48 protein-coding genes and 1 pseudogene are annotated in these 57,671 nt (G+C 39.0%); 19 read left to right on the top strand and 30 right to left on the bottom strand.

Annotated features, from left to right (window positions below; translation table 11 throughout):
- Window positions 1-240 precede the first annotated feature (240 nt).
- On the top strand, window positions 241-1,278 hold the full coding sequence (locus tag B5D47_RS03825; RefSeq protein ID WP_078930507.1) for a TRAP transporter substrate-binding protein: 1,038 nt from the start codon (window positions 241-243) through the stop codon (window positions 1,276-1,278).
- A 27-nt stretch (window positions 1,279-1,305) separates the two neighbouring features.
- A complete protein-coding gene (locus B5D47_RS03820; RefSeq protein WP_078930506.1) occupies window positions 1,306-3,423 on the top strand; it encodes a methyl-accepting chemotaxis protein in 2,118 nt (705 codons plus the stop codon).
- A 154-nt stretch (window positions 3,424-3,577) separates the two neighbouring features.
- On the opposite strand, the gene mgtE is transcribed toward B5D47_RS03820, so the two are convergent.
- Window positions 3,578-4,954, bottom strand: a complete 1,377-nt coding sequence (mgtE, locus tag B5D47_RS03815) for a magnesium transporter (protein ID WP_078930505.1) — start codon at window positions 4,952-4,954, stop codon at window positions 3,578-3,580.
- Between the two features lie 304 nt (window positions 4,955-5,258).
- On the opposite strand from mgtE, the gene B5D47_RS03810 reads away from it, so the two are divergent.
- Genes B5D47_RS03810 through B5D47_RS03800 form a run of 3 tightly spaced genes read left to right on the top strand, consistent with a single transcriptional unit; the run spans window position 5,259 to window position 9,395 of the window.
- Entirely contained in the window at window positions 5,259-6,524 is a 1,266-nt protein-coding gene (locus tag B5D47_RS03810) for a response regulator (RefSeq protein WP_078930504.1), read from the top strand.
- On the top strand, window positions 6,511-8,514 hold the full coding sequence (locus tag B5D47_RS03805) for a response regulator (RefSeq protein WP_078930503.1): 2,004 nt from the start codon (window positions 6,511-6,513) through the stop codon (window positions 8,512-8,514). Before B5D47_RS03810 ends, B5D47_RS03805 begins: the two co-directional genes overlap by 14 nt.
- Complete coding sequence (locus B5D47_RS03800; protein ID WP_078930502.1) at window positions 8,511-9,395, top strand: histidinol-phosphatase; 885 nt, start codon at window positions 8,511-8,513, stop codon at window positions 9,393-9,395. Before B5D47_RS03805 ends, B5D47_RS03800 begins: the two co-directional genes overlap by 4 nt.
- Here B5D47_RS03800 and B5D47_RS03795 read toward each other — a convergent pair.
- Window positions 9,392-9,748 carry a TraR/DksA family transcriptional regulator gene (locus B5D47_RS03795; protein ID WP_078930501.1) on the bottom strand — a complete coding sequence of 119 codons (357 nt, stop codon included), beginning with the start codon at window positions 9,746-9,748 and terminating at the stop codon, window positions 9,392-9,394. The genes B5D47_RS03800 and B5D47_RS03795 overlap by 4 nt on opposite strands.
- Before the next feature lie 88 nt (window positions 9,749-9,836).
- Here B5D47_RS03795 and infA point away from each other — a divergent pair, with 88 nt between their 5' ends.
- Window positions 9,837-10,058 (top strand): translation initiation factor IF-1, encoded by a 222-nt coding sequence (gene infA, locus B5D47_RS03790; RefSeq protein ID WP_078930500.1) that lies wholly within the window; start codon window positions 9,837-9,839, stop codon window positions 10,056-10,058.
- 85 nt (window positions 10,059-10,143) lie between these two features.
- On the opposite strand, the gene B5D47_RS11850 is transcribed toward infA, so the two are convergent.
- The 8 genes from B5D47_RS11850 to B5D47_RS03750 form a co-directional block, all read right to left on the bottom strand.
- Window positions 10,144-10,728 carry a DnaJ domain-containing protein gene (locus B5D47_RS11850; RefSeq protein WP_078930499.1) on the bottom strand — a complete coding sequence of 195 codons (585 nt, stop codon included), beginning with the start codon at window positions 10,726-10,728 and terminating at the stop codon, window positions 10,144-10,146.
- A 99-nt stretch (window positions 10,729-10,827) separates the two neighbouring features.
- On the bottom strand, window positions 10,828-11,394 hold the full coding sequence (locus tag B5D47_RS03780; protein ID WP_078930498.1) for a Smr/MutS family protein: 567 nt from the start codon (window positions 11,392-11,394) through the stop codon (window positions 10,828-10,830).
- Between the two features lie 144 nt (window positions 11,395-11,538).
- Entirely contained in the window at window positions 11,539-12,933 is a 1,395-nt protein-coding gene (locus B5D47_RS03775; RefSeq protein ID WP_078930497.1) for a hypothetical protein, read from the bottom strand.
- The gene (locus tag B5D47_RS03770; protein WP_078930496.1) at window positions 12,882-14,516 is read right to left on the bottom strand and encodes a VWA domain-containing protein; all 1,635 of its coding nucleotides are present in this window, start codon (window positions 14,514-14,516) and stop codon (window positions 12,882-12,884) included. Before B5D47_RS03770 ends, B5D47_RS03775 begins: the two co-directional genes overlap by 52 nt.
- Before the next feature lie 19 nt (window positions 14,517-14,535).
- The gene (locus tag B5D47_RS03765) at window positions 14,536-15,543 is read right to left on the bottom strand and encodes a VWA domain-containing protein (protein WP_234969889.1); all 1,008 of its coding nucleotides are present in this window, start codon (window positions 15,541-15,543) and stop codon (window positions 14,536-14,538) included.
- Window positions 15,521-16,588, bottom strand: coding sequence for a hypothetical protein (locus B5D47_RS03760; protein ID WP_078930495.1), 1,068 nt, complete (start codon window positions 16,586-16,588; stop codon window positions 15,521-15,523). Before B5D47_RS03760 ends, B5D47_RS03765 begins: the two co-directional genes overlap by 23 nt.
- On the bottom strand, window positions 16,585-17,478 hold the full coding sequence (locus B5D47_RS03755; protein WP_078930494.1) for a DUF58 domain-containing protein: 894 nt from the start codon (window positions 17,476-17,478) through the stop codon (window positions 16,585-16,587). The genes B5D47_RS03760 and B5D47_RS03755 overlap by 4 nt, the downstream gene beginning before the upstream one ends.
- A gap of 22 nt (window positions 17,479-17,500) precedes the next feature.
- Window positions 17,501-18,556: an AAA family ATPase gene (locus tag B5D47_RS03750; protein WP_078930493.1), complete on the bottom strand. Its 1,056-nt coding sequence runs from the start codon at window positions 18,554-18,556 to the stop codon at window positions 17,501-17,503.
- Between the two features lie 84 nt (window positions 18,557-18,640).
- On the opposite strand from B5D47_RS03750, the gene B5D47_RS03745 reads away from it, so the two are divergent.
- From B5D47_RS03745 to B5D47_RS03730, 4 genes are all read left to right on the top strand, one after another.
- Window positions 18,641-19,924, top strand: a complete 1,284-nt coding sequence (locus B5D47_RS03745; RefSeq protein ID WP_078930492.1) for an aminotransferase class I/II-fold pyridoxal phosphate-dependent enzyme — start codon at window positions 18,641-18,643, stop codon at window positions 19,922-19,924.
- 211 nt (window positions 19,925-20,135) lie between these two features.
- Window positions 20,136-21,407 carry an extracellular solute-binding protein gene (locus tag B5D47_RS03740; protein WP_078930491.1) on the top strand — a complete coding sequence of 424 codons (1,272 nt, stop codon included), beginning with the start codon at window positions 20,136-20,138 and terminating at the stop codon, window positions 21,405-21,407.
- A gap of 24 nt (window positions 21,408-21,431) precedes the next feature.
- Window positions 21,432-21,644 carry a hypothetical protein gene (locus B5D47_RS03735; RefSeq protein WP_078930490.1) on the top strand — a complete coding sequence of 71 codons (213 nt, stop codon included), beginning with the start codon at window positions 21,432-21,434 and terminating at the stop codon, window positions 21,642-21,644.
- A 106-nt stretch (window positions 21,645-21,750) separates the two neighbouring features.
- Window positions 21,751-22,140, top strand: a complete 390-nt coding sequence (locus tag B5D47_RS03730; RefSeq protein WP_078930489.1) for a hypothetical protein — start codon at window positions 21,751-21,753, stop codon at window positions 22,138-22,140.
- A gap of 2 nt (window positions 22,141-22,142) precedes the next feature.
- On the opposite strand, the gene B5D47_RS03725 is transcribed toward B5D47_RS03730, so the two are convergent.
- The 4 genes from B5D47_RS03725 to B5D47_RS03710 all read right to left on the bottom strand — a co-directional run bounded on the left by B5D47_RS03725 (window position 22,143) and on the right by B5D47_RS03710 (window position 26,631).
- Window positions 22,143-23,510: a CotH kinase family protein gene (locus tag B5D47_RS03725; protein WP_078930488.1), complete on the bottom strand. Its 1,368-nt coding sequence runs from the start codon at window positions 23,508-23,510 to the stop codon at window positions 22,143-22,145.
- Between the two features lie 22 nt (window positions 23,511-23,532).
- Window positions 23,533-24,207, bottom strand: a complete 675-nt coding sequence (locus tag B5D47_RS03720; RefSeq protein ID WP_078930487.1) for a DUF4956 domain-containing protein — start codon at window positions 24,205-24,207, stop codon at window positions 23,533-23,535.
- Window positions 24,208-24,251: 44 nt separating this feature from the next.
- Entirely contained in the window at window positions 24,252-24,947 is a 696-nt protein-coding gene (locus B5D47_RS03715; protein WP_078930486.1) for a polyphosphate polymerase domain-containing protein, read from the bottom strand.
- 328 nt (window positions 24,948-25,275) lie between these two features.
- On the bottom strand, window positions 25,276-26,631 hold the full coding sequence (locus B5D47_RS03710) for an ArsB/NhaD family transporter (RefSeq protein ID WP_078930485.1): 1,356 nt from the start codon (window positions 26,629-26,631) through the stop codon (window positions 25,276-25,278).
- A gap of 380 nt (window positions 26,632-27,011) precedes the next feature.
- Between B5D47_RS03710 and B5D47_RS03705 the strand changes: the two genes are divergently transcribed.
- Window positions 27,012-28,856 (top strand): phosphoenolpyruvate carboxykinase (GTP), encoded by a 1,845-nt coding sequence (locus B5D47_RS03705; protein ID WP_078930484.1) that lies wholly within the window; start codon window positions 27,012-27,014, stop codon window positions 28,854-28,856.
- 665 nt (window positions 28,857-29,521) lie between these two features.
- Here the strand turns inward: B5D47_RS03705 and B5D47_RS03695 are convergent.
- Genes B5D47_RS03695 through B5D47_RS03680 form a run of 4 tightly spaced genes read right to left on the bottom strand, consistent with a single transcriptional unit; the run spans window position 29,522 to window position 34,485 of the window.
- On the bottom strand, window positions 29,522-30,748 hold the full coding sequence (locus tag B5D47_RS03695) for a hypothetical protein (RefSeq protein ID WP_078930482.1): 1,227 nt from the start codon (window positions 30,746-30,748) through the stop codon (window positions 29,522-29,524).
- A 5-nt stretch (window positions 30,749-30,753) separates the two neighbouring features.
- Complete coding sequence (locus B5D47_RS03690; RefSeq protein ID WP_078930481.1) at window positions 30,754-31,791, bottom strand: ABC transporter ATP-binding protein; 1,038 nt, start codon at window positions 31,789-31,791, stop codon at window positions 30,754-30,756.
- On the bottom strand, window positions 31,781-33,454 hold the full coding sequence (locus B5D47_RS03685) for an ABC transporter permease (RefSeq protein WP_078930480.1): 1,674 nt from the start codon (window positions 33,452-33,454) through the stop codon (window positions 31,781-31,783). The genes B5D47_RS03690 and B5D47_RS03685 overlap by 11 nt, the downstream gene beginning before the upstream one ends.
- 32 nt (window positions 33,455-33,486) lie before the next feature.
- On the bottom strand, window positions 33,487-34,485 hold the full coding sequence (locus B5D47_RS03680) for an ABC transporter substrate-binding protein (protein WP_078930479.1): 999 nt from the start codon (window positions 34,483-34,485) through the stop codon (window positions 33,487-33,489).
- Window positions 34,486-34,648: 163 nt separating this feature from the next.
- Here B5D47_RS03680 and B5D47_RS03675 point away from each other — a divergent pair, with 163 nt between their 5' ends.
- Window positions 34,649-35,596: a DNA-methyltransferase gene (locus B5D47_RS03675; protein WP_078930478.1), complete on the top strand. Its 948-nt coding sequence runs from the start codon at window positions 34,649-34,651 to the stop codon at window positions 35,594-35,596.
- Window positions 35,597-35,620: 24 nt separating this feature from the next.
- Here B5D47_RS03675 and B5D47_RS03670 read toward each other — a convergent pair whose 3' ends face one another.
- The 4 genes from B5D47_RS03670 to B5D47_RS03650 form a co-directional block, all read right to left on the bottom strand.
- On the bottom strand, window positions 35,621-36,634 hold the full coding sequence (locus B5D47_RS03670) for an endonuclease/exonuclease/phosphatase family protein (protein ID WP_078930477.1): 1,014 nt from the start codon (window positions 36,632-36,634) through the stop codon (window positions 35,621-35,623).
- Window positions 36,635-36,760: 126 nt separating this feature from the next.
- Entirely contained in the window at window positions 36,761-37,180 is a 420-nt protein-coding gene (locus tag B5D47_RS03665) for a bacteriohemerythrin (protein WP_078930476.1), read from the bottom strand.
- A 278-nt stretch (window positions 37,181-37,458) separates the two neighbouring features.
- Window positions 37,459-37,761 (bottom strand): type II toxin-antitoxin system YafQ family toxin, encoded by a 303-nt coding sequence (locus B5D47_RS03655; protein ID WP_078930474.1) that lies wholly within the window; start codon window positions 37,759-37,761, stop codon window positions 37,459-37,461.
- A complete protein-coding gene (locus B5D47_RS03650; RefSeq protein WP_078930473.1) occupies window positions 37,761-38,027 on the bottom strand; it encodes a type II toxin-antitoxin system RelB/DinJ family antitoxin in 267 nt (88 codons plus the stop codon). The genes B5D47_RS03655 and B5D47_RS03650 overlap by 1 nt, the downstream gene beginning before the upstream one ends.
- Window positions 38,028-38,180: 153 nt before the next feature.
- Here B5D47_RS03650 and B5D47_RS03645 point away from each other — a divergent pair, with 153 nt between their 5' ends.
- Window positions 38,181-39,518 carry a sodium-dependent transporter gene (locus tag B5D47_RS03645; protein ID WP_078930472.1) on the top strand — a complete coding sequence of 446 codons (1,338 nt, stop codon included), beginning with the start codon at window positions 38,181-38,183 and terminating at the stop codon, window positions 39,516-39,518.
- 77 nt (window positions 39,519-39,595) lie between these two features.
- On the opposite strand, the gene B5D47_RS03640 is transcribed toward B5D47_RS03645, so the two are convergent.
- From B5D47_RS03640 to B5D47_RS03630, 3 genes are all read right to left on the bottom strand, one after another.
- A complete protein-coding gene (locus tag B5D47_RS03640) occupies window positions 39,596-40,363 on the bottom strand; it encodes an HU family DNA-binding protein (protein WP_078930471.1) in 768 nt (255 codons plus the stop codon).
- Window positions 40,364-40,609: 246 nt separating this feature from the next.
- Entirely contained in the window at window positions 40,610-41,200 is a 591-nt protein-coding gene (locus tag B5D47_RS03635) for an ImmA/IrrE family metallo-endopeptidase (protein ID WP_078930470.1), read from the bottom strand.
- Between the two features lie 12 nt (window positions 41,201-41,212).
- Window positions 41,213-41,581, bottom strand: coding sequence for a helix-turn-helix domain-containing protein (locus tag B5D47_RS03630; protein WP_159443481.1), 369 nt, complete (start codon window positions 41,579-41,581; stop codon window positions 41,213-41,215).
- A 361-nt stretch (window positions 41,582-41,942) separates the two neighbouring features.
- Between B5D47_RS03630 and B5D47_RS03625 the strand changes: the two genes are divergently transcribed.
- Entirely contained in the window at window positions 41,943-45,482 is a 3,540-nt protein-coding gene (locus B5D47_RS03625) for a helicase-related protein (RefSeq protein ID WP_078930468.1), read from the top strand.
- Between the two features lie 15 nt (window positions 45,483-45,497).
- Entirely contained in the window at window positions 45,498-48,713 is a 3,216-nt protein-coding gene (locus B5D47_RS03620) for an Eco57I restriction-modification methylase domain-containing protein (protein ID WP_078930467.1), read from the top strand.
- 27 nt (window positions 48,714-48,740) lie between these two features.
- On the opposite strand, the gene B5D47_RS03615 is transcribed toward B5D47_RS03620, so the two are convergent.
- Together B5D47_RS03615 and B5D47_RS03610 are read right to left on the bottom strand one after the other, a co-directional pair.
- Entirely contained in the window at window positions 48,741-49,538 is a 798-nt protein-coding gene (locus tag B5D47_RS03615; protein WP_078930466.1) for a hypothetical protein, read from the bottom strand.
- Window positions 49,535-50,635, bottom strand: a complete 1,101-nt coding sequence (locus B5D47_RS03610) for an AAA family ATPase (protein WP_013700574.1) — start codon at window positions 50,633-50,635, stop codon at window positions 49,535-49,537. Before B5D47_RS03610 ends, B5D47_RS03615 begins: the two co-directional genes overlap by 4 nt.
- Window positions 50,636-50,827: 192 nt before the next feature.
- Between B5D47_RS03610 and B5D47_RS03605 the strand changes: the two genes are divergently transcribed.
- Genes B5D47_RS03605 through B5D47_RS11505 form a run of 3 tightly spaced genes read left to right on the top strand, consistent with a single transcriptional unit; the run spans window position 50,828 to window position 51,459 of the window.
- Window positions 50,828-51,064: a hypothetical protein gene (locus B5D47_RS03605; RefSeq protein WP_078930465.1), complete on the top strand. Its 237-nt coding sequence runs from the start codon at window positions 50,828-50,830 to the stop codon at window positions 51,062-51,064.
- Window positions 51,048-51,224 (top strand): type II toxin-antitoxin system VapC family toxin, encoded by a 177-nt coding sequence (locus B5D47_RS11270; RefSeq protein ID WP_143592600.1) that lies wholly within the window; start codon window positions 51,048-51,050, stop codon window positions 51,222-51,224. The genes B5D47_RS03605 and B5D47_RS11270 overlap by 17 nt, the downstream gene beginning before the upstream one ends.
- Window positions 51,154-51,459 carry a hypothetical protein gene (locus tag B5D47_RS11505; protein WP_200806547.1) on the top strand — a complete coding sequence of 102 codons (306 nt, stop codon included), beginning with the start codon at window positions 51,154-51,156 and terminating at the stop codon, window positions 51,457-51,459. The genes B5D47_RS11270 and B5D47_RS11505 overlap by 71 nt, the downstream gene beginning before the upstream one ends.
- A gap of 136 nt (window positions 51,460-51,595) precedes the next feature.
- Here the strand turns inward: B5D47_RS11505 and B5D47_RS11915 are convergent.
- Window positions 51,596-52,927: pseudogene (locus tag B5D47_RS11915) on the bottom strand (Eco57I restriction-modification methylase domain-containing protein); the annotation flags it as partial.
- 16 nt (window positions 52,928-52,943) lie between these two features.
- Entirely contained in the window at window positions 52,944-53,549 is a 606-nt protein-coding gene (locus tag B5D47_RS03595; RefSeq protein ID WP_078930463.1) for a master DNA invertase Mpi family serine-type recombinase, read from the bottom strand.
- A gap of 411 nt (window positions 53,550-53,960) precedes the next feature.
- Between B5D47_RS03595 and B5D47_RS03590 the strand changes: the two genes are divergently transcribed.
- Window positions 53,961-55,847: a methyl-accepting chemotaxis protein gene (locus tag B5D47_RS03590; protein ID WP_078930462.1), complete on the top strand. Its 1,887-nt coding sequence runs from the start codon at window positions 53,961-53,963 to the stop codon at window positions 55,845-55,847.
- A gap of 233 nt (window positions 55,848-56,080) precedes the next feature.
- On the opposite strand, the gene B5D47_RS03585 is transcribed toward B5D47_RS03590, so the two are convergent.
- Window positions 56,081-57,379, bottom strand: a complete 1,299-nt coding sequence (locus B5D47_RS03585; protein WP_078930461.1) for an ATP-binding protein — start codon at window positions 57,377-57,379, stop codon at window positions 56,081-56,083.
- Window positions 57,380-57,671 lie beyond the last annotated feature (292 nt).

The raw sequence follows: 57,671 nt of genomic DNA, 5'->3' as shown, positions 1-57,671 counted from the left end.
TTGAATTATTTTTGTCATTTTTTATAATTTTTTGAGCAAAATTTGATTTTTTTGACAGAGTTTTTTTTATAAATTATTATATTTGTATTAAAAAAGTGCAAAATTTTATAATTACAGTTCGTTCAAGCGTTGCCTTCACAAACTGTGTTTTTCGCAATTCTTGACTCACTGCTAATACAGAGTTTTTAAAGGGAGTTTTTTAATGAAAAAAATTTAAAATCGGTTCTTGCTGTAGCGCTCATGCTTTCGGCAACATTTTCAACATACGCCGCAAAGGCTGGAAAAGTAATCTCAAGAGATTCTGCAAGAACAAAAAGCGCTGCTTCTAAAAAAGCAGAATCACGTTCACTTGAAATTACAGTTTCGCTGGCCCACAACCAGACTGCTTCTGACAATCCTTACACTTTTGGCGCAAAAGCTTTTAAGGACAAACTCGAACAGGTTTCTGGAGGAGGAGCAACTGCAACTCTTTACAACGGAACTATGAGCGAAGACGAAGGAGAACTTTTTAAAAAGCTCCAGAGTGGAGAAGCAAACATCGTAGTAATTTCTCCAGGATACCTTACAAGTCTTGGCGTTGCAGAAGTTGATATTTTCTCGCTCAACTATCTTTTTAACAATTTTGCACATTGGGGAAAAGTTCTTGACGGTCCGTTCGGTTCTGAACTTGCAGGAATCGTAAACCAGAAAACAAACGGAAAAATCCAGATTTTGGGTTACTGGTCTGCCGGCGTAAGAAACTATTATGGTAAAAAACCAATTCATTCTCCAAAAGATTTAAAAGGCATGACAATCCGTATTGGAAGCTCTCCTGTTCAGCAGCAGTTCTGGAAAGGCTGCGGCGCAATTCCTGCGTCTGTCGGCTGGGGCGTTCTTTACGATGCTTTGAACACTGGAAAAGTTGATTCTGCAGAAAATGACTACACAAATATGAGTCTTAAAAATCATCACAAGGCAAAGAACGGAAAATATATCTGCGAAACAGAACACGACTTTACAACACGTCTTATGCTTGTAAACGGAGATTTCTTCAATAAACTTACTCCAGCTCAGAAAAAGTGGATTGAACAGGCCGCCTCTTATGCTACACAGGTTGAACGCCAAAAGACTTTTGAACAGGCATCTGGTTCAAAAGCAAAAACTATTGCTGAAGGAGCGGTTGTTGTAGAAAACAGCGACATCGACACTGCAGCATTCAAAGCTATTGCCCTTCCTATTCAGGACGAATTTGCCAAAAAGAACGGCATGGAACGCTTTCTTAAGATGGCAAGACAATAGGATTTTTTATAAGGAAGAGGCTAAAAAATGGCAAAAAAAGAACTTGACCGATTTGACACAAAAGCAAAACGCAACATGAGAATTTCTACAAAACTGATGCTTTTTATCGGTGCAGGCGTAGTTATAAGTTCAATCGGTGTCTGCATTCTCTCGCTGGGAATTTTTAACAGCAAGATGATTGACAACACAATAGAAGATCTTAACCACACTGCAGACGGGGTTGAACTTTATATAACTTCGAGAGAAAACGACCTTTCTCACTACTCTAAACTTTTTGCACGCAATTCTGAACTTCTAAATGCAATTGAATACGATTCTTCTTATGCGCTGCAGCATGCTGTAAAATCTTTTGTAGACGATTCTGAGATTGACTTTATGTTTGTGACAGATTCCCGCGGACGGGTATTAAAAGGCGGTGGTGTAAATGTTACAGACGGTGTGGACGTTTCGTACATTGGAACAGTCGCAAACGCGCTTTCTGGAGAGCCTTCAATCGGAATTGAGGGCGTTGCAAATTTCAATTATGCAATAATCGCAAGCGAACCAATTTACATAAATGGAAAAATCTTTGGAACTGTCGTTACAGGATACGACCTTTCCACAAATCATATAATTGATTACATTTCAAGAAGTTACAATGTTGAATGCACTGTTTTGAAAAACGATATTCGCACCGCTACAACATTAACGGATTCAGACGGCAACTCCCTGGCTGGAACTAAACTCGACGACAGTTTTGTTGAAGAAACTGTTCTTCACGACGGAAATGCATTTGCAGGGCCTGTCGATATAAGCGGACGTTCATACTACGGATATTATTTTCCGATTACGTCGGGCGACGGAAAAATTACAGGAATGTTCTTTATTGCAAAGAACATTGACTCAATCGAAGCAATCCGTGCAAAAACCGGAACAATCGTTATTCCTGTAGTATGTATCCTTTGTGCGCTCATAATTACAATCGGCGGATTTTTTGTACGCTGGCTTATGTGGCGAATTTCCAATGTAACAAATACGCTCAAAGATATGGCAAGCGGAGACGCAGACCTTACAAAACGTGTAAAACTGCTTATCCGCGACGAAATTGGCGACCTTGTAATTCAATTCGACTTTTTCTGCGACAAATTGCAGCAAATCGTAGGCGAAATAAAGAATTCAAAAGAAAATCTTTATTCTGCCGGAAGCCAGATGTCCGAAACTACGACAGAAACTTCAAGTTCAATTTCAAACATAATTCAAAATCTTTCAAATATTCGCAACCAAATTTCGTTCCAAAACGACAGTGTACATCAGACAGCTGATTCAGTTTCCGAAATTTCAAATTCGATTACGGCTTTGAACGACATGATTGAAAAACAGGTAAGCGGTGTAAACGAAGCAACTGCGGCGGTCGAAGAAATGGTTGGAAACATTGCAAGCGTAAACACTTCTGTCGACAAAATGGCTGTTTCGTTCGAGGAGCTTACGGCAAACGCACAGGCTGGTTTTTCTAAACAGCAAGATGTAAACGACCAGATAACTTCTATTGAAGGACAGTCAAAAATGCTTCAGGAAGCAAACTCTGTAATTGCATCAATTGCGGAACAGACAAACCTTCTTGCAATGAATGCGGCAATCGAAGCAGCTCATGCCGGCGAAGCTGGAAAAGGATTCTCTGTAGTTGCAGACGAAATCAGAAAACTTTCAGAAACTTCATCGCTGCAATCAAAGACAATTGGAGAACAGCTCGACAAAATCCGTGATTCAATTACGAACGTTGTTTCCTCAGCAACAGAATCTGGCAAAGCACTAGCTCTTGTCTCAAACAAAATTCATGAAACAAATCAGCTTGTTGTGCAGATTAAGGGCGCAATGAACGAACAGCAGATTGGTTCAGAACAAATTGTAAATTCGCTCAAAGACATGAACGAAAGTACAAACAATGTACGTTCTTCTTCAAAACAGATGGAAGACCGCAACGAAAAAATCATGAACGAAATCAACTCCCTAAAAGAGATTACAGTAAAAATGAGAGACAGCATGTCAAATATGAGCGAAGGCGCCGAGCGAATCAGTGCAGCCGAAGAATCACTTTCAGATATTTCGCACAAAGTAAAAGATTCTATCGACAAAATCGGTTCAGAAATCGACCTGTTCAAAATTTAACAAAACTCGTTCAGTCAGTTTGATAAGTTTGTCATAAAAAATCTGGCAGAAAAAATAAAAATCCGCCACTAAAATGACACTCTAAAACGCACCTCCTAAAGTTAAACAAATAAAGTTCTCTTTGGGAGGTGTTTTTTTTGAATTTGTCAGAAACTTAAAGGTGAAGAAAGAATTTTGCAATTCCAAAATAAACCAGAAGAGAAAGCGTGTCCGCAATTGTTGTAATCAGCGGACTTGCCATGACCGCCGGATCAAAACCTAGTTTTTTTGCAAAAAGCGGAAGCGTGCAACCCACAACCTTCGCGACAAGAACGGTAACAGTCATCGTAAGGCATACAACAAGCGCAACCATAGCCGAGACATCCGTATTTCCAAGCAAAAGGCGGTCAACAAGCATAACTTTTGCAAAACAAACAGCGGACAGGGCTATTCCGCACAAAACCGCCGTTCTTATTTCTTTCCATATAATTATGCCGATGTCAGAAAATCCGAGTTCCCCCAGCGAAAGGGAGCGGATAATCGTTACAGACGACTGCGAGCCGGAATTTCCGCCGGTATCCATAAGCATAGGAATAAAAGCAGTAAGAACAACCAGCTGCGACAAAGCGCTTTCAAAATTCGTAATAATCATTCCTGTAAAAGTCGCGGAAACCATCAGAAACAAAAGCCATCCGACTCTGTGCTTAAAAAGGCTGAATGCCGAAGTGCGCAGATAAGTTTTGTCGGAAGGAGTCATACCTGCCATAATCTCAATGTCTTCGGTGGTTTCGTCTTCCATCACGTCAATTGCGTCGTCAAAAGAAATGATTCCGACCATATTCTGCTCTTTGTCAACAACCGGCAAAGCCATAAAGTTGTATTTTGAAAATATCTGGACAACCTCTTCTTGGTCGGTGTGCGTGTCTACAGAAATAACGTTTGTCTTCATCAAATCGTCAATCAGAAGGTCGTCGTCTTTTGCAAGAAGCAAATCCTTTACAGAAAGCCGTCCGAGAAGCTTGCGGTTTTGAGTTACATAGCAAGTGTAAAAAGACTTTTTGTCCGAACCCTTCCGGCGGATTTGATTGATTGCCTGGCCTACAGTTGTTCCCAGCCGCAGCGAGACATATTCCGTAGTCATAATCGAACCGGCGGAATTTTCCGGATACTGAAGAATCTGGTTTATTGCCGTTCTTGTCTCCGCATTCACGTTTGAAAGAATCCTGTTCACAACGTTTGCAGGCATTTCTTCAACAATGTCAGCGGCATCGTTCACATACATTTCGTCAAGAATAGCGGTAAGCTCCTTGTCAGAAAAACCCTTAATCAGTTTTTCCTGAAAATCGCTTTCCATCTCAACAAAGGCTTCCGCCGCAATTTTTTTAGGAAGAAGGCGGAACAGCAGGGCGGCCGGTTTTTCATCAAGTTCCTGAAGAACCGAAGCGACATCTTCCGGCGCCATAGTAGAAAGAATATCTTTTGCCGAAGAATATTTTTTTTCTTCAAGCAAAATGTCCAGCGTCTTTTGAAAAGTAGCGTTAAAATCTGCCATAGAAAACTCCATAAGATGAGAAATTTATGGCCAAAGAATGATTTAGAAATTCACCGGGGGAGGAACTGCATTCAAACTTTGACCAGAAGCCGGGTTACCGGAACTACCGTCAGGCATAAACGTTTCCTCCTTGAACAAAAAAATTGAATAAAAATCAGTATAAAAAGTATTCTTTTAAGAAAATCTTGTCAACCGGAAAAAAACAGAGAAAATCTGCAATTCTGTTAATTTTTCGTTAAGACAAAATCTTTCTATATAAAAGATTTTAATTGAAAATTCGATAGACTTACTCTAAAATTGAAATATGGCACAGTTTCCAAAAAAACAGGTTTTAATCATAGACGCAACCCCAATGTTCCGGGAATTTTTAACAGAAAAACTTACCGAAGAAAAAATCGAGGTTGAAACTGCGCAGGGACACCGCGATGCCGTAATCAAAATAGCAAACGACCTGCCCGACCTTATTATTTTGGATATTGAAACTTCGATTGACGATATGCAGGAATTTTTGGACAAAAAAGCGTCAAATCCGAATACAGTCAAAATTCCAATGATTGTTTCCGGTCCAAAAATCGAAAAAGAACGTGTTGCGCAGCTTATTCATTACGGCGTTGCAAAATATTTTACAAAACCAATCAAATTCGACCTTTTTTTTGAATCAATCGGACAAATTTTACGTTCTGCATTTACGATGGACATAACTCCGTGCGTGCTTGAAATTCACCTGAACAAAAACATTATTTTTATTGAAATTGCACAGGGGCTTAACCGCGAAAAAATGGCCCTTCTAAAATACAAGCTTACGGAACTAATGGACAAAAACCGTCTGGATTCTCCTAAAGTTATAGTAATGATGACAGACCTTTCTCTGAGTTTTGTCGACGGCTCAAACCTTGAGCTTCTTTTTGACAATATTCTTGCAGACAAGAGAATTGAACGAAAAAATCTAAAAGTTCTTTCGCTGGACAGTTTTGCAAAAGAATTTGTTGACGGTCATACAGAATATTACGGCGTAGAAGTTGTTTCAAACCTAAACGAAGTTTTAAATTCGGTTGTTGAAAGCGGTTCAGAATCAACAGTCCAAGACATAATTTCGGATCAAATTTTAACATCAACAGGTTCAGATGACGGAGGTTCTGTGGAAATGCGCTTTTATTCCGACACAGGAACTTCTGAACACGAAGAAGAACAGGACAGTTCTCAACCGTTTAAAATTGCAATTGTCGATGACGATGCGGTCGTCCGTCAGTTGCTTTCGCTCAGTTTTAAATCCATAAATGCAGAATGTGATCTTTTCTCGAGCGGAACTGAATTTTTACAGGCCGCAAAGACAAATAATTACACTCTGATTGTCCTTGATATTTTTATGCCGGGAATAAGCGGTTTTGATATTTTAAAGAACTTACAGCAATTCAACATAAAAAGTCCGATAATCGTTTATTCGCAGTCGGCACAGCGGGAACTGATTGTTCAGTCGCTTTCGCTCGGTGCAAAAACCTACATTGTAAAACCTCAAAAACCGGATTTTATAATTCAAAAAGCATTGGAAATCATAAATGGAAAACTCTGATTCTCTCAGTGCGATTGACGAGGCCAGCCGTTATCTTGCGAGCACACTTCACGAAATCCGGACACCGATTCAAACAATTATCGGCACAGTCGAACTTTTGCAGGACACAAGTATGGACGACGAACAGCGCGAATATATCCGCCAAATTCAATTTAGCGCAGATGTTCTGCTGGACCTTGCAAACAATATTTTGGATTTTACAAAGATCCGTTCCGACCAGTTTAAGCTGGAATCAGTTCCTTTTAACATTGTTGAGCTTACAGAGCAGGTCGTAGATTTAATCAGCATCGAAGCGTTTAACCGTGGACTGGAAATTATTACGGACATTGATTTTTCAATTCCTTCGATAATTTGTGGAGATCCTGTCAGAATTCAACAGATAATCTTAAACCTTTTAAAAAACGCTGTAAAATTCACAAATCACGGCTATATTCATCTTGAACTAAAAAAAACAGGGCAAAATATTTTATTCACGATAAAAGATACTGGAATCGGCATAAAAAAAGAACAAAAAGAAAAAATCTTTACAAATTATTACCAGGGCGACATTTCCACTTACCGCAGATTCGGAGGAACAGGACTTGGACTTTCAATCAGCAAAAACCTTGTGCATTTAATGAATGGAAGAATCGGCGTAAAACCAAACAAGGACGAAGGTTCAATTTTTTGGTTTACACTGCCAATTGTAAAAAATCCAGGATTTGAAAATTTTGAACAAAAAGAAACATTTCAGGCTCAAAAAAATTCCAAAATCTTAATAATTGACGACAACCAAACGGCAGCAAATTCACTGATAAAAATTCTAAACGCCGCAGGAATTTTTGATATTGAATCGACGACACAACCTCAAAACACAATTCAACTTATTTTAGACGCAGAATCTCAAAAAAATCCGTTTAATCTTGTTTTTATCGATATGATTATGCCGGCAATGGACGGATGGCACCTGGCGAGCGAAATTCACAATGAAAAAAAAATAAAAAACACGCCGGAGCTTTACCTTATTGTGCCAGAAGGCCAGATGAAAGGCGAAGCAAAAATGAAAATGCTCAACTGGTTTGAAGGATACCTTTACAAGCCTTTAAAGCGAAAAAAAGTATTTGAGCTTTTAAAAGAACGCACGGACAAAAAAAATAACAATATTGTTGAACTGGAACTTGCAAACGACGACATGATTATGACTCTTGAGCCGGTTGACGATTCATCTGTTGCAAAAAACAAAAGAGTTCTCGTTGCGGAAGACCATCCTGTAAACAGCAAGTTAATCGAAACTTTTTTGCGGAATTTTGGAGCAGATGTTTTTTTGGCAGAAGACGGACAGCAGGCAGTTGAACAGATTAAACAGAATCCAAATATTGAGCTGATTTTTATGGACATTCAAATGCCTGTAAAAAATGGAGTCGAAGCCACAGTCGAGCTCCGAAAATCTGGTTACAAAGGAATTATCATCGCCTGCACGGCAAATAACGACTCAAACGATTTTGAGACATACAAAAAAAGCGGCATAAACGACATTCTTGTAAAGCCGTTCAAAAGCAGCACAATCCGCACGATTCTCGAAAAATGGATTCCGATTATAGATTTGCCTGTTTTAAAATCAGTCACAACCCTCGAACCCGAAAATTCTGCAAAAAAAACGGCATGGGACAAAGAGGATTTTTTGGACACTACAGGTGGCGACATTGCGTCTTCAATCGAAATATTAAAAACTTTTGCAAAACAGACAAACAGGCTTTTAAAAGAGACAGAAATGGCTGTTGAGGCAAAAGATTTTGAAAAACTGCGGATGCTGGGCCATTCACTAAAAGGCAGTTCTGGCACAGTAAGCGCAAAATTGCTTGCAGAATACGCTTCCAGACTAAACATTACGGCAAAAACAGGAGACATTGCAGGCTGCAGATTCAATCTGGAAGAATTTAAGCATGAATATGTCCGCTTTAAAAAGCTTGTAGCAAAATTCATAAGATCAGAACAGGCAGTAAAAAAATGAAAGATTTTGTTGATTTAAAAAAAGATTCAAATTCATTGAAAGTAAATTTTCACACACATTCCACATTTTGCGACGGAAAAAACACGCCGGAAGAAAATGTTATTTCCGCAATAAAAAAAGGTTTTAAGATTTTGGGTTTTTCGAGTCATTCAACCTGGTCGTTTCCTTTTGGCGACAGCATAAAAAAAGATGAATTTGAAAAATACATTCAGGAAATCAACTCTCTAAAACAAAAATATGCGGATCAAATCGAAATTTTCTGCGGTTTTGAAGCAGACTATATTCCGCCTTTTTGCAAACCGGATTTTGACGCTTATAAAAAATTTTCTCCCGACTTTTTAATCGGTTCTGTTCACTATCTGTACAATGGCGAAAATTCTCCAGAAAAAACCATGCCTGTCGACTGGAGCACAGAAAAACTTTTTGAGGGAATAAAAAGCATTTACGCAGGCGATGCAAAAAAAATGATCTGCCGCTATTTTGAATCAGAGCGAAAAATGCTTTCAGAATGCAATTTTTCGATAATCGGACACGCAGACTTAGTCCGCAAATTTAATCAGAAAAATCCATTTTTTAACGAAAACGAAAGCTGGTACAAAAACGAACTAAAAGAAACAGCAAAGTCCATAAGTCGTGCTGGAGTTATCTGCGAAATAAATACCGGCGCAATAAGCCGCGGATTTTTAACGCTTCCCTATCCGTCAGAATATTTTTTAACGCTTTTACACGAGCAAAATGTTCCAATAATGCTCAGTTCAGACTCGCATGCCGCCGAAACGCTGGACTGCGCGTTTGAACAAGCGACCGCTCTTGCAAAAAAAATCGGGTACACAGAACTTGCATACCCGAAAAATAAAAATATTATCACATATAAGATTTAGCGGTTCTGTCTTTCGTTGCGGCTCTGACAGTTAATGCACATAAAAGCGTAAGGAATTGCCTCGAGCCTTTCCTTAGGAATTTCTTCCTTGCAAACCAGACAGCGGCCGTAAGTTCCCTGCTTAATGCGGTCAAGTGCATTATTTATCATTTGCAGGCGGTTTGAATCCTGAGCACCAAGCGATTCAAGCAAACGACCATCCACAACATCAGAAGCAACATCAACTTCATCTCCAGACTCCCCACCTTCGACAATTTTTTTGTAATCTTCATTTTGTGCAGCAAGAGATCCGAGAATCGTATTTTTCTGCTCAATTAATTTTTCTTTCATTTTTTCAACAAATGCTTTTTCCATATCCGTCTCCCGTTGACAAGATTTTTTATAAGTAGATAATAAATATAATAAAGAACTAACAAAAAGGCAAACTTTTTTTGGAGGAAATGTGGCTAAAGAAGAAGCTATAGAAGTTGAGGGAATTGTAAAAGAAGCGCTGCCAAACACCATGTTCCGTGTTGAACTTAAAAATGGCGGACATGTCATCATGGCACATCTTTCAGGCAAAATGCGCAAACACTACATTAAGATTGTTCCAGGAGACAGCGTAAAAGTTGCACTCTCTCCATACGACTTGAACCGCGGACGCATAATTTTCCGCGAACGCTAATCAAAACTGCTAATCGCAAAAAAAAGGTCATTTCGGTTTTTAACCGCCCAATGACCTTTTTTTTTCTATTCTATAAATCTATTTTTTATTTTGTCTTTCTTGCAAAAATTCCTTTAAGGCTTTTTGTCATTCCGGAAAGTCCCTTTATAACTCCTGCAATACACAAAATCGGACCAATAGGAATTATAAAAAAACTAAATTTCATAAAATACATGCTCAAAAGCAAAATTGCCGCGCTTTGCAAAAACTGCCTGAACCATTCGGCGCGGGTGTATTTTTTTTCTGATTTTTCGTATTTATAATAATATGTGCGGTTTTGACCATTTTGCGAATTTTCGTTTTTCCAGCCATATTGCGCCCACTGCCAAAAAGGATCGTCCTGGTAAGACTGACCGTCATAAGCACTTTGCTGTCCCCAAGGATTGTATTGCTGATTATACGACTGCTGAGACTGAGAACCGAAAGCACCGTAACTGTCATAACTACGGCGTTTAGTTTCATCACCCAAAACATCGTAAGCAGCGCTTATATTCTTGAATTTTTCTTCGGCTTCTTTATTGCCAGGATTCCGGTCAGGATGATATTTCATAGCCAGTTTTCTGTAAGCCGACTTTATTTCGTCCTGAGATGCGTCTTTAGAAACTCCCAATACTGCGTATAAATCTTCCAATATTCATTCCTTAAGTTTTTACTGTTTTATTATAAACTTTTCTGCAATTAAAATAATCAAAATTCCCCACAGTTACAAGTAAAAACAGTTTTTTAAACCTTACTTTAACAAAACCCAGGTTGCTCCAGAACCGCCATGATTTCTGTCGTTATGTCCGCTCACTCCCAAATGTTTATTCTGCTCAATAAAAGTCCGCACCATTGCTCCCAAAACAGGATCAGTTCCGTGGCTGTGGATTCCCTTTCCGTGAACAATTTCAATTTTTTTTATTCCGCGCCTAAGACAATCGTTTACAAAAGATTCAAGTTTTGCCCAGGCTTCGTCACGGGTAAGTCCATGCAGGTCGATTCTTGCTTCAGGGCGCATAGATTTTAAGTAATTGCGGCTTTCCATTTTTGACGCTTCTTCGCTTTCTTCGTTCAGACGGTCTTTATCAACAGTTCCATAACGGCGCAGCCAAAGTTCCATCGGATTGATTGCTTTTTTTGAATCCTCAATCATCTGCCCTTCCAAAGTTTTTTTGTAATTTTGAGCGGCAAGTTCTTTTTCTTCGGGAGTCGGCGCATTTGCTTTTTTGTGGCTAACCTGAGACGCAGGCTTTTTTGCAGCAGATTTTTCTTTTTTTTGAGCTTCCGACCATTGTGCCAAAATATCACCAAAATCCATTTTATTCCTCCAATAATTTTTTATCGGGCGGCTTTTTGCATAGCAAAAATCAGGCTATCCGTGGTTCCGGCTTTCGCCTGCATTGCTCCACAAAGTTCCGCAACGGCTTTGCCGCCACTCCTATCCTTGCCGCTTTGCAGTAAATTATTTTATTTCAAAAACAAGTTCTTTTTTTACCCAGCCGTTTATTTCCGACGATTCTATATAAAAGTAATCGCTTGTTTTTTCCGAAATTTTTACGCGGATTCCACCGTAAAAATTCTGCACGGCAGAACTTGTTTCTTCCGGCACAGGACTTATGTTTCCGCCTGCAAAAATTCCATAATTCTTAAAAATTTGAGTTCCTTTGTAAAAACTCGCGACAAACGCAAAAATCATGCAGAACGCAAGCATAATTGCAATCTTTTTCCGCTTCAAAATAATAAAAATCACCATCAAAGCCAGCAAAATTATTCCGCAAACAGCAAATAATTCCACAAAAGGCTTTTTTATTTCATTTTCGTTATTTGAAAGCGAAAATTTTTTTTCAAGCTGCTCGCGCTCCAATTTTACTTTTCCAGAAAACAAAGAATTTCTTTCAAGGCTGCGCAATTCCGCAATTTTTTTGCAATCTTCAATTCCAATTTTCTTTTTTGTAAAGCCGCCGGCAGTGTTTTTTGGCTCAGAAAATGCCGAATTAAACAGTCTTTTGTCGATTATTTTGCCTTCAGAATTTTCAACTTTTTGAGAAGCCGGCAAAACAGTTAAAATTACATTCGGAATTTTTACAGTGCGCTGGCTTCCATTGTAGGCAATCGCCGTCAAAGCAAATTCCGGTAAATCGTATTCGCCTTCTACAAGCGGCTTCCACCGGAATTTTGCAACAGGAAGGCTTTTGTCAGAAAAATTTCTTCCGACAGATTTTCCGCGGGCATATTCAGAAGTTTCGATTTCTTCAAAAATTGAATTTTTCGGCAATTTCCAGTTAAAAGAAATAATCTGAGAAAAATACTTCAAATTCAATTCAAAGATAATTTCTTCGCCTGCCCTCGCAGTAAATTTTTTCGAATCTCCAAAATTTCGATTAAATTTTGCCCCGGAAACAAATTCAACTAGAGCCTGAGGATTTATCAAATCCGGATTTTCAAAAACAGTTATGTCGTCAAACGGAATATAATAAGTCCTAAAACCAATAATTACGATCAAAGGCGGAAGCCTTACAGGACCTGTGTCCTTAAAAGCAAACCAAAGATGAACCGCAGTTCCACGGGTCCCGGTTTCTCCAATAAATTCTTCTTTTTTTGAAGAAATAAGCTGGACTCCTTCCGGCAATTGCGGCAAATCGGTCTGGACGTTAGAAGGCTCAACCCCAGGAATTTTAAGCGTAAAGCCGTTCTCGTAAACCGTAAAAATCGACGAATTGTCCGCCTTAACTTTTAATGTGCGGATAAAAGCAGGTGACGGAGATTTTGCATAAAGCGAACCAAAAATCAAAAAAAATACAAAAACTAATAATCCACGACAGACGAATCTTTTTTGTTTGACTGAAGTTTTTGCCATCGTTCTTTTTCCTCCTGCTGAATAAGATTAAAAACGGCGTTTTCCATTGAATTGTTGTTTTTTTCAACATTGACAGAAGTCATTTCTTTTTCCGCCGACTTTGAATTTCTACTTTCCAGCTGCTGCTGAATAAATTCCAGATTGATTTTTGCATTCAAATTTGAAGAATCCGCAAGAACCGCTTTTTTAAAATATTCCCTTGCAAGCGAAAAATCTCCGCGTCGGTTTGCAATAATTCCAGCATTGTAAAAAGCCTCGCTCTTGAGTTTTTCATCTGCTTCTGGAGAAACCTGTTCAAGCCTGATTAAAGCGGCATCTAGCTCATCCTGCATGATGTAAGTTGAAGCAAGGTTGTAAGCGCAGTACTCGGCAAGAGTTTTGTCTTCTGAAAGTTTTGAATTGTTGTACGAACGTAAAAAATTCGCTGTCGCTGTCTGATATTTTTTCTGGTACCAGTTAAAAACCCCGTTCAAAACCGAAAATTTTTCGGACTTGCAGGAAGTAAAAAACGGAAGAAGAGCAAAAACCGCAAGAACAGCCGTTTTTTTTGCAGATTTAGAACCGGAAAGAAAATTCAAATCAAGTTCGGAAACAATAAAAGAAAAAATAAAAAATAAAATCGCTAGAAAAATAAACATTTTGTGATGCGAAATCTTTTGAATTTCAAAAGACTCTCCAGCCATTTTTTTTCCAGAAAGCTGATTGAGCAAAACGTAGGCGGAACCTTCAGAATCTGCGGCAACGTAAGAAATCGAATTGTCTGGACTAAGACGGTGCCGTGGCAAAAGAGATTTTTTATTGGCAGCAGAAGCGGCATCTATCATTTTTTCAGCATTTAAGAAAGTTTTTACCTTTGTAACGCCATCTCCTGCAAGAATTTCAACTGGACGCGCAGTTCCAAAACCAACCAGAGTAACAGGAATTCCAAACCTTGCAGCATCGTCAAGAGCAAAGGACAGAGAACCGTCTGTTTCGTCTCCGTCCGTAAAAACCCAGACATGGGCGTTCTGACTCATATTTTTTGGAAAAGCCTGCATTGCAGAAGAAATTCCTTTTCCGATTGAAGAACCGGCAGCCGTCATTAAGGCTGGAGAAAGGCTTTCTAAAATAGAATCCACGCTTGTCCTGTCATCTGTCAAAGGAACGGCAATAATTCCATCGCCTTTTGCAAGAACCACGCTCACAGAAGTTCCATTCATTTTTTCAAGAAGTTTCCAGGCATATTGTCTTGATGCTTCAAGCCTTGTCAAACCTCCAGGAGCGTCTTTTGCATTCATGCTCCAGGAAATATCAAAAACAAAGGCAACCGCATCTCCTGTTTTTTGAACAGCAACAGCGTTTGTTCCCCAGAAAATTCCAGCAAAAGCAAAAACTGCAAAGGCACAGGCAAAAAAACGCAGCACAGTCCGCAAAATTATCGAAATCTTAAAACGGCGGAAAGATTTGTTTTTTTGAAAATTATTCATTAAATTTGCAACGCCTAAACTTTTTGCCACTTTTTTGTAGCGGAACAAATCATAAGCAGAGAAAAAAATCAAAATCAACAAAATAAAAAAAGCGTACGGTCTTTGAATATCCAGCATAAAATTCCTCGATTAAGTTTTAAATTTCTTTCAACAAAATTCGGCGGATAAACCACGCTGCAAAAAAAACAATCGCTGAAAAAATCAAAAAATATGAATAAAGCTGCCGGTTTGAAGATTTGTAGTGAAAAGTCTGCAAGACATTTTGCTTTCGGCTGACAGAATTAAGAGCCTCCGCAAAAGCCGCAGTCGATTCAATTCCAAAATATGTTCCGCCACCAGCAAGAGCAATTTCTTCGAGAGAAGACGAATCAAATTCAGAATCGTAATAGCCAGAATGAACTTTGCCGGAATTAGGATCAACATATTCAATCGGCACTGTTCCTTTTGTTCCGATTCCAAAAGTGTAGACTGTAATTCCATTTTTTGCAGCAAGGTTTGCCGCTGTGTCAGGATGAATTGAGCCTGCATTATTTTCGCCGTCGGTTATTAAAACAATGCACTTTTTTGGAGCAGAAGAAGCTATAAGATGGTAAACTGCGCTGCTTAAACCGATTCCAAGAGCTGTTCCTTCTCCAAGCCCGCCTGTAACAAGAGAGTCAAGGCGCCGCAAAAAAAGCTCATGGTCGACAGTCGGCGGAACAATCGCGGCGGCCTCGCTTGCCATGGCAACAAGCCCAAAAGCGGCGCCTCTGTTGTTGTTTACAAGAGTGCGGATTCCCTGTTTTGCAGCGTCCAGACGGGTCATATTTGCAATATCGCGGGCTGCCATTGAAGGGCTCGTATCAAGCACAAAAAGAATATCTGCTCCCTTAGAAGTATAAATTTTTTCCTGTTTTTGAATTACAGGGTCGGCAAAAGCACAGACAAGGCTTATATAACCTGCAATGCCTAAAAAAACAGAAAGCGCGTTAAAAAAAACAGAAACTTTTCCTTTCCAGACAAAACTTTTTCCTTTCCAATCCGCAAAAACAACTGGAAAAGAAACTTTTTTGAAAATTTTAAGCTGGCGGAGAATAAAAAGAGCAGGAATTGCCGCCAAAAACAAAAAAGCAGTCGGATTTTCAAACACTGGCATTCTCATCATTTGCTTCATTCTCCAGTTCAAAAGTAAAAAATTTTATGGCGCTAAGACAGCGGTTTACAAGAATTTCGCGTTCTCCGTCGGCAAGCACAGCTTCGTAAAGAGAGGCAGGTTTTTTAAACGAATCGACAGAACCTTTTGCAAAGCGAATATAATCACATCTTCCAAAAACTTCCACAATGTCGCTCACAGCAGCACCTTGCGCTTCCGAAAGCGAACCGCAGGCTATTTCTTCAAATTTTTCGTAAAAATGTCCGCATGTCATCGACAAAAAACATTCGTCGAACCGGCCGCACAGATATTTTCTGACGGTCAGTGTAAGTTGAGAGCAAAATTCTTCATCATCTTTTTTTTCTTTGAGAAGTTTGTTCAACTGCCTTTGCGAATTTTTATAAAGTTTTTTGATTTTTCGCTGTTCTCCAGCAAGAATAAAAAACGCTAAAAAATACGGCAGTTTTAAAACAAAAAATATGACAATTCCGGCACAAACCAAAAAAATTACCGCAAGAATAATCAACAAAAAAGAAGTTCCTGGAACAACGCGGGGACCTGCCGGAGGTCTAAGAGAAACCGCCCCTATTTTTCCGGCAAGAGAATTTACAGAAACAGGAGCAAAATCTACAGGAAAAGCCGCAACGGAGCGTTCTTTTTTTTGCGAAGCGCGGACCAGATTCGACAAATCGAATGAAGAAAAATCAATTACGCCAGTCTGCCACGGAATAAAAAAAACTGTGAGCGTGTATTCAAAACCAATGTGCTCCAAAACAACCCGATAAACCAGACATTTTTCCGACATTTTGTTAAAAGCCGGCCAGTCAGTCAAAAGTTCGAGTGTTTTTATGTCAGTTCCGGAAATTTTATTTTCAAAAAGATCAACGTCTGTATGAAAAACATATTTTAATTCACATCTGTCGCCGACATAAACATTTTTCGGCATAAGAATCTGCACCGCGCTGTTTGAACTTGAATTTTTTGAAGCAAGATTCTGTGCAAAACAAAATGAGCCGGACAAAACAAAACAAAACAGCAAAAGAAAAACTTTTTTCATCTTTCTCTCCGGCTGCAAAAAAACTTATTCAAAACAAAGGCAGGGTCGTCCGCAGTCGATAAAATAACAGGGCTTGCTCCGTGTCTAAGGCAGAATTCCTTCCAGTTGTCCAGACGACGGCGATTGTCTTCAAACCAGGCATTTTTAAAGGCTTTTAAGGATGTAGGAAATTTTCTTGTAACGCCGCTTTCAATGTCAGAAAAAAAAGCTGTTCCGATTTCCGGCAATTCGCTGTCCAAAGAATCCGTAATCCGTATTGCAACAACGTCATTTTTTTCTGCAAGCCGGGCAAGATTTTCCTGCCACAGCGACGAACGGAAATCCGAAATTACAAAAACCAAAGAACGTTTTTTTAAGAGCTTATGTGCTCCTTTTAACGCAGAACCAAGAACTGAACCTTTTTCAATTTTTTCTTCAGCCTCGTCAAGCCTGCTCAAAATCATCATTGCCTGATCACGTCCGGTTTTTGCCTTTGTGCTGAATCTTATTTTTCCGTCAAAAAAAACAGCCCCAATCGAAGAATTGTTTTGCAAACAGGCAAGAACCAAAAGCGCGGCGGCTTCCGAAGCAACCTGAATTCTAGTTTTTTTATTTGTTCCAGAAAACATAGAAAGGGAACGGTCCAAAACAAAAAACACCTGAAGCTCACGGTCTTCTTCGTATAATTTTACAAAAGGATGTCCCATTCTTGCTGTAACGTTCCAGTCGATTGAACGAACGTTATCTCCGGCGTTGTATTCGCGAACTCCGTAAAAATCAATTCCCTGACCACGGTAAAGCGACTTAAAACCGCCAAGACGCAGATTGTCGGCAAGTGTTTTTGCAGACAGTTTTAAAAGAGAAGCTTTTTGTGCAAGTCTGTTTGAATTTTCGTCAAAAATTTTCAGCATCGGACAGCCTTTAAAAATTCAACTATGGAACAGGAACAAACGTTAAAATTTTTGAAATAATTTCGTCGGCAGTTATTCCATCGGCGGCAGCTTCGTAAGAAAGAACGAGTCTGTGCCTTAAAACTTCGCAGGCGGCATTTTTTACGTCTTCCGGCAAAACAAAAGAACGTCCGGCAAACAAGGCTTTTACTTTTGAACACTGCAAAAGCGCAATTCCAGAACGAGGCGAAGCACCAAAAGAAATATATTTTGAAAACTCAGTGCGCCGTCCGGTATTAAGATTGCGCGTTACCGAAACAATGTTTACCATATATTCGATAATTTTGTCAGCGCAGACAACTTTTTCAAAAGCCGACTGCAAGTCTTTTATTTTTTGAGCGGAAAGCACTTTTTTAACAGCAACATCGCCCGCTTTTCCGGCAGTTTTTACGATTTGAATTTCTTCCTGAGGAGTCGGATAAGAAACAAGAACTTTTAGCAAAAAGCGGTCAAGCTCAGCTTCCGGCAAATTGTAAGTTCCTTCCTGCTCAATCGGGTTCTGGGTTGCAAGAACCAAAAATGGCTGAGGAAGAGGATATGTCTTTTCACCAATTGTAACCTGTTTTTCCGCCATGGCTTCAAGCAGCGCCGACTGAACTTTTGCAGGAGCGCGGTTAATTTCATCGGCAAGCACAACATTTGTAAAAACAGGACCTTTTCTGACAGAAAAATTTCCAGTGTTCTGCTCGTAAATCAAAGTTCCGCTTACGTCCGCAGGCAAAAGATCCGGAGTAAACTGAATGCGCTTAAAATCAAGACCGGAAAGTTCAGCAAAAGTTTTTACGGCAAGTGTCTTTGCAAGACCGGGAACACCCTCCAAAAGAACATGTCCGCCTGTAATTATCGCAGTAAGAATCGCATCAATTACCTGTCCCTGTCCAACAAGCCGTTTTGCAGCTTCCGCCCGGCACTCATCCAGAATCTTCCGGCAGTTTTCAAAAATCGCCGAATCCTGAATATTTTCGCCGCTGTTGCCCTGTCCGTTAACTTCCGTATTTTCAAAACCAGTTAAAGTTGAATTTATATTATTTTTATCCATTTTATAGCCTAAAAATTGTATATTTATGCAGTTTTATGCATGTCCAATTGACGCACGCACTTTATAACGATAATATACTTTATCATGTTGAACCCTTTAGCACAAGAATTGAACAATGTTCTTAAAAACACAACTCCAGGCGAGTTGCTTTCAGATTTAGGATTAAGGATTTTCTTCCCAAAAGGCATTATTGCTCAGGGAGGAGAAGCAAAAAAATTCGGAAAAGTTGCAAACGCAACAATCGGAACAACGCTCACAGGCGGAAAACCGGCAATTCTCGAAGCTGTGCATAAATATGCACCAGAACTTTCTGCTGGAGAACTGGTTTCGTATATGCCGACCGCTGGCAATCCGGAACTGCGTACACTTTGGAAAGATTTAATCTACAAAAAAAATCCAGGGCTCAAAGGAAAATCAATTTCCATGCCAGTTGTAGTTCCAGGACTAACAGCAGGAATTTCCTATCTTGCAGACCTTTTTCTTGACGAAGACAAACCTCTTCTTTCGCCAAATCCAAGCTGGGACAATTATGCGCTCATTGTAGAAACACGCAGAAATTCACAGTTCCACACATTCAATCTTTTTTCAGACGACGGATTCGACCTTGACTCGTTCAAAAAAGCAGTAGAAAAAGAAGCGGAAACAGGCTTTGTCCGCCTGCTTTTAAACTTTCCGCAAAATCCAAGCGGCTATTCACCTACAAACGCAGAAGCCGCTCAGATTGTAAAAATAATCCGCGATATTGCAGAAAAAGGCGCAAAAGTTCTTATCTGGGACGATGACGCATATTTTGGACTAAACTACGAAAACGACATTTATCCGCAGTCGCTTTTTGCAGAATTTGCAGACTTGCACGAGAATGTCCTTGCAGTAAAAATCGACGGACCAACAAAAGAAGACTTTGTATGGGGCTTCCGCACAGGATTTTTAACATTTGGCGGAAAAGGCTTGACAGAAGAGCACTACGCCGCCCTCGAAAAAAAGCTCATGGGACTGATTCGTTCTTCAGTAAGCTGCTCATCAACTCCAAGCCAGAGCCTTGCATTGCGCGCATTCAGCGATCCGGCGCTCGAAAATCAAAAAAAGGATTTCCGCAAGCTCCTCGAAGAGCGCTATACAGAAGTAAAAAAATTCGTAACCTCGCATACAAGCAAAAATCTTGAAGCCCTGCCTTTCAATTCAGGATATTTTATGAGTTTTCACACAAAAGTCGATGCCGAACAGCTGCGACAGAAAATTCTGCACGAAAAACAGATTGGAACAGTTGCGATTGATTCAGAAACACTCAGAGTTGCATTCTCCAGTATTGAAAAAGAACAGGTAGAAACAGTATATAAAGCAATTTATGACTGCGCCGACAATATGTAAATCAATCTTATAAAAACAAAAAGACGTCAGAAAAAATCTGGCGTCTTTTTGTTTTTGGCGGCAATCTGCTCATAATCAGAAAAATGTGCTGTCAGTCAAGCATTCCAACATCCAACATTCATCTGTAAAGTTCATTTTTGAACCAACCCACACAGTCGATTTTTGATTTTTAAATATTTATAAATATAAAAAAATGCGGTATACTTGAATAATGACTGGATTTTTGAGGACTTCTTTTTTTGCGGCGATTTTTATTTTTTGCGGACTTTTTTTGGGCTGCAAGACACAAGACAATTCGCCAGACACTTTTATAATTTGGACTGACCGCGAAGAATTTGTTTCTTACAGTGAACTTTTTAATTCGATCCAAGACAAGACAAAAGCTGTAATTGTTTACAAAAAGCGTCTTGCAAGCTCACTTCCACCTGCAAAAGATGAAGAAAAACCGGATTTAATCGCAGGTTCATGGCTCAAAAACGACAGCACCCGCAAACTTTTTAGGCCTCTCGATTCTCTTTTGAGCAAAGACAGCATCGACGTTTCTACGCTTTACGAGCCTCTCGTTGAATACGGCAAAATTTTTGGCAGCCAGTATCTTCTTCCTGTAAGTTTTAACCTTCCGCTTTTTGTTTTTTCTTCCAAAAACGAAGATAAAATTCCAAATCAACATTCGCTTTCTCTTGAGCAGATAAAAGAACTCGCCGGCGATTTTAACGCTGTAAATAAAAAAGGTTTCTATACAAAAATGGGTTTTGCTCCTTCCTGGGACGATGAATTTTTGTACGAAGTTGCTAAAAAATTCGGTCCTTGTTTTAAGCAAAAAGGAAACGGATTTGTCTGGGACGAAAAAAAACTCTCAGAAGCAGTTGAATATATCAGAGCCTGGACTGCTGAAAAAAACTCAAGCACAACGGCAGAGCAGGATTTTGAATTCAAATATCTCTACACTCCAAAATACAGGCAAATTGCCGAAGGCAGAACGCTTTTTAGCTATATAACAAGCAGTGAACTTTTTAAAATTTCTTTTGAACAGCTTGGCGAAGTTGATTTCCGATGGCTTTCGATAAACGGCTTCATTCCTGCAAAAGACGACATTGTTTCTATGGCAATTTACAAGCACGCAAAAAATCCAAAGCAGGCTGAAAATTTTATCCGCTGGTTTTTCCAGGAAAAAAATCAAAAGCTTTTGCTGGAACGCTCTGCAAAAATGCATCTGGACACGGCGACTTTTGGAATCGTGTCCGGTTTTTCGACAATAAAAGGTGTAAACGAGCGCATTTTTCCAACTTTTTACAGAAATCTGCTCGGAAACTTGCCGGCAGAAGAAAAAATTGCAGCTCCACAGGCTTTTCCACCACGCTGGCAAAGCATAAAAGAGCGCGTAATTTTTCCTTATTTGAACAATGCAATAAAAACAGACAGCGACAAAAAAAATCTTACGATGGAATCGCTTTTAAATACCTGGTCAAAGCAGTTTGACTAAAAAAGCATATTGGAGTGCAAAATTATGAACGAAGCTTTAATTTCTCAGGACGAACTTAACAAACTTTTACAGGCAGAACGTTCTAAAATAAAAACCATAAGAAAACCGAATTTTAAATCATCACAAATCATGGAAAATTTTGAAAAAAACAGCAAATTGTTTTCGGACAGATTAAAAACCGAACGGATTTCTGTAACCCAGGAAGAAGTTGACAGCGTTCTAGGAAAAAACCGCTAAAAGTTTTCAGCTGTCTTTTCTGACGTTTGCACAAAATGCCAGAAAAAAATATATCAACCTCTAAACTAATTTTTTATTTTTCCGAAAATTTATTAGAGGTTGAGTTATGGTCAATTCTATTTCTTTAAATGCTTATTCATACGGCGGAATTTTAAGCGGCAGCTCGGGAAAACTCTATGTTCCTGTAAATCCTGCTTCCGTTATCTATTCTCAATTTGACCATATTTCTGGAGTTGCCTCTTCAATTCCAGAGCAAGGCGTTTCTGTAAGTAAAATTCAGATTTTAAACTCTCTTTTAAACCAGCTTATCTCCATGAGAAACCAGCCAAAAGCAGAATTTTCCGACAATTCGAATTTGAGCGATGACCAGATGGAAAGCCTTATTCAAAATTATCAGTCGCAGATTCAAAACGAAATAGAAAAATCCCATCTGACAGGCTACGGACTTGCAGGAGTTCAGCCTCAGGCAGGACAAATTCTCGATTTGACGGCGTAATTCTAGTTATTTACGGACGTTTTCTGGTAAAAAATACTGTCCATCCACTCAAAACGCCGCTCGCACCAGTCCGTAAGATATTTTACTTCGCTTTTATAAGTTTTTCTGTCGCGGTATCCGGGCGCGCGTGGCCAGATTGCGCTTCCAATTATGTGCCATACGCTGTCATTTAATTCTCCGGCAGAATTTAAAAGCTCGCCCTGCTCCTTGAGCCAGTCAATCGAAGATTTTAATTCAAGCCGGGTTTCGCACCAGCGTTTTTCTACCGCGTTTACAAAATCCGCATCGTTAAAAAGGCGATGATACCATGACGACTGATTTATCAAAAAACCTTCTTCGTTGGACGGCATTGTCGAGTTTTTAGAAAAATCAAAAACCCTGAACATTTGAATCCACGCGCTGTTGCTTACGAGAGAATTATAAGAATTGCTTCCTGTAGAACTTTCGCCGCTGTTTCCAAAAGCAATGTCGTGATCCCAGGCAGGACCCATAAAAAGCTTGTCCTGGCTGTAGTCATAATTCATGAAAACCGAGTTATAGAACTTTGCATCGTAATTTTTTGAAAATTCAGAAAGAAGATACCAGTCAACAAACGAATCCATATCAAAATATTTTTTGTATCCGTCTTTTTTTAACCAGTTTTCGCTGTAAAGAATTTTTTCGAGTTCGGTTATTTTTTCCGCCCATATTTTGTAGTTTTCTTCGGTTGATTTTGGAGAGCGGATATGAAATCTTAAGCCCGTCGGACTTGAAAAAGAATATGGACGGCCGCTGTGACTGTCGATTTCGGCAAGAAAACCTTCACCCTCAAATTCAACGCGGCTTTTTTCGACTTCGACTTTTTCCGTAATCGAATAAAGTCCGCGGTATTTGCCATTTATAAAGAGCGTTATAAATTTTGACTGCGGATTCCAGCGCATTTTATTCCAGACATTGTGAGTAAGATGCTCGGCATAAAAATTTCGAAGCATTGAGCGGTCGCAGGAATTTGCCATTAAAATCCATTTTCTGGCAGCAGGCATTCCCAGAAGATTTTCTTCGCGGTCAAGTTTTAAAAGATACGGTTTTTTCTTTGTAAAAGTTGTCTTCCAGGTTGAATTTCCGTGTCCACGAACCTTGCATTTTCCTGTAAGAACGACAGAAGAATCCGTTAAAGTAAAATCACCTTTTACATAGTCTTCTTTGCTTGTAATTTCCTTGTTTTTGTTTGTAGAAAGTTCAAGTATCGGAAGACCAAGTTTTTTGCAACTTTCAAAAGTAACTTCCCGTTCGGAAGAAAGCAAAAATGCTAAAACGCAGCCAAACGACAGCAGAACAAATAAAAAAACAAAGCCGACAGAATATCTTTTTATTCCCTTAAAAACGCTCATATTTTCTTTTTTTTAGATGAATCTAGTAAGTTACTTCGCCGTCGTGCGCAAGAATTGTTGAAGAAACAACATTCTCAAGAGCGGCGACTTCCTGTAAAAGGGCAGAATCGTCAGAAGCGCGAATTTCCACAACAAGGTTGATTTTTCCGTTAGAAAGAGCGCGGCTTTTTACTGCAAAAGTTTTGCAATATTTTTGAACAAGCGCCATTATGCTTTTTTCGAGTTCGTAACTGTTACCGCTTACCATCAAAATTTTTGGAGCTTTTGCAACAGGAAGTCTGTCCAAAACAAAAAGTGCAACAGTCAAAATAAATGCGAGCACGCACGAAATCTGGGCAAGACCTGCGCCACAGATAATTCCTGTAGAAATCGCCCAGAACAGAAAAACCAAATCCATTGGATCTTTTATTGCAGTTCTAAAGCGGACAATAGAAAGAGCGCCGACCATACCTAAAGAAATTACAACGCTCGACTGAATCGTCAAAATTACACCGGCAGTAATCAATACGAGAGCAGGAAGCGCAATGTTAAAAGACTTTGAATAAAAAGTTCTGCGCGTCAAAAGCCTGTAGGCAAAGAAAATGTACAGCGCAAAAACCGATGCAATCAAAAAAACGACAATGATGTTTTCTGGAGTCGCATCGTATCTTGTAAATCCCTGAATGAATGATTTTTTGAAAATATCCTTAAATCCCATAAAAGCTACCGTCCTTTTTTATGTTTTTCTATATTTAAAAATTTTTAAGCCATTCCGTGAATGTCAAATTTTCTGCAAAGATAGAATTTTGAAAAACTCGTCCATTGCAAAAGGCTCGTCTGACATGCCTCGTTTATAAAATCCGGCAAAAACTCGTCGAATTTTACTTCCATCATATTAGTTCCAACCGAAAGAACAGACCTGAACGCTGCCTGCGGATTAAAAAAATCTTCTATGTTGCTTGAACTGCGAAGGTTTCTGTCAAAAGTTACACGAACGTTTCCGTCCGGATAAACAAAAGGAACTCTCTCGTAAGCGACAATTACAACAGGCCTTAATGCACGAAAATGCATCTGAGAAATCAATTTTTTTAAGAGGTATGGAGTTTGGGCCGTAAAATCCGGAATTTGGCCGGCCATAATCTGTTCGAGGGTTTTTAGCGGAACCGGACACGAAGTTTTAAGGCACATTCCGTTTATTTTTTGCTTTAATTCCAAAGTAATGCGCTCTTTTGAACAGTTGTAAATTCTGATTCTGAATTTTTCGCGCGGGTCGGTGCCATTTTCGTTTTCTAAAAAACAAGTGTCGTAAATATCGTCAAAATAAATGCTTCGGATTGCGTATTCGCCTGCTTCTCCAGTATTTTTGTCCAGACACAGCAACGCTCCAATCCGCTGTTCAATTGCAGAAAGAACCATTTCTGGAGAAAAATATTTAAACTCGTGTCTGAATTTAGGCATTATCGCAAGTCCCCTAAAAGTTACCGATTGTTCGGTAACTTTTATATAAATTATACAGAAATATTTTCTGAGTGTAAATAAATTTTTTATAAAAAAATGAAATAACGTTTAAATAATTAAACATTTAACCTAAAGAACCAAAGAAAAGTTTTTTAATCAATGCCTAGCCCGTGCTGGAGCAACGCCAAAGGCGGCCCGAAAGGGCTGAGGGTTACCGAATTGAGGAAGGACGGTTTGAGAGCAGATGCGCTCCAAAAGTTTTAAATAAAAAAAACGAGATGCTTTTTTACTTGCATCCCGTTTTTGTACGTTTTGAGTTTTTAAATTTTTAGCTCCACAAAAGCCAAAGAACGATTGCCGAAGCTGTTGTTGTAATAATTGTAAAACTTCCTCCGACTTTTAGCCATTTTGCAAATGACATTGGATAGCCTTCGTTTTTGACGATTCCCATGGCAACAACATTTGCGCTTGCTCCAAAAGGAGTGAGGTTTCCGCCAAGACAAGAACCAACAAGCAGAGCAAACATAAAAAGGTCAGCTCCCATTCCGAGTCCGGCGCCCATCTGCTGCGCGACAGGAAGCATAACCATAATGTACGGAACGTTGTCTACAAATCCAGAAATCAAAATGCTCACTGCAAGAATTACGACAAAGCCCAAAAATTTACTTCCGCCGCAGAAGTGAACAAGGAAATTTGCAAATTCTTTTAAAAGCCCTACTCCGCTGATTGCTCCAACGACAACGAAAATTCCCATCAGGAAGAAAATTGTTTCCCAGTCGAGCTCCTTTATCAAAGTCCAGACTTCGCTTTTGTTTTTTTTCTGGTTTGCAGAATACCACAGAACTCCGATTGCCGCCAAAATTATTACAAAAAGTCCGGAAGAAAGGTTCATTATGCCTTCAGGAATGATTTTTGAAAGGGAAGGACTTGCAAAAGAAAGAGCCGCCAGTCCAAAAATCATGACGAGCATTAAAGCGGCAGGAAAGGCTGAGAGAACAGGTTCGCTTTGAACAGCGGATTTGTCCTTTAAATGCGCAAACACTATATAGAAGAAAATACAGCCTGCAAGAAGACCTGTCTGAACGACAAAGAATATGGAGAGTTTTCCTTCGTGAATAAAAAAGTCGTTAAAATTGTAATTTGCAACCGCGGCAAAAATCATGCTCGGAGGATCACCTACAAGAGTTGCTGTTCCTTCGAGATTTGACATGACAGCAAGACCGACCATAAACATTGTCGGGTTCATCTCTAATTTTTTGCAGAGGCTCAGAGCAATCGGAGCCATAACAAGAACAGTCGCAACGTTCTCGACAAAAATCGAAATAATTCCGGTCATTGCAAGAATCAGTACAATCGCAACTCCTGTCGAAGGCGCAATGGAAACAAGCCAGTCGGCAATTTTTGCGGGAACCTTTGAATACAAGAAAAGTGCCGCAATCGTCATTGCGCCGACATAAATCATAAGAACGTTCCAGTTAATCAAGGTACCGAAAGCGTTTGTCAAAGCAAAAAGACGCGAAACCTGTCCTTCTGCAGAACCAAAAATAACGCCCGGAAAAATCATTCCGAGCACAATGCATAAAATTCCGGCAAATGTCGTAAACCACACTTTTTTGTCCTGAAAGACGATTACAAGCGCGTACATTAAGACGGCAAGCACCAGAATAACCCATTTAAGTTCCATAAAAAACCCCAATAAAAAAGTGAAACTATTTTAGCAAATTAAGGCGACATGGAAAAGCGAAAAAACTGAGTGAACAAAGATGCAAAAAAAATGCGGAAACTGCGCGTTTTTAGAGAAAAACTTAGCCCGGATCGCCACGGAAAGACCGGACGAGCGAAGCGAAGAAGGACTTGCAGTAAGAGCCGGTTTGACAAGAAAATGCGCTCCGAATTTTCAAGAATTTTTACCCGGTTTTTTGCTCAATTTTGCGCAATAAATTTCGCCCAATAGCCCAATAATAAAAAATAATTAACGACAAAATCGCAATTATTGTCATTGAATTCACGGCTCAAAAATACTATAATGCGTTTTAGTTAGATTTTTTTTAAGGAGATCTTAGAATGACAGTTAATGACATTAAAAACGCCAAGGTTAAGGCTTGGGTTGAAGAATGTGTTAAAATGTGTGAACCTGACCAGGTTGTTGTATGCGACGGTTCTACAGCAGAGTATGACCGTCTCGTAAAAATTTGTGTAGACGCCGGTCTTGCTACTCCATTGGCTAAAAAACCTCACAGCTACCTTTTCCGCTCAGATCCTTCTGACGTAGCACGTGTTGAAAAAAGAACATTCATTGCAGCAAAAACTCAGGAAGCTGCTGGTCCTACAAACAACTGGATCGACCCTGCTGAACTCAAAGCAACAATGAAAGGTCTTTACAAAGGATGTATGCACGGACGCACAATGTACGTTATTCCGTTCTGCATGGGACCTCTCGGTTCACCAATCGCAAAATACGGTATTGAACTTACAGATTCAGAATATGTTGTTTTGAACATGGACATCATGACACGTGCCGGCGAAAAAGTTTGGAAGTACATTGATGACAACTTTATTCCTTGTCTTCACTCAGTTGGAAAACCACTCAACAATGGCGAAAAAGACAACGGTGTATGGGCTTGTGCTCCAGTTGAACAGAAATACATTTCTCAGTTCCCAGAAGAACACCTCATCTGGTCTTATGGTTCTGGATACGGCGGAAACGCTCTTCTCGGAAAAAAATGTTTCGCTCTCCGTATTGCTTCAGTTCTCGCCCGCGAAGAAGGCTGGCTTGCAGAACACATGCTTATTCTTAAGCTCACAAACCCACAGGGCGAAGTTAAATACGTTACAGGTGCTTTCCCATCAGCTTGTGGAAAAACAAACCTCGCAATGCTTATTCCTACAATTCCTGGCTGGAAAGTTGAAACAGTCGGCGATGATATTGCATGGATGAAATTCGGAAAAGACGGTCGTCTTTACGCTATCAACCCAGAAGCAGGATTCTTCGGAGTTGCTCCAGGAACTTCTGCCCAGTCTAACAAAAACGCTCTTGAAGCTGCTTCTAAAAACACAATCTTCACAAACTGTGCGCTCACAGAAGACGGAGATGTTTGGTGGGAAGGAATCGGCTACCCTGCAAAAGGCAAGCTCGTTGACTGGAAAGGCAACACACGTGATGCTCTTCCAAAAGACAAATCACCAAAAGGCGAAGAATTCGCTCATCCAAACGCACGCTTTACAGCACCAGCTAAACAGTGTCCATGTATCGCTTCTGACTGGGAATCTCCAGAAGGTGTACCTATCAGCGCAATCTTGTTCGGTGGACGCCGTCCGTCAACAATTCCACTTGTTCACCAGAGCCGTGACTGGAACCACGGTGTATTCCTCGGATCTATCGTAGGTTCAGAAATCACTGCTGCTTCTACAATCGATGCTTCTCAGGTTGGAAAAATCCGCCGCGACCCATTCGCAATTCTTCCATTCTGTGGATACAACATGGGCGACTACTTCCAGCACTGGATCGACGTTGGCAACGCTGCAAAAGACAAAGACCTCTTGCCAAAAATCTTCTACGTTAACTGGTTCCGCAAGGACGACAACAACGCAGAACTTCCAGGCGGATTTATGTGGCCAGGATACGGCGACAACAGCCGCGTTCTTGAATGGATTTTTGACCGCTGTGACGGAAAAGACAACTTTATCGACACACCAATCGGTTACATGCCAAAAGAAGGCGCAATCAACACTGACGGTCTCGCAGACTACTACAAAAAGACTCTTCCAGAGATTCTCAAGGTTGATGTTGAAGGATGGAAAAAAGAAGTTAAGGATATTCGTGAAAACCACTATCCAAAATTCGGAAAACACCTTCCAAAAGAACTTACGGCAATCCTCGATGAACTCGAGGCTCGCTTGAACAAATAATTTGGCTTTAAGCTAGATTAAAAAAAAAGGCTGCCTGTAAAGTTGATTGTTCAACAAAGGGTAGCCTTTTTTATTTGACAAAAATTCTATCTTCTGGTGCGCTTGCATTCTTCACGAAATCCTTGAAAACAAATGCAAAAACTCTGGCCAAGACCGGCTTTTGCATAATGAACTTATTATTTTGGTACAAATCAAAAGTTGAACTTGAAATTTGTACTATAATAATCAAAAGACCAAAAATTTTCGCCACAACCCGCCGAACAAAATCTTTACAAAACGTCGAAAAAACTTGAACTAAAAAGCGCTGTTCCACGTCTTATTGATGAATGGCAAATGAAATTTTGGAAAATACGCCTACAAACGTGAAGACGGTGTTTTAGTCGTTCCGATTGGAGTGCTTAAGAATTAAAATTGATTTTATGACAGGGTCTGCATTATTCTTTAGTGCATACTGCGTTAGCGCTGGGAATGAGGGGATGTCCCTATAAGTCGTTGAAAAATTTCTAAATGATTGTAATATATGTCGGGTCAAGCTTAAAAATGACATAAAAGATACTTATGGGACATCCTGGTTCCGGAGCAAGGCGCAGGAATGAGCGTAGCGAACCATGGACATAGCGACCCGAACGCAGTGAAGGGAACGCCCGGAATAACAAACGATTTTTTTATTGTGCCAAGGCTTTTTTTACGGTCTGCAAATCTTTTTTTAAGAGCGGGCTTTCGGGATTTTGAGCAAGTTCTTTTTCGAGTATCGATTTGGCCTCGTCAAATTTTCCTGTATTAAAAAGCGGTACAACCTGATTGTGAACGGATATTTCGTGTTTTTTTAAAATCTGTCCGTCTATCATTTTTTTTACGCGGTTTTGCATTGCTTCGGCTGCAAGGGCGCTACGGTTTTTAAAAAGTTCAAGCGCGTCATTTTCGCGGTTTTTGTTAAGAAGATTGACTGCGGCGTTGTAAAGCGAATTTCCGTAAGTTTTTTGAAGGGCCGCGCTGTTTCCAAAATTTTGAATTACTTTTTCAAGAAATTCGAGGGCGTTTTCCGGCTGTGAGGCGCGATTTTGGGTTATTGCGTAGTTGCAGGCCAGCGTATCAAGGTCGTTTTTTGCTGTTTTTGTTTCCGGGTCTGAAAAAAGCTTTAGAAACTCAAGGCGGCTTATTTCGAGAGGAATTGACTTTTCGTAGTCGCCGGAATCGTTTAAGCTGCTTGCAATATTTTTTCCGGTCAAGGTTGCGGCTGCACGACTGCTTATCTGTCTGTTTCCGGCGTAGTATTTTTTTGGAATTACGGCGTATTTGCGGTTGTTTTCGGATTGTGCGACAAGTTTTTTTTCGCCGGGATTAAAGCCATAAGGATTTGTCGTTTCGACGTCGATTTTTTTTGTGTCAATAAAAACAGAACAATAGGCGTGGATATTTGTTTCCTGAACGCAGGCTTCGATTTCTAGACTCCTGGCCAACGCAAGATACAAAATGCTTGCAGTGACGCAGTTGTACGAACCTGTCAAAAGTGTCGTGTTAAGGCGTGTTGCGTCTTCTTCGTACCGGTAAAGGGCAACATCATACAAAAATAAAAGCAGTCTTTCCGCCGCGTCAATTTTTTCAAGACCGGAAAACTGTTTTTTTACGGCTTTTTCGAGCGAATCGTATTTTTTTAAGCAGGATAAGCCTTCTTCGCTTTCTACTGGACAAAACGAATATTCCAACGCTGTCTGGATTATCTGTCTTGAGGTAAGATTTTGGCCAAGAATGTTATGTTTTTCGTCAATGTGTTCAAATTTTTGAATTGAATTTTCCTCCAGTCCCCACAAAATTGACGGCTCAAGAGAAGGAAAAGCAAAAATAAGCTGAACTGCAAAAAATGCAAAAATTGTTGCCAGAATTTTTTTCATATACGCTATTTTTTTAACAGATATTTTTCGATTTTGAGGGTGATTTTTTGACCTGAAGGCAAATCTTCATCTTCGGTCGGTAAATCTGCGGTCAAAATCTGGGAAGTTTTGTTGTCAAGGCGAATGCGGTAGCGAGTTGTCTGTCCTAAAAATGCTGTCGAAACAACAGTTCCACTGACTGTAAGGCAATTTTTTGTCTCTTTTTCGCCGGCATTTATCTTTAAAAACCATTCCGGCCGGACTGTCAATGTTTTTGCTTCTTTTAGAGACGGATTATCAATTTCAAATTCATTTAAGTCTGTCAGTTTTATAAAATTTGCCCTGCCGACCGCATCTGCGACAAAATCGTTTGCCGGTTCAAAATAGATTTGCCTTGGAGTTCCAACCTGCTGCAATTTTCCGGCTTTTAAAACCGCAATCGTGTCAGAAAGCGAGAGAGCTTCTTCCTGGTCGTGAGTAACATAGAGAGTTGTAATTCCAATCTGGCTTTGAACATCTTTTAGTTCTTCACGAACCTGAGTACGCAACTTTGCATCAAGAGAAGAAAGCGGTTCGTCCATTAAAAGAATTTTCGGCTCAAGAACGAGAGCGCGCCCCAAGGCTACGCGCTGCTGCTGTCCGCCAGAAAGCTCATGAGGGAATCTTTCCAGAAGATTGGCGATTCCGAGGATGCGCGCGGTTTTATGTATTTTTGCAAAATTTTCTTCTTTGCTGTTTTTGTTTTTTATTTCAAGTCCGTAGAGAAGATTTTTTTGAACCGTCATATGCGGAAAAAGAGCATAATCCTGAAAAACCATTCCAATCTGTCTTTTTTCCGGCGGAACAAAGGTGCAGTCCGCACCATCAATCAAAATTGAACCGGAATCCGGTGTTAAAAAACCGGAAACTATTTTTAGGAGGGTGGTTTTTCCGCAACCGCTTGGTCCCAAAAGTGTTGTAAAACTACCGCTTTTTACTTCAAGAAAAAAATCGTCGATAGTCCGAGTATTTCCAAAACTAAAAGAAACGTTCTTAAAAGTAAGGCTTGCACTGCTACTGTTCATAAATTTTTGCCTCAAACCGCCGGCTAAAAATTTTTCCGGCTCCAAGTATTATAAAAGTAATGACAGTTAAAACAAGTGCCAGAGCCGCAGATTTGCCCCAGTCGCCCTGCTCTGCCAAATTCAAAATTTTTATCGAGGCAAGTCCTGTGTTAAAACTTACCAGAAAAATAACCGAACTTATAGTTCCAACGCCACGGGCAAAATCGTAAACGGCAGAACTAAATAGACCGCCAATGCTCAATGGCAAAATAATATCGTTTAAAACCTTCAGCCGTCCTGCCCCCAAAGAACGTGCCGCTTCGTCAAGAGAAATTTTCAAGCGGCTAAAAGTTGAAGAGCAGATTCTGTAGCTAAACGGCAGATAACTTACAGTCATTGCAATTATGATTAAAAACGAGCTCAATTCAAAATGAAGGATTCTTTCGATATACGAAGAAACATAGGCAAGAGAAAGTCCAAAAAGTGTTCCTGGAATTGCAGAAGGAATCTGACAAACCGCATCAAGCCCCGAAACAAGCGGAAGCTTTGTCCTGTGAGTAAGATAAACGGTTAGAGCCGCAATAAAAGTCGACAAAAGCGCCGCCACAAAGGCAAAACAAAGGGAATTGAACAGACTCTGGCTGAACGAAAAAATTGCCTTAAAATGGGCAAAGGTAAAGCTCGTATTTATTCCCCAAAGTTTTTGAAAAGCCCCCATTATAATAGAAAGAAGTTGCGCAATAATAAGGATTGCAAAAAAAGAACAAAAAACCGTAAGTAAAATATTCATTCCAAAACTGACATTTTTGTTTTTTTTGAACGGAATATTTTTTTCTGATTTTGGACTTGGCTTTCCTCCGCCGATTTTTCCGCCAATTGTCGCAAATTTTAAGGCATTTTTTTTATAAAAACGATTTTGCATCACAAAAAGCAAAATTGACGGAATCAAAAGTACAAGCCCCATTGCCGCACTTGTCCCAATATTAAGCCAGCCGGTAAGCTGAGTGTAGATTTCAACAGCAAGAACATTAAATCTTCCGCCAACAATCAGAGGATTTCCAAAATCGCTCAAAACGCTTACTGCAATAAAGAGCGTAGCCGAAACAATTCCAGCAAAACTCAACGGCAAAGTAACCGACTTAAAAATTTTCCAGTTGCCTGCCCCCATGCTTTTTGCAGCCTGCTCAATAGAAGGATTTATTCCGTTTAAAGTCTGGCAGCAAATTAAATATGCAATCGGAAAAAAACACAAAACCTGGCTTAAGAGAAGTCCCCAAAAACCGTAAAGGCTCACATCAAGACCGAGCAATGTTTTTGTAAAAAATCCCTGCCGTCCAAACAAAAGAATAAAAGAAAGACCTCCGACAAAAGGAGGCGTTACCATGTGGACAACAGGAACGACCGCAAATAATTTTTTAAAAGGAAGATTGCCGCGGACAACGGCATAAGCGTAAATGTAACCGACAAAAACAGAAACAAAGGTCGAGCAGACACATTCAATAGCAGTATTTCTGATTGCCGTAAAAAATCTTTTTTGAGTAAAAATCTGTGCAAAGTCGGACAGGCGCACAGAAAAAAGAGCGTATAAAACAGGAATAATTACTGTTATCGCAAAAAAAAGCCACAATGCAGCGCAGGCAAAAAAACTTTTTTCCTGACCGTAAATTTTTCCTGTTTTATTCAATTTAGTTCCTTGAAAAATGGACTATTCCAATTCTAGTTTAAGATTTTTGACCACTTAGACAAAACTTCTGTTTTTTGACCAGCGGCCTTTGCTCTATCATAATTGATTAAATCAACATCTTCAATTCTTGTTGCTCCTTCAATTATGCCAGCTTCTGAATTTACAGGAACAGTAAAGTCGATTGAAGTCATAAGTTCCTGAGCGTCTTTACCGAGAATAAAATCAACAAACTTTTTGGCATTTTCAGGATTTTTTGCATTCTTCAGCACTGCAATACAGTCAACGTCGCCGGCAGTTTTTGGAGGCGAAACTGTCACAATATCAAATCCCTGTGCCTTGTATTTTACAAGAGCATGAAGGTAAGCAACTCCAAGAGCATATTCGCCTGTTCCAATGAGTTTTGGAGGCGCGCTTCCACTGTCCGGGAACTGACCAACAAGCTGGCTCAATTTTTCAAGATAATTCCAGCCATTTTCCCAGCCAAGACGCTGCAACTGGTTCTGAAGGAAAAGATACGCCGTCGAAGAACTTGCAGGGTTTGTCATAACAACTTCGCCCTTAAAAATTGGATTTGCAAGCTCGTCCCAAGTCTTAGGATATTCAACGCCAGGGAATTTTTCTGCAAAACGTTTTGCGTTAATTCCGATTCCAAGAGAAAGGACACAAAATCCAGTCCAGGTTCCGTCAGCAGATTTTGCATAAGACGGCAATTTGCCTGCAATTTTTGGAACATAAACGTCCAAAGCACCGGCTTTTGCAGCCTGAATATGATAAGCAGAACCGCCGCCCAAAAGAACATCGGCTTTAGGGTCGTCTTTTTCGGCAATAACGCGGTTTACAAGTTCGCCAGTTGTCGCACGCAAATAATTTACTTTAATTCCAGTTTTTTTTGTAAAAAGATTACAAAGAGCCGCAGTTTCTTCATCGTGAATAATCGAATAAACATTCAATTCTCCGCCTTTTTTTCCACAGGCCGAAAACAATACACAAGAAGCCAAAACAAGCGCAAGTGTTCCAAAAACTTTTTTCATAAGTCCTCCAATCCCTTTATAACCTAGTAATATAGTATGTTATAAAAGTTTATTCAATACGAATATAGATAATAAGTATAAAAACTGAATGTTAATTTTTGATTAAAAAAAACGCAAAACGGACAAATAGAAAAAAAATTGAATTTTAATTATAATTTCGTTCATGCCGCAAATTAAAGAAAAATCCTCTCGAAACAAGACCATAAATTTTACAGAAGAAGAAGGCTCAGAATACTTAAAAAAATGCCTTTTTGCAGATCCGTCATTTTTGCCATCAAAAGAAAAACTTACCGACTGCATAATCTGTGGCGACACATTTGAACTGCTTCCAAAACTTCCAGAAGAAACATTTCCGCTCGTAATTGCAGATCCGCCGTACAACCTTTCAAAACAGTACAATTCTTCAAAATTTGCAGCAAAAAATCATGCGGAATACAAATCTTACACAAAAAAATGGCTTGAACTTACGCTGCCTCTTCTCACAAAAAACGGCTCAATGTACATCTGCGTCGACTGGCAAAGCTCAATAATTGTCGGCGAAGTTTTAAACGAATACGAAGAAGAAGGAAAAATATTTCTGCGAAACAGAATCACCTGGGAAAGAGAAAAAGGCCGCGGAGCAAAAGCAAACTGGAAAAACTGCCACGAAGACATTTGGTTTTTTACAAAATCCGAAGATTATGTTTTTAACACAGATGCAGTAAAAATGCGCAGAAAAGTAATCGCTCCGTACAAAACCAACGGAAAACCAAAAGACTGGACAGAATCTTCCGAAGGAAATTACCGCGACACCTGCCCTTCAAATTTTTGGAACGACATAACAATTCCATTCTGGTCGATGAGCGAAAATACAGCGCATCCAACTCAAAAACCAGAAAAACTCCTTGCAAAGCTAATCTTGGCGTCAAGCAATCAGGGAGATTTAATATTCGACCCTTTTGCAGGTTCTGGAAGCACAGCCGTAACGGCAAAAAAACTCGGCCGCCACTGGTGCACAATCGAAAAAGAACAGCGTTACTGCGCCTGGAGCGAATACCGCCTTCAAATGGCAGAAAAAGACTCTTCGATTCAAGGCTATTCCGACGGAATTTTTCATATGCGAAACGAATAGCCTTTTCTGCAAAAAAATCTCAACTTACCACGAAATTACGCAGCTGACAGGAAAATGATCAGAATATCCAGTTCCGTACTTTAAAATATATTTTGAAGGCGAACCGTCGGCATTTGACCAGTTTCCTTTACATTCAACCTTAAAATCAGAAACATTCGCGCCACTTCCGGCAAAAAAATGGTCTATTCGCTCCCAATTCCCGTTATAAAAATAACTGCCCGGCTCAAAAAGGTTTCCGCCAGAATCATACCAGGGAGAATAAACCAAAGCAGGATTTTCACCGCGAAGCTCAACATTAAACTGAAGTTTTCGTCCGTTTATCTTTCTAAATTCAAGAATATCGCGGTTAAAGTCGCCACAGGCAACAACAGGAATATTTTTACCCTCATACTCCGCAAAACTCTGGGCAAGAACAGATTCCTGAAAATTCCGCCAAACCTCGCTTTTTTCCGCCCCACCGCTCTTACTTTTCCAGTGATTAACCAAAAGCAAAAGAGGCCGTTCATTTACATTTACAAAAACTTTTAAAAGCGGGCGCATCGAAGGCTGGCTTTCGGCTTCAGAACGAACATCCAGAGAATGAACGGTTTTTCCAAAAAGCGGAAAACGGCTCAAAACACCCAGACCAATCGCCGAACCTTCATCTTTGTAAAAACAACCATAACTATAATTTTTTGAAATACTGAAATTTGAACAAAGCCGGTTAAAAATGTCATAAAGCTGGTCTTCGTTTTCAAGCTCCTGCATAACAAAAATATCCGGCTCGCAGGCTTTTACAACTTCCGAAAGCCGCTCAAGCCTAACACCGTATTTTTCTTTGCACCAGCCGGCAGAACTTGAAGCAAACTCAGAATATTCAGTTCCGCTAAAGTTTCCGTCAAAAAAAGTCTGCAAATTCCAGTTCAAAATTTTGACAGAATTCAATTTTTCAGACTGATTTTTTTCTGCAAGCAAACACGACTGACTGCACGAACAAAACAAAAATCCTGACACAAAAAATGCAAAACCAAAACAAAAAACAGATTTCTTAATTTTCATAAATTGCCTCTTAACAAAAAAAACTCTTCTATATAATAAAGTGTCTTTAAAGTTAAACTTTTGACAATTTTTGTGAAAAAAAATCTAAAAAATTCTTTTAGAAGATTTGATCGAAACCTGTTAAATTTAAGAATTCTGCTTCATAAAATTTGCCCAGATTTTGTCAGCCTTTGCAATGTGATTCAAAACCCAGTTTACAATATATTTGTAAAAACCAAGAACACCGCCCTTGCTGTCAGCAGAAAGTTTCTGAATCTGAAAACCAACTTCCTTTATAAAAAATTCATGTGCGGCCTTGTGCGTGCTAAGTCCGACATAACCGATTTTTTTCTGAAGCTCTTCTTCGTTAGAAAAATGATATTCAGTATAATCAGTCAATTCTTTTAAAATGGAAGGCATTTTTTCCTTTAAGGCAGATTCATCTCCAGTAACAACATCATAAAGCTCGTTTGCAATAGCAATAAGTTTTTTGTGCTGCTTGTCAATTTCCGGAACCCCCAAAAGATATTCGTCGTTCCATTCGATTTTTTTAATTTCTTCATTCATATAAAAACCTCATTTTTTACAAAAAATATTTATCTGACAAAAAAAATACAATAAAAATCTCAGTTCGTCAAATTTTAGGGCAAAACAAGGGCGTGCCGGCAACAAGTTGCCGACAGGCTTTCCAGAGTTCCGGCTTCCGCCTGCATTGCTCCACTACGTTCCGCAACGGCTCCGCCGCTCTTCCAATCCTTCACGCAAAAAATTATCTTCCGCCGGATCCTGGGATTCTGGTGAGTACCTTCAGTTTCCGGGAAAAATAAGCGGGCTGGAAAAAAATTCTATTTTTTAAATAAGTCAGCGTGAGTTCCTGTGCGTGAAAGTTCAAGAATCAGCACATCATCCTTTATCTGATAAATTAAAAGCCAGTCCGGTTTTATGTGACATTCACGGTGATTTTTCCAGTTTCCCTCAAGCTCGTGGTCGTGGTATTTTTCATCGAGAGGAAGAGCGTTTGCGAGTTTGCCGACAATTTCTGCAAAAAGGCTTAAGTCGTAATGCCGCTTTTCAACTTTCTTCATGTCTTTCTTCATTGCAGAGGTGAATTTTACTTCGTATTTTGTTTTTTCCTTTGAAAATTCCATTACTTTAACAAGGCCTCCATCAAGTCATGAACATTATTGTATCCTTTCACATTCGGGTCGTTCGCAATTCTGTCGCCTTCCTTCATTGCCTTGATTGTCTTGCGGTTCGGGCGGTCAACGGCTATGTCGAACGGAATCCGTCCTTCGCGGAGAACCTGTTTTGTAAAAACGTTGTAAAGACCTGAAACTGTCATGCCAACCTGCTCGCAAAATGAAGAAATATCCTTTTTGTCCTGGTCATCCAAAGTAATTGTTAAATTTGCCATAATATCCTCCAAAAACAGTAACCTACACTTGAATATATGTGAATTTCATGTGTTTTTCAAGTGTAAAATTACAATTTCCGTTCTGCAAGGCGATTTCTTTTGCAATCAAGAAATTTTGTTCTCACCGCCCTGAAATTCTGCTAAAATATTTTTATGGCTAGAGAAAGATTGAGCAGCAGACTTGGATTTATTCTGCTGAGCGCAGGCTGCGCTATTGGGTGCGGAAACGTCTGGAAATTTCCGTGGATGGTCGGTCAGAACGGAGGCGGCGCGTTTGTTCTTGTTTATCTTGCTTTTCTTGTTGTGCTGGGGCTTCCGGCTTTGACAATGGAATTCGCGCTTGGAAGAGCTTCTCAGGCAAGCCCGGTCAGAATGTACCAGAAGCTTGAAAAGCCAGGCTCAAAATGGCACATTCACGGCTACGTCTGCCTGCTTGGTAACATTTTCTTGATGGCGTTCTACACGGTTGTTACAGGCTGGCTGGTTTACTATTTTGTCTCGTTTGTAGTTGGAAAGTCAGGAGAGCTTAGCTTTGGCAAGATGATTTCAAGCCCGCGTATAAATGTAATGTACCTTTTTATCGCTGTTGCGGTGTGCTTTTTGATTCTCACCCGCAATCTTCAGAGCGGACTTGAGCGAATCACAAAATACATGATGGTTCTTCTTTTGGTCTTGATGACAGTGCTTGCTGTGCGGAGCATTTCTCTTCCGGGCGGTGCAAAAGGACTTTCGTTCTATCTCGTTCCCGACTTTAAGAAGCTCACAGTTCCGGTTGTCGTTGGTGCTATGAACCAGGCGTTTTTTACGCTTTCTCTTGGAATAGGCGCAATGTCAATTTTTGGAAGCTACATCGGAAAAGACAGAAGCCTTATGGGAGAATCCGTAAAAGTCATTATTCTTGACACTTTCGTTGCGGTTACAGCGGGCTTGATTATCTTTCCGGCATGCGCGTCGTTTGGAATCGCAGTTGACGCAGGTCCGTCTCTTCTTTTCAACACAATGACAACCGTCTTCAACAACATGGGAGGCGGCAGAGTATGGGGAAGTCTTTTCTTTCTTTTTATGGTATTCGCGGCGTTCTCAACGGAACTTGCGGTATGCGAAAATATTCTTGCCTGCGTGCGCGAGATGACAGGCTGGTCACGCAAAAAAGGCTGCGTAATCTGCGGAGCCGGCATTTTCTTAATCGCGCTCACAACCGCTCTAGGCTACAGCGTGCTCCATTTTCACCCGTTCGGCGAAGGATCGGCATGGCTTGACTTCTGGGATTTTATCGTAAGCAACAACCTTCTTCCGCTCGGCGCGCTGATTTTCGCAGTTTTCAGCTGCAGCAGCAGATTCGGCTTAGGCTGGGAAAAACTCGTGCAGGAAGCAAACGGGGGCGAAGGTCTCAAAGTCAAAAACTGGATGAAGCCAGTCTTCGCGTACTTTGTTCCGCTTTGCATAATCGCAATCTACATAATCGGGCTTGCGACGTTCAAGTGGAAATAGAAATATAATATTAACAACGATTAACTCCACTATGTGGTTTTCCAAGCATAGTAGAGTTAATTACAGAATCACCGCTTTTATTTTACAGTGACAATGTCAGACACTGCGGAAACAAAGGTCTTTTTGTCTTCGTTTCCTTTTCGGCTGTTTGTGCGCAGGATAATCCTGTAGCTTTTGCCGATTTCAAGGCTTTCTGGCAGGAAGAATTCGAGCGTCTTTGAAAGGTTTCGCATTATGGACTCCGGGTTCACCTTGTGCCACAAGCTTTCATCTTCGGAATAAATCCCGTCTGTGTCACATTCGGCAAAGAAAATTCCGCCATCACTGCCAGAAATTTTCAGTCTGCCGCCGTCAAGTCTCGCGGCTTTTTTAGATGTAAGAGTTCCGTCATTAAGCCCTGTAAAAAGGTCAGTAACAGAATCAATTGAGGGGCTTGAATCCGCAATCACGATTCTGTTTATCCCCAGCTTTGAGACCGCCTCGTTCGTTTCCTTTGACGAAGTGAACTTTACAAGCAATTTTTTTATTTCTGCGGTTTCAGCGGTATTTCCGCTTGTGCCGCTTGCCGCAATATAGAAAGTTCCCAAGTCCATGAGGTTCACGCTTTCGCCGCGCTGCAATGCTTCTATTATTTCCGCTTTTATCAGGGAAAGAATGTGCTTTGCAGTTATGGCGTTCACGCCGATGTCTTTTTTCTGCGTGCGTGCTATAAGATTGTCAATCGTAACATTGCGCCGGTCAAAACGTGCGTAATATTTTCCGCCATTGTCAAAGTAATTTTTGTACAGAGTGAGATTTCCGCTTCCATCTGTGTCCGAATAGTTAATGTTTGTAGTTGTACTCATAAGTAAGTTCCTTGTCCGTTTTTGGACTGTCTGTTATAAAAAGGTGAGTTTCCTTTTCCACACTGAACAGAATTTCCGCTTTTCGCAAGATTTTCTGTTGACCAGACACGAAAGACAGGAGTATACTTCTAAAATCAGATTTGAAGATTCTCCGTCTGGAGTGTCTTTTTAAAGCCCTTAAGAAATGCCTTACGCACCGCAAATGTTTTCGGCAAATCCTAAGGGCTTAATTTTTTGCTTCATTTTTCATACAGCCTCCTCCAGCACTTGTTCTGGACTGAATAAATCAAGAATCCTGTTTGAAAGAATTCTTCTCACAATATTCGGGTACTGCCTTATGCGCATATAACTGTCAAAGACATAGTTTGCGCAAGTCCAGCCAAGCCCGAATTCCTGCATAAGCTCATCCGGACAGCACGGTGAAAGCTTTATCACGAACGGCATTGCAGCCTGAGCATAAGTTGCAAAACGGTTGCATTCCGCTTTCATCCTGGCCGCCGACTTTCCCTGATTCTCGTACAAGTGCCCGAGCTGTATATGGGCAATCTCATACCAGATTGTAAAACGGACGGTGCAAGGCGGAAGCGAGTCATTGTAGTAAATCGCGTACCTTGACTTTGCCGTCATCGTGGAAAACCCCTCCTCATACTTTGAGGTCATAAATTTTCTGTCCTCATCTGAGGAATCTGAATATTTTACAAGCTCAATTCCAAGCAGGCGAGCAACCTCAAAGCAGTCCGCCGGATATTTTTTTATTCCCAAATCCTCAAAAAGACAATTCGCCTCTTCTTCTATCTCATCATATTCACTTCCCAAAAGCTGAACCGCTCTTTCCATTCATACCTCATCTTACGAAAAAAGAATTTTCGCGAACCTTTTGCGCTCCTCATCGGTCAGAGTCTTGGCATTGCGCGCGATAAGCTCGAATGCCTGTTCAATTTCCTGTTCTGATGAGAACTTATGGGCATCGTCGCTTTTTCCAGTAAGATAATCGACCGTCGTACCCAGCGCATTTGCTATGTTCAGAAGGATTGCACCCTTCGGAACCCTATCCCCTTTAAGGTAGTGGGAAACCGCCCCCTCACTCAAGTTAGTTGCATCGGCAAGAGCCTTCTGGCTCATTCCTGTTTCCGAAAGCAGTTTACCGATTCTGTCTTTAACAGCCATGCTTTCCATAATTATTTCAATTCCTAATTCAATTCTTGCCTTACGGCACATCCGCCGCAATCGCCATTTTATTTTGCGGCACTTTCTATTCGTTTTTAGCATTAACCTCCTAAAAACAATATAGATTACAAACTTGTCATTGTCAAGTATAAAATTGTCAAAATTTACACTTTAAAGAACGATTCGATTTGAAAGCTGCTGCCTGTTGTTGATAAGATTCCTGCTCTAACAGGAAAGACGTTCCGCTTAGAACAGGAAGATGCTTTTTGCTCTAGCAGGAAAGAAGTTCCGGCTGGAAGCGGAAAGGAGGCAGGATTGGAAGCGGAAGAAATAGCCTTTTAAGCGAAGCAGAATTTTACGATGCAAAAATTCCAATAGTATAGTAAAATTAAGGCTGGATAAAGCACGGAAAATGATAGGTAACACTTTAATAGACAATTCAGAAAATCTAAAGCTTGCAGATACAATAAAAGAAATTTTAAGAAATCCAAAAATCAATCATATTGACATTGCCACGGGCTATTGGGATATTCCGGGAACTGCCGTTCTTGCATATGAGCTCAATGCCTTTTTGGCAAGAGACAATACTAAGCTCCGGCTTTTAATAGGCAAAGACCCATATCTTTTTGCGCAGTACAACAAGAATCCGAAATACAAAGATATAAAGAACTGGCCGGAAGAATTTATCCGCACAGACATAAACGAAATTGAAGTAAAACCTGAATATGAAAACGCAGTTTCGTTCCTTTTAAAATATCTCGGCAAAACAGACAAAATAGAGATTCATATCTTCAAAAAAAATGAAAATGAAGAAAAGCAGTTTCTACATTCAAAGTGCTATATTTTTTACGGAAAAGGAATTTCATACGGAATCATAGGAAGCAGCAATTTTACAGAGAAAGGCTTAAAAGAAAACTCAGAATTGAATTATCTTGAAACCCTTTCTCAAATTATTACTGCAGAACCAAACGGTATAAATGTCTCAAAAGGACATATTTTCTGGTTCAATGAAAAGTGGGCTTTGTCGGAGGACTGGTCAAAGGAATTTCTTGAGCAGATTCTCCGTCCTTCATCAATCGCAAAGAAAGTGCTGGATGACAAAAAACAAAAAAACACTGCAATTTTAAATTATACGGTGCTTTCTCCTTACGAAACCTACATAAAATTTCTTATCGACCAGTTTGATGAAATAATCAGCTTTAATGGAAAAATCACACCCGATGACTATATGCCGAAGGATCCGAATTTCAAGCGTCTTACCTATCAGGCGGAGGCTGTAAACCAGGGATTTTCAATAATGAAGCAGCATCACGGCTTTATTCTTGCAGATGTTGTAGGTCTTGGAAAAACATTTACAGCTCTTATGGTGGCAAAACGACACCTGCTTGAGACAGGCCTTAAGAATCCAGTTCTTATTATTACTCCGCCAGCAATCAAGCAAAGCTGGATAGACTCAATCGAATATTTTGACAAAGGTGAAGTTTCAGAAAAAAAGATTCATCCTTTTATAACTCTTACAACAATCGGCTGCATTGATGATGTCAATGAAACAGGCGAATATATCGCCGAAAATGATTTTGATTCCGCATTTAAGAAAGAAGAATACGGAATGATTATCGTAGATGAAAGCCACCGCTTTAGAAATGACAGCACAATAATGTACCAGAAGCTAGATGACCTTATCGGCTCAATAAATCCGCAGCCATACATTGTGCTTCTTTCCGCAACACCGCAGAACAACGAGCCTTACGATTTGAGAAATCAGATTTATTTATTTCAGCGTGAGCACAACCGCTCCACTTTGCAGAATCTCGGAAAATTCGGAAACAAATTGGAAAACTATTTTGCAGAAAAACACAATAACTACAAGGAATATATAAAGAAAGAAAAGACTGTTGACGGCAAAAAAATTCCTAAAACAAAAGAAGAGCTGGCACATGACAAGGCTGCTCTTATTGCAGACAGCGAAGACATCAGAAAAAGAATAGTAGAGCCTCTTGTAATACGCCGCACAAGAACAGACATAGAACGTTTTTATCAGGAAGACATGAAAAATCAGGGATTAAGTTTTCCTAAAATTCAAAAACCGGTAGCAATTCCTTACGAAATGAACGGAGAACTTGGAAATCTTTTCAATAACACAATAAATATAATCGCGCCTCAGGTAAGCCATGTTGATTCAGACGAGAATGGTGAGCCAGTTCTTGACTTTGGAGCAACGGCTGGAGAAGACGGGCTTGGCTATTACCGCTACAGAGCGATTGAATTTCTAAAATCAGAAGAAAACCGCAGACGGCACGAAATAAACAACCTGAGCGTTACAGGAACTTCCCAGCGTCTTGCGCAGATTATGGAACTGCTTTTGGTAAAGCGTCTTGAAAGCTCGCAGGCGGCTTTTAAAGAATCCCTGCACAACCTGCACCGCTACACAGAAAATATGATAAAAATGTGGAATGCAGACAGGATTTTTATTTGCCCTGACCTAAATGTAAACAAAGAGCTAAACGATGAGAATATCTCGAAAAATGGAACTTTTGAGCAGACACTCTGTGTTTTGGCTGAAAAAGCAAAGAAGGCGAACAAGAAAAATTCAGGCGACGGAAACGAAGGTCCAAATCAGGAATACAAACGGGCAGATTTTTTTGACAGTTATATAGAGAATCTGAACAATGATTTGCGCCTTATTGACGAGCTTTGCACAAAATGGGACGTTCAGACTTCAGATCCAAAAATGAGCACCTTTATATTTGAAACCGCAAGGCAATTTCTTGATCCGAAAAGGAACAAGAATAACAAGCTTATCATTTTTACAGAATGTATCGCAACCCAAAAAGCTCTTGTGCAAAAGCTGAACGAAATGCCTATTCCAAACTGCAATGTACTTTCTATCACTGCAAAAAACCGTGATGATATGAAAGAAATAATCGCCGCAAACTTTGACGCAAACTATAAAGGAACAAAAAAAGACGATTATCAGATTCTTATCACCACCGATGTCCTTGCGGAAGGCGTAAACCTGCACCGCTCAAATTCAATTTTGAACTACGACTCTCCTTGGAACGCAACGCGGCTTATGCAGCGTTTAGGAAGAATCAACCGTATCGGCACGGATGCAAAGAAAATATGGAACTACAATTTTTATCCGTCAACTTTGGGCGACAGCCAGATAAACCTCAAAAACAGAACTTATGTAAAACTTCAGGCATTTCACGAGCTTTTTGGAGAGGACAGCCAGATTTATTCAAGCGAAGAGGAAGTTAAGCACTTTGACAAAGTAATCCGCGATGAAGCTCAGGATTCAGAGACACCTATAATGCCGTTTATCGCAGAACTGAGAGAATTCAAGAAAAACAATGAAAGCAATTATGTAAAACTTTCTTCCATTGGCAACACTATAGTCTCAACAACACAATCGGAAAACAAGAAAGCATTTTCTGAGCTTAAAGAGACAGATAAAAACAGCAAAGCATTACGTTCCGCACTTTATATTTCAAATGAAGACGGAAGCGCGACAAAAGTCAGCCAGCTGGAATTTTTTGAAACATTGAAACCACTTTCAACTCTTAAAGAAACGGAAACAGACATCACACTTATAGAAAAATACAGAAAGTCAGTCATTAACTGCTATGCCGCAGACAAGCAGAATGCAGAGCTTTCCATGAAAAGCAAACTCCGAAAAGGTGACAAGGAAATTTCAGCTGCAATCAAGAAAATAAAATCACTTTATAATTTTGGTATGTCTGAAATCTATGAAGAAAAACTTGATGAAATCTCAAATTCAATTAGAGATAAAAATTTCAGCCTGATAAACAAAGTTCTGGAAATGAATTTTAAGAACGAAGGACTTGGAACGATTCAGATAGAAGCCGATATTGATTATCTGCACAAATATACACATGCTCATTCTTCAGAATCCGAAGCAAACATTGCAATTGAATTTATAGTTAAATAATTTGGGGAAAATATTATGGAAAACTTGAGGGCATTATTTGAAAATGAATATCCAGGAAAAAAAGTTTTATTTGAAAGCCTTATAAAACCGATTTTTGTAAAAGCAAATGACACAACTCTAACAGATGAACAGGAACTTTCTGATTCAGACAAAAAGCAGATAAAGTCATTCAGGATTATCGCACAAGTCAGAGGCAGTTTTCCAATAACATTTGCAGATATTGAGCTGCAGGACAACGTTGCATTAAAAAGAAGCAGAGTCAATATCCAGAACTGTGTCCGCAAGGTCATGGAAAACGATTCAAATGCGCTCATCTTTTTTCATTTTACGGACAATGCAAAAGAATGGCGTGTAAGCTATGTAAACAAAGCCGACTCCCTGAAAAACAGCACAAGCGCAAAACGATACACATATCTCTGCGGACCGGAACATTCCTGCAGGACTATCGCAGAAAGATTTTCTACACTTGAAGGTCTCTCAACAATCAGAGATGAGAATATGCTTGAAGCGTTCGCTGTTGCCCCATTGAGCGATGATTTCTTTAACGAATACCGTAAGCACTATGCTGACCTTGTTGAATACATAAGCGGAAAGCGTTTTATAAAAAAGGGCGGAAAATTTGTAGAAGAAAAGACAAAGAAGGCTGCCTCAGAATTTGCAAATTCTTTTAACGGAGACGACAAAGCTGTCCGCGATTTTGTAAAAAAGATGCTGGGACGGCTTGTGTTCCTTCAGTTTTTGCAGAAAAAAGGATGGCTCGGAGTTCCAAAAAACGCAAAATGGGGAACCGGCGATAAGAACTTTATCTACAATCTTTTTAAGAATGCGGACGTCTCTGTAAAAAATGATTTTCTCGAACAGGCACTTGAGCCTCTGTTCTTTAAAAGCCTGAACTGCGACCGCGGAGAAGAAGCAATTGCGCCAAAAGCTGTATGCAATATCTACAGAAGCGAAATCAGGATTCCGTATCTGAACGGCGGACTTTTTGAGGAAGATGAACTTGACAAGAAAAGGGTTAAATTTAAGAAAGAACATTTTGAATCTATTTTTGAATTCTTCAATCAGTACAACTTCACAATCGACGAGACTGACCCGGACGATGTTGAAATCGGCGTAGATCCGGAAATGCTTGGCAAGATTTTTGAAAATCTTCTGGAAGACAACAAGGACAAAGGAGCGTTCTATACCCCTAAAGAAATCGTCCAGTATATGTGCCGCGAAAGTTTAATCGCATATCTGGAAACCGAAACTCTCAAACCTGATGAAACAGCCTCAAAAGACAAGATAAGGAATTTTGTTCTGAATCATGAAGCCTCATCATTCTCGGAAAAAGAAAAGGCGGTTATTCTTAAAGCCTTGATTGACGTTAAAATCTGCGATCCTGCTGTAGGAAGCGGAGCGTTTCCTATGGGAATGTTGAACGAGCTTTTGCCATGCGTTCATATTCTTACCGGAGAAGCAAAAACAAGAGTTGAGCTTAAAAAGCACATCGTAAAAAACAACATTTACGGCGTAGACATTGAAAAAGGCGCAGTTGACATTGCACGCCTGCGTTTCTGGCTTGCGATTATTGTTGACGAAGAAGAGCCGCTACCATTGCCGAACCTTGACTACAAGATTATGCAGGGAAACAGCCTGCTTGAAAGTTTTGAAGGCGAAGACCTAAGCAATATGACAAAGCAGGAATCAGGAAACCTTTTTGACAACGGAGAAACAATTGCAAAACTAACACAAGCAATAAACGGATTCTATATTCCTCACGACCATGTGGCAAAAGCAAAAATCCGCGCACAGATAAAGGAAAATATAATTCAGCTTTTAAAGGAACGCCAGCTCCCACCAAAAGTAATAGAAGACTTGTCAAAACTTGACCTGCACGAAAACAGCCAGTTTTTCCTGTGGCACACTTGGTTCTACGATGTTTTCAACCGACCCTCTGACCGCAACAGAAGCGGCTTCGACATTGTGATTGGAAATCCGCCGTATATTCAGATAAAATGGCTTGGTGAAAAAATTGCTTATAAAAAGCTGGGGTTTTCAACTTTTGAAAGTACAGGCGATATATATTGTCTGTTTTATGAAAAGGGAATTGAACTTTTAAATTCCAATGGAATTCTTTGTTTTATAACTTCAAACAAATGGCTTATTGCAAATTATGGTGAAAAACTTCGCAAGTATATAGCAGAAAAAGCTTCTCCAGAAATCATTTTAGATTTAGGTGCTGGTATTTTTGAGTCTGCAACAGTTGATACAAATATTCTTATTTGCAAAAAAACAAAATATGAGAAAACTACGAAAGTTGCATCTATAGCAAACAAAAATTTGGCTAACATAAAGTTCTCAAACGCAAAATTATCCAAGTCTGATATTTGGAATTTAAGGAATCTCAATTTGAACAGCATAAAAGAAAAGTTAGATAAAATTTCAACAAGACTTACAGATTTTAATGTTGAGCTTGATTACGGAATTTTAACAGGTGCAAACAAAACTTTCATTCTTTCAAAAGAAAAAGCGGAGAAATTAATTGCTTTAGATAAGAAAAACAAAGAAATCATAAAACCGATTCTACGCGGAAAAGACCTGGAACGTTATGGCTCAAAATTCAATGATGTCTATTTACTTTGCACACACAATGGAGTAAAATCAAAGAACATTCCGCCAATTAATGTCAAAAAGGATTATCCGACATTGATTCCATACTTTGAAAGTTTTGGTAAAGATTTTAAGAAGCGCGGCGAACAAGGCGATAATTTTTGGAATTTAAGAAATTGTACTTATATCGACAGATTTGAAGAAACAAAAATCATTTATGCTGATATAGTTCAGAACACAGGGAAATTCTATCTTGATGATGAAAAATATTACACAAATGATACTGCGTTTTTGATTTTTGGTGATAATCTACATTACTTACTTGGAATTTTGAATAGTAAGGCTTTTTCATTTTTCTATAAAAACTTTTACTGTGGCGGTGCATTAGGTTACAAAGGATTACGTTTCAAGCGAGATTTTCTAATGAGAGTTCCAATCCCCTCCACAACTCCAATCCAGCAGCAACAAATCATCGCATTGGTAGACAAAATCCTTGCGGCAAAGAAAGATTGCCGTGTCAAGCACGAAAATGACAGTGAACTTGCTGACACAAGCACATTGGAAATGCAAATTGACGCACTAGTTTACAAACTGTACGGCTTAACGGATGAGGAAATAAAAATCATAGAACAAACCTAAAAGCGCAAAAATGGGAAATGCTTTGAATTATTTCAGTTTGTCTTTGTATTCGAACAGAAACAAGGGAAAAGAATTTAAAATTGCAACTTCTCTTTTCGGTTCAATGTACTTTTCAAGCTGGTTCTTGAAAATTTTATCTTGTGATATGTCTTCTTCATTTTCAGGAAAATCATTTTTGTCTGTGCAGATAAAATTTGCTTTTTGAACGTTCATCTTCAGGAGGAGTTCCCAGTTCTGTCTGATCTTCTCAATCCGTTCTTTTTCCTCAGGAATCTTTAGAGACAAGGTTTTAAGGTTTATTCTAAAAGTAATAAAATCAAGATTCTTATAAAAAGATTCTGAATTCGCTTTTTCTTTAAATTTTTTGCCCAAATTTATTTGAGTTGTATAGCTAAAATAGTCGTTGTCCGGAAGAGGATTTTTGACATAACGAATAGACTCTACCATAGGATAATTGATAAATAGTTTTCCATAGTCAGAAGACTCATCATTAAAGAAATCAAGCATTTTCTGAATCTGAGAATCTGAAATATTCTGATCTTTATTGTTGTGGCTGTCATAATCAAAAAAAAGATAAATTTGTGAGAAGTCAGAACGCCGGCGGATTTCTTTCAATGGATTATCTTTGTCTGCAACAAGCTTGTTTTTAAGGATTGAAACAATGTCTTCAGGCTCATCTGTCTCGTTCATCCTCTTGTATAAGTCATAGATATTGTTTTTGTAAGAGCAAATTCTTATTTGTTTGTTTTTGGAAAAATACAGATATTCCAAGGTTTTAAAAAGAGTTGGTTCCCTGTTTTCGCCTTCAAACACAAACAATATCATAAGTCAAACGCACCGCCACGATAAAGTTTTTCAATGTTATGACCTTCCCTAAGCTCCTTGTCAGTTGCATTGCAAAGTGAAGTGATTTTATTATCCTTTAAGACGAAATTACAATCTGGACGAAGCAGATCATTTGTCATTAAAAATGTATTGTGGGAAGACACAAAAAGCTGGCAATTTTTTTTGAACAGTTCATCACAGACATCGAAGGAAAGTTTAAAGTGATAGAAAGCATCAAATTCATCAATAAATACAAAACTTGCATTCTCCAAATGCTTAAACCAAAAGAATAAAAGCGTTAGCGCATTGGTGCCTGTTGAAGCTATTGTATTGAAAATTTGAGGAAAGCCTTTTATATAGACACGAAGCAGTTTTTCGCCTTGTACAGGCTTTACAAATTCAAAATGCTGGCCGCTTACTTTCTCCAAAAATGCTGAAAATTCTTTTATGTAATTATGTCTGATAATATACTCATCAAGAATATATATTCCGGTTTCAAGTCCAATAAATTCTTTTTCCTCAAGACTTCTGAACCAAAGCATGGAGTTTACAAAATCCTGAAGCTTTATCAGACAGTTTGATTCATCAAGCGGGTACGTGGTTATCAAGAAATTTATTATAGAAACATTGTTCGCATTATGGGCAAGATTATTCCGAATATTTTTTTCCATAGGGAAGATAGAATCGTCAATTTCAATTGTTCCGATTCTTTTTTCAAAAACCAATTTTGAATCAACTGTCAGTTTCTCTTCTCTTAAAACAGCTCGTGAATCCTTTGAGTAAACATACTCAACAATCTGACCGTTAAAATTAAATGTATATTCAAATGTTACAAGTTTTGACTGGGCACCTGCAAAAGCATAGTTAAGAAGATAATTAGGATTTTTGAATTTTTGGGTAAGATGATAGACAATATCAAAAATTGCAAGTCCGAAATTGCTTTTTCCGCAACCGTTCGGACCGTAAATAATACCATTTTTGATTATTCCGTTTTTGACTGCGAAAGAATTAAAAGCGTAGTCTCTTGGTTGTGTCAAATCCAGTTCTATCCGTTTTTCAAAACCGCGAAAATTGGTTACTGCAAATTTTGCTAACATATCATGCTCCAAAATAGGATAATATATTATCGGTTAAAATCTCCTAAAATTCAATATATGCCGTAATTTTTTTACGGAATAAAAACTATTTTGTTCCCAATAAGGTAAACAGCATAAAGAATTTTCGATTTTTATGTTATATTCATTAAAGAAATATTTTCTGCTTACACCAGAACGTTATTGGAGGCAAATATGTCAGATTTAGCGTTGCAATATTATAATTCTATTGACAAACTGGATCTTCATGACTTGGAAATACTGTCTCAAAAAATCACATCTTTGATTTTCAAGAAAAAAGCGAAAGAAGATGATTCTGTCAAAAAGGGGCTTGCTTATTTCAACAGCATAAAAGGCACAGTAACAAGAGAAATTGACGCCGACAAGGAACTTTCAGAATCATTAAGAGAAAAATATGAAGATATTGACTGATACTAATATTATTCTGGATTTTATTCAAAGCAGGGAACCGTTTTCTGAAAATGCCTCAAAAATCATAAATTCATATGTAAAAAAAGAAAATGAAGGATATATTTCAGCACATTCTCTTTCTGACATTTTTTTTCATTTTAAGAAAAGACAAAACTGTTGAAGAAAGAAAAGCATTGATTTTGAATTTGTGCAGTTTTTTCACAGTTATTCTAGAGAATAAGAATTTTTATACAGCTGTATGTCAAAATAATAATTGGAATGACTTGGAAGAGGGATTCCAGATGAAATGCACCGATTTTGAAAAACTTGATTATATTGTTACAAGAGATGCTGGCAAAGGTTTTTACAATTCTCCTGTAAAAGTCATTTCTGCGGAAGACTTTTTGAATGTATAATGATAACAAAAATGCTAAAGGTAATTTATCTTTAAGTAAGGAAAACAGGTCTTCTTTTTAACTCTTGCATAGTAATTTACTAGCAATGATTCAATGGAATACGAATTCCAAAATGTGGCTCGTATTCCATTGAAATTTAATTGTTACGGATAATGTCTTTTTCTTCCTCTGTTAAGCCGTACAAGTCATAAACAAACTCATCGATTTTTGATTCCAGTGCAGTTGTGTCAATAGAAGAATCCTGTTTTTTTGCTGCGAGGATTTTGTCCACTAAGGCGATGATTTGCTGTTCTATTTTATTGTTAATTTTTTGTGGATAAGGCAGTGGAATTGACACAAGCGGCTCTTTGTCTACCTGATAGTTTGTGCCTTGCATTTTACCTTTATTTTTGAGCCAGTAAGCTATTAATTTTGAGTTTAGAACACCAGTTAAGAATTTCATGTTCCAGCGTGTTGTTTTGATGATGTAATACATTGCAGGTACATAACAATCAAAATCGGAATAAGAAAAAACAGGTCTTCCAACGCATTTTCTTTGAGAAATTATTTTTTCACCTTTGAAAAAATGTTCTTCTCTAGCACGATGTAATCCGTAAGGTTTATTGTCAGAAGTAATTGCTTTTCCAACTTTATCAAAATGAGATTTCAGTTTTGGATAATTATCCATGCTATTTTTGTTTTTGAAACTTGAATCTGTATAAATAATCCAGAAACAATTTTTATTTGATGTATAATAACGTTCAATTTGTTCAGATGTAAAATAAGGCTTTATCAAAGATTTTTCTTTTTTATCGAGATTAAGGTTATTCAATTCGTTATTTGACAGAACAAAAATTCCTTTTCCAAGTTCCAAATCAGGAAACACCCCATGAATTTTTTTGTTTACACAATCGTGATGGGTATGTATTCCATTTGTGGCTTCCTTTTCCATCAAATTACATTTTTCTTGCGCAATTTTTTCAAAAATTAAATCATTATTGCTAAATGTTAAAAGTTTGCCAATTGTTTTTTCGCGGTTGATTTTTGGCGAAAGATATTTTGTTTTTGACGTTTGCTTTTTTTCGAGCAGGTCAAGCATATCTTCTTTTTCAGCGTTCGTTTTTAAAGTTCTGTAATCAAAGTTATAATTGTTAACGTCATTGTTTTTTTCAAAAAGCATTATCATCGTTTGAATATCTGCATTTTCAAAAACCATGTAATCGTTAAAGTTTATCATCTCGCATATTTTTGAATCTTTGATTACTTTATTGCGCATAATTTTTGCACCCGCGCTTGTAGTCCAATTGTTTTGAGCAATAAAGCACAAATGTCCATTTGTAGTAAGCAAATCTAAGCCTTTGCAAGCAAAACCGTACCATAAATCCATTTTTCCCATATAATATGGACTTTCTTCTCTGAAAACATCAAAAGCATCTCGATTTTCGTATTCTTTTATATACGGCGGGTTACCAATCACAATGTCAAAGCCGTTCCTGCCGTTGCAGTTAGAGGGTCGTTTTTTTTCCCCACTTTAAATATCGATAAAGTGTTGTGCGGTCAACTTTCAAGTCTTTTGCAAGCTGTGTTTTTGTGCAACCTTCCAAAAGCCGTTGTTTTATATATTCATCTTTTCCTGTAAGTTTTGTGTATGAATTTCGCGAACCTTTTATTCTGCCAATATGGACACCCTCCGCTTTCTTCAGTCTCAACGCTTCCTTAGTTCTCTGGCTAATCAAGTTGCGCTCAATTTCCGCACTCAGACCGAAGGCAAATGCCAGCACTTTGCTTTGAATGTCATCGCCAAGACGGAAGTTGTCTTTTATTGTCCAAACCTTGCAGTCTTTTTTCATGCAGATTGAAAGAATTTCCATAATCATGAACAGGCTTCGTCCAAGCCTGCTAAGCTCCGCACAGATTATCAGATCGCCGCTCTGAACATGATTCAGCAGGTCTCCGAGTTTTCGCTTGTCATAGTTTTTTGTTCCGCTGATTGTCTCTTCTATCCAGCCGTCAATCTCAAGATTTTCTTTTTTACAGAAATCGCAGATTTCAAACCGCTGATTTTCAACCGTCTGCTTGTCCGTGCTTACGCGGATATATCCATAAGTCATTTTACACCTCTGCGGATATTTTAAATGAAAGCTATAATCTGTTTCTGAGAGTATCTACAGCCGACTGAAAAAAGACCTGAAAAGAGGCATCATAGAGAAAATAAAAAAATAATTGAAGAGATTTTATTGCAAAATTTAGCAAAGAGATAAAATTCCTTGTTTGAATACTAAATTCAAAATAATCCAACAAGCAATTCTTACAACAGAATCAATTTCTTTTTGACTGTTCATGTATCTCATTCTTTAATTCAACTTTTCTTCTTTATGTCCTTTTTTGAAATGATGCATTCGAAATGTCAAGCCTATCTGAATATTTTTAATTTCTCATACTTTTTCATAAATAAATTAAAATTTTACTTGATACATATAAAATTAGTTATAAAAATATATTTCTAATAAGGGATATTTTTTATGGAACAAAAACTTTCAGAAACTGACAGAAAATTATTTTATGTAAAGCTTCCTTTTCTGCTGCTTTTATCTTCGTTTTCACCATTCTTGCTGGCTCCAGTTTACCTATGTATTACTGGAATTGCCACAATTGATGAATTTATTACCATCCTGCTTTCTCCTTACACTATTCTTGCATACGTGATTGCGGTTTTGTGTCCGTTTGTTTTTTTCGGATTTCTAAAAAAAAGAATCAAATCTTATGACGGAACAGATGAAGTCATTAGGAAAATAAATCTTCTATTGAAATATTCCAGAAAAATAATTTTTGCAATAAATTTAGTTTTAGTAATTGGCATATCTTTTCTTGCCTGCTTTGTAATTCATCTAAAAGGCCTCCAGTTCGAAGCCTTTGAAGAAACCTCGCCATATCTTTCAATCATTCTTATCTGCACAGGCTTTATGCTTCTCTACGGAATCAGCTTTTACACAGTTTTCAACAGCCGCTTCGAGCACTTCCTGCACTGGCTTCCGTTTGATAAATCCGTTGTAACTTCATCAAACCGCGAGCGAATCATCTTGATGACGCTTGTAAATCTTTTGGGCTGCTTTCTAATTATTACGGCATCTTTTTTGGTTCCCAGTGTTGCATCCGACTCTTCGGTTTCCGGCGTTCTGAAAGTTATTTTCCCAGCAGCGGTATTCAGTTTTATTTCAGTAGGACTTACAACTTCAGTTACCGCTTACGACATAAAAAACAACCTTCAGCAGGAAAAAGCTATTTTGGGTGCGCTTGCAGAAAAAAACTATGCTATAAAGCAGGCGCAGGTTGTTACAAGAAACGACTTCGGAATCATCATAAACGACTTGAACAACGCATACAAAATCATAAGAACTATTTTTCAGGAAATCAGCAAGGACGTAAATTCCACGCTGTCTGTTTCATCTGAAGTTTCTGAGCACGTTGACCAGTCAATTTCAGAAATCGCAAACGTAAAGAGCATCTCAAATTCTGTAAAAAATGAAATGATAAATCAGGTTGCTTCTGTTGAAGAGACGAGCGCGACAGTTGAAGAAATCATCAAGCACATCCGCCATTTGAACAATGAAATTGAAAAGCAGACATCTGCAATTGACCAGTCGTCGGCCGCAATCGAGCAGATGGTTGCGAACGTAAACGGTGTAACTTCAAGCCTTAAGAAAAACAACGGCACAGTCCAGGAGCTTGAAAGCGCATCCGAAGCCGGAATGAAAAAAGTCCACATTGCAAGCGAGCTTTCCGAAGAAGTTCTGGAAAAATCAACATTGCTTATGGACGCAAGCAAAGTCATTCAGGACATTGCAAGCCAGACAAACCTTCTTTCCATGAACGCGGCGATTGAAGCTGCCCATGCCGGTGAATTCGGAAAAGGCTTCTCCGTTGTTGCGGACGAAATCAGAAAGCTTGCCGAGCAGAGCAATGAGCGCGCAAAATCCATTGAAACAAACCTGCGAAGTCTTTCTGAATTAATCAACTCGGTTGCCACAAATGCAAGTGACGTTTCTGACCAGTTCAATAATATTTATTCTCTCATAAAGAGGGTTCAGAACGAAGAGCTTGTAATTTCCAACGCAATGACAGAACAGACCGAAGGCAACAAGCAGATTCTTGAAGGAATCAGCCGGTTGACAGAATCAACAACAACTGTAAAGGACGGCGCGGCGGAAATGCTGAAAGGCGGCGAGCAGATTTCTATAGAAATGAAGAATTTGAACAAAGTAACTTACGAAACAAACACAAAAGTAAATTCGATTAACGAATCTGTTCAAAAAGTTACAGAAACTTTGGCGGATTCAAAAGAACACGTTCTGAAAAATTCTGCAAATGTAAAGTCATTAAGCGAAAAAATGTCGGACTTTAAATTTTAACTTTTGCTATTGACGCTTCTCTTCTTTTTAGTTCATGCAACGAAAAAGAGGAGACATGTTTCTCGTCATCCGTGGCTCGCCGCTAACGCGTAGTTTCTTGCTTCGCTAAATATGGAAAAGGAAGAAATCCCGATTGAACTAAAAGCGCGCTCGGTTCTTATAAAAGGCGATATTTTCAGGACGATTGGGAATCCGATATAATTAGCCATGCAGTTTACAGAAACATGAAAGAATCACTTTTTACACATTTGTTTAATCCTGTCTGCAAGGTAAAGCGGAACATTTATCATATCTTCCTGTTCTTTGTATTCCAATGCCGAGAATCTTATCGCACAGTCAGGATTTTCTTCCCTTCGGTAGCGCTTGAAACTGGAAGAAGGCACATTTCCGCCATCCTTGCATTCAACAGGAATTATCTGCGTTTCATTTTGTAAAAGAAAATCCACTTCGTAATTTCTGGAAGGAGAATAATAGTGAGGAGCAACATCGAACTGTCCTCTTAACTGTTGAAGACAATAGTTTTCTGTCAACGCTCCCTTAAACTGAAAATCTGAATTCAGTATTATTGCCTCATTGCTTACACCTGCGGCGCATTTTGCAAGTCCAACATCAAAATAGAACAGTTTAAAACTGGAAAAATCTTCAAAAACGTTTAAAGGATGTTCAGGTTTTGTAACATCATAGATGCGTATGACAATTCCCGCGCTGACAAGCCATTCGATTGCCTCTTCAAATTCACGTGCCCTTGCTCCAGATTTGACGCAGCCATAAACAAATTTTTCATTTTCTTTAGAAAGCTGTGAAATAATGCTTCGCATTACCAGAAGTATGCGGCCGGCATTTACCTTTCCGTTGTATTTGGAAATATCATTTTCATAGAGAGCCAATAACTCATTTTGTATTTGCAAAACGACTCCGGAATTTTTTTCTGTCATCCAGGAGCATACACAATCCGGCATTCCGCCGACGATCAAATAATTTCTGTATTGTTCTATCAATCTGTCATGCTGAATTTTCAATATTTCCGCCGGAGGAGTTTCTTCAATATAGTTAAACAGCACAGGTTCCACAGCATTCAGAAATTCTTCAAAATCCATAGGATATATATCAAGAAGATTCACTTTTCCAACAGGATAAGACATTGGTTTTGCAAGAAGAGTTCCTAAAAGACTTCCTGCGGCAATAACATGATATTCGTTTGCTTCCTCATTGAAATACTTAAGAGAATTCAGAGCTTCCGGACACTCCTGCACTTCATCAAAGATAATCAAATCTTCTTCAGGAAGAATTTTATCGCCTCTAATTGTGCCGAGAATCTCTATAATTCTATGCGGCTCTTTATTTACCTTAAAAATTTCATGGAGGCTTTCTTCCTTGTCAAAAGAAAAATAGAAAGTCTTCTTATACTTGCGCCTGCCGAATTCTTTCATAAGCCAGGTTTTACCAACCTGACGGGCGCCTTTTAAAACAAGCGGTTTTCTATGAGAAGAGTTTTTCCACTCCTCCATTTTCTGCAATGCTTTGCGTTCCATACTTTGTAATTAGCATAGCAGATTATACACATTTTTGCACTGTTTTTTTTATATTTTTACACATTTTTGCATATTATAACGTACAGTTTTTACACATAATTGCACATTCTTAGCAATAAAATTACCATTTTTGCATAATGCCAGTTGCAATTCCGCGCAAGGAAAACTGTATCAAGGTATGATGGAAAGGCTTTTTTTTCGGAAAGAATTCATTGTGGGCTTTGCTTGAAAAAAGTTACAATTTTTTTCTTTATTGTTGCAGATTGACCGGAAAAATTAATCAGTTATAATT

Source organism: Treponema berlinense, from assembly GCF_900167025.1.
In the GTDB taxonomy this organism is placed as follows: domain Bacteria; phylum Spirochaetota; class Spirochaetia; order Treponematales; family Treponemataceae; genus Treponema_D; species Treponema_D berlinense.
Note: the sequence above shows the minus strand (reverse complement) of the source record. Positions and strands in the feature narration are given on the sequence as shown.

What these genes read in the sequence shown, in the direction of transcription:
- B5D47_RS03825 (WP_078930507.1), top strand. Translation starts at nt 241, where the DNA reads ATGCTTTCGGCAACATTTTCAACATACGCCGCAAAGGCTGGAAAAGTA.
- B5D47_RS03820 (WP_078930506.1), top strand. Translation starts at nt 1,306, where the DNA reads ATGGCAAAAAAAGAACTTGACCGATTTGACACAAAAGCAAAACGCAAC.
- mgtE (WP_078930505.1), bottom strand. Translation starts at nt 4,954, where the DNA reads ATGGCAGATTTTAACGCTACTTTTCAAAAGACGCTGGACATTTTGCTT.
- B5D47_RS03810 (WP_078930504.1), top strand. Translation starts at nt 5,259, where the DNA reads ATGGCACAGTTTCCAAAAAAACAGGTTTTAATCATAGACGCAACCCCA.
- B5D47_RS03805 (WP_078930503.1), top strand. Translation starts at nt 6,511, where the DNA reads ATGGAAAACTCTGATTCTCTCAGTGCGATTGACGAGGCCAGCCGTTAT.
- B5D47_RS03800 (WP_078930502.1), top strand. Translation starts at nt 8,511, where the DNA reads ATGAAAGATTTTGTTGATTTAAAAAAAGATTCAAATTCATTGAAAGTA.
- B5D47_RS03795 (WP_078930501.1), bottom strand. Translation starts at nt 9,748, where the DNA reads ATGGAAAAAGCATTTGTTGAAAAAATGAAAGAAAAATTAATTGAGCAG.
- B5D47_RS03780 (WP_078930498.1), bottom strand. Translation starts at nt 11,394, where the DNA reads ATGGATTTTGGTGATATTTTGGCACAATGGTCGGAAGCTCAAAAAAAA.
- B5D47_RS03775 (WP_078930497.1), bottom strand. Translation starts at nt 12,933, where the DNA reads ATGGCAAAAACTTCAGTCAAACAAAAAAGATTCGTCTGTCGTGGATTA.
- B5D47_RS03770 (WP_078930496.1), bottom strand. Translation starts at nt 14,516, where the DNA reads ATGCTGGATATTCAAAGACCGTACGCTTTTTTTATTTTGTTGATTTTG.
- B5D47_RS03765 (WP_234969889.1), bottom strand. Translation starts at nt 15,543, where the DNA reads ATGATGAGAATGCCAGTGTTTGAAAATCCGACTGCTTTTTTGTTTTTG.
- B5D47_RS03760 (WP_078930495.1), bottom strand. Translation starts at nt 16,588, where the DNA reads ATGAAAAAAGTTTTTCTTTTGCTGTTTTGTTTTGTTTTGTCCGGCTCA.
- B5D47_RS03755 (WP_078930494.1), bottom strand. Translation starts at nt 17,478, where the DNA reads ATGCTGAAAATTTTTGACGAAAATTCAAACAGACTTGCACAAAAAGCT.
- B5D47_RS03750 (WP_078930493.1), bottom strand. Translation starts at nt 18,556, where the DNA reads ATGGATAAAAATAATATAAATTCAACTTTAACTGGTTTTGAAAATACG.
- B5D47_RS03745 (WP_078930492.1), top strand. Translation starts at nt 18,641, where the DNA reads ATGTTGAACCCTTTAGCACAAGAATTGAACAATGTTCTTAAAAACACA.
- B5D47_RS03740 (WP_078930491.1), top strand. Translation starts at nt 20,136, where the DNA reads ATGACTGGATTTTTGAGGACTTCTTTTTTTGCGGCGATTTTTATTTTT.
- B5D47_RS03735 (WP_078930490.1), top strand. Translation starts at nt 21,432, where the DNA reads ATGAACGAAGCTTTAATTTCTCAGGACGAACTTAACAAACTTTTACAG.
- B5D47_RS03730 (WP_078930489.1), top strand. Translation starts at nt 21,751, where the DNA reads ATGGTCAATTCTATTTCTTTAAATGCTTATTCATACGGCGGAATTTTA.
- B5D47_RS03725 (WP_078930488.1), bottom strand. Translation starts at nt 23,510, where the DNA reads ATGAGCGTTTTTAAGGGAATAAAAAGATATTCTGTCGGCTTTGTTTTT.
- B5D47_RS03720 (WP_078930487.1), bottom strand. Translation starts at nt 24,207, where the DNA reads ATGGGATTTAAGGATATTTTCAAAAAATCATTCATTCAGGGATTTACA.
- B5D47_RS03715 (WP_078930486.1), bottom strand. Translation starts at nt 24,947, where the DNA reads ATGCCTAAATTCAGACACGAGTTTAAATATTTTTCTCCAGAAATGGTT.
- B5D47_RS03710 (WP_078930485.1), bottom strand. Translation starts at nt 26,631, where the DNA reads ATGGAACTTAAATGGGTTATTCTGGTGCTTGCCGTCTTAATGTACGCG.
- B5D47_RS03705 (WP_078930484.1), top strand. Translation starts at nt 27,012, where the DNA reads ATGACAGTTAATGACATTAAAAACGCCAAGGTTAAGGCTTGGGTTGAA.
- B5D47_RS03695 (WP_078930482.1), bottom strand. Translation starts at nt 30,748, where the DNA reads ATGAAAAAAATTCTGGCAACAATTTTTGCATTTTTTGCAGTTCAGCTT.
- B5D47_RS03690 (WP_078930481.1), bottom strand. Translation starts at nt 31,791, where the DNA reads ATGAACAGTAGCAGTGCAAGCCTTACTTTTAAGAACGTTTCTTTTAGT.
- B5D47_RS03680 (WP_078930479.1), bottom strand. Translation starts at nt 34,485, where the DNA reads ATGAAAAAAGTTTTTGGAACACTTGCGCTTGTTTTGGCTTCTTGTGTA.
- B5D47_RS03675 (WP_078930478.1), top strand. Translation starts at nt 34,649, where the DNA reads ATGCCGCAAATTAAAGAAAAATCCTCTCGAAACAAGACCATAAATTTT.
- B5D47_RS03670 (WP_078930477.1), bottom strand. Translation starts at nt 36,634, where the DNA reads ATGAAAATTAAGAAATCTGTTTTTTGTTTTGGTTTTGCATTTTTTGTG.
- B5D47_RS03665 (WP_078930476.1), bottom strand. Translation starts at nt 37,180, where the DNA reads ATGAATGAAGAAATTAAAAAAATCGAATGGAACGACGAATATCTTTTG.
- B5D47_RS03655 (WP_078930474.1), bottom strand. Translation starts at nt 37,761, where the DNA reads ATGGAATTTTCAAAGGAAAAAACAAAATACGAAGTAAAATTCACCTCT.
- B5D47_RS03650 (WP_078930473.1), bottom strand. Translation starts at nt 38,027, where the DNA reads ATGGCAAATTTAACAATTACTTTGGATGACCAGGACAAAAAGGATATT.
- B5D47_RS03645 (WP_078930472.1), top strand. Translation starts at nt 38,181, where the DNA reads ATGGCTAGAGAAAGATTGAGCAGCAGACTTGGATTTATTCTGCTGAGC.
- B5D47_RS03640 (WP_078930471.1), bottom strand. Translation starts at nt 40,363, where the DNA reads ATGAGTACAACTACAAACATTAACTATTCGGACACAGATGGAAGCGGA.
- B5D47_RS03635 (WP_078930470.1), bottom strand. Translation starts at nt 41,200, where the DNA reads ATGGAAAGAGCGGTTCAGCTTTTGGGAAGTGAATATGATGAGATAGAA.
- B5D47_RS03630 (WP_159443481.1), bottom strand. Translation starts at nt 41,581, where the DNA reads ATGTGCCGTAAGGCAAGAATTGAATTAGGAATTGAAATAATTATGGAA.
- B5D47_RS03625 (WP_078930468.1), top strand. Translation starts at nt 41,943, where the DNA reads ATGATAGGTAACACTTTAATAGACAATTCAGAAAATCTAAAGCTTGCA.
- B5D47_RS03620 (WP_078930467.1), top strand. Translation starts at nt 45,498, where the DNA reads ATGGAAAACTTGAGGGCATTATTTGAAAATGAATATCCAGGAAAAAAA.
- B5D47_RS03615 (WP_078930466.1), bottom strand. Translation starts at nt 49,538, where the DNA reads ATGATATTGTTTGTGTTTGAAGGCGAAAACAGGGAACCAACTCTTTTT.
- B5D47_RS03610 (WP_013700574.1), bottom strand. Translation starts at nt 50,635, where the DNA reads ATGTTAGCAAAATTTGCAGTAACCAATTTTCGCGGTTTTGAAAAACGG.
- B5D47_RS03605 (WP_078930465.1), top strand. Translation starts at nt 50,828, where the DNA reads ATGTCAGATTTAGCGTTGCAATATTATAATTCTATTGACAAACTGGAT.
- B5D47_RS11270 (WP_143592600.1), top strand. Translation starts at nt 51,048, where the DNA reads ATGAAGATATTGACTGATACTAATATTATTCTGGATTTTATTCAAAGC.
- B5D47_RS11505 (WP_200806547.1), top strand. Translation starts at nt 51,154, where the DNA reads ATGAAGGATATATTTCAGCACATTCTCTTTCTGACATTTTTTTTCATT.
- B5D47_RS03595 (WP_078930463.1), bottom strand. Translation starts at nt 53,549, where the DNA reads ATGACTTATGGATATATCCGCGTAAGCACGGACAAGCAGACGGTTGAA.
- B5D47_RS03590 (WP_078930462.1), top strand. Translation starts at nt 53,961, where the DNA reads ATGGAACAAAAACTTTCAGAAACTGACAGAAAATTATTTTATGTAAAG.
- B5D47_RS03585 (WP_078930461.1), bottom strand. Translation starts at nt 57,379, where the DNA reads ATGGAACGCAAAGCATTGCAGAAAATGGAGGAGTGGAAAAACTCTTCT.